The following is a 56,121-nucleotide window of genomic DNA, read 5'->3' as shown; positions in this document are numbered from 1 at the left end:
GGTGGCCCCGCGTTGACGTTCATTCACCAGCTCGGCGGCGACCTCACCGTATGGGACACCCTCGCGGGCCACTTCCGGCATCGCTATAGCGTGCTGCGCTACGACGTGCGCGGCCACGGCGCGAGCGCGGTCTCGCGCGAGGCTTTCGGCTTTCGCGAACTCGCTGACGACCTCGCGACGCTGCTCGACGCACAAGGCATCGAGAAGACGCATCTCGTCGGCATGTCGATGGGCGGCATGATCGCGCAACAGTTCGCGCTCGACCATACGACACCCGACACAGCATCCGACGCGCAAGCGGGCGCGAACTCGCGTGCGCGTTCGCTCACGCTCTGCGATACCGCGAGCCGCACTGAACCCGAGGCGCGCCCGGCATGGGACGAGCGTGCCGCGCTGGTTCGCCGCGAAGGTCTGGCCGCGCTCGCCGACACGACGATGGCGCGCTGGCTGACCGCCGGCTTCCGTCTCACGCATCGCGATACTGCCGCACAAATATGTGACGTTTTATTACGCACACCTGCCGAAGGTTATGCGCGCGCGTGCGAGGCGCTGCGCGATTTCGATGTTCACGAACGGCTCGCGCAGTTGCGCGTGCCAACGCTTGCGGTGGCGGGACGCCACGACACTGGCACACCGCCCGCATTCACTGAAGCACTGGCGCAAGCCATACCCGGTGCGCGCTTCGAAATGCTCGATGCAGCACATCTGGCCCCTGTAGAGGAATGTCACAGTTTCGCAGCCCTGCTCGAAACGTTTCTTGGGCAGCATGTCTAAATGATGCGCCCGGTTTGTTGCACCCTGGGAAAGGAGAAAAAGGCGGAAATAGGGAAGGCAATCGGATAGAGAGGTGATGTGGGACCCACCCCTTGAATTCCCGAACGAACGCTCCATGTATCGATACAAGCAGTGAGGGAGCACAGGAAAAAGGAGTGTCGCCATGCAAATGATCTACAACAGTCCCAACTATTGCGTCGTCGAGTTTCCCCCGCAAGATGGCCATATCGCCATGCGCTCGGGAGGCTATGAGATCGTCGACAAAAATGCGCGGCGTGAAATTTTCATCGACGGCGCAATGGCCGCGCGGTTTCGCGAAGACGTGCAGAAGCTGATGGACGAGGAGCAGTCGCTCGACGAGGTAGATGAATTCCTCGGACAGTTCGACAGCCTCATGCAGCAACCGGTCGTGCTTCACTGACGCGGCCCGCTTCGCGTCGCTGTTCCAGTGCTCACGTCCGCGGTTGAACCCGCAGTTAAACACACGGCGCCCACGCTCGAGCAACATCCTGGCAATACATAGCGCCCTCACCGCAATACCGGCAACACCCCGCTCAGGGAACCCCGCCCGGCCGCAAGCCGCGCGGGGTTTTCATTTTCCGGGGGCGGCCAGGTGGCGCGCCAGCGGGGCTCCCCCGCTACCGTTACAATGACAGGTTTCCCAGTCCAACCGGCGCTTTTGCCCGCCCGCCATCCATGAACCAGCCTGCCGAACACGCCTCGCGCCCCGCCGGGACCGCCCCGGGCGCTACCCCGTACACACGCGGCGCCGCGCTGCCCGCGCTGCTCGCTTCGCGCATCCTGATCCTCGACGGCGCGATGGGCACGATGATCCAGCGCTACAAGCTCGACGAAGCCGCCTACCGCGGCGAACGCTTCAAGGACTATCCGCGCGACATCAAGGGCAACAACGAGCTGCTCTCGATCACGCAGCCGCAGGTCATCAGCGAGATTCACGAGCAGTATCTCGCGGCAGGCGCCGACATCATCGAGACCAACACCTTCGGCGCGACCACCGTGGCGCAGGACGACTACGGCATGGGCGAGCTTGCCGTCGAGATGAATCTCGAATCGGCGAAGCTCGCGCGCGCGGCGTGCGAGAAGTACTCGACGCCCGACAAGCCGCGCTTCGTTGCGGGCGCCATCGGACCGACGCCGAAAACCGCGAGCATCTCGCCCGACGTGAACGATCCGGGCGCGCGCAACGTCACGTTCGAAGAGCTGCGCCGCGCGTATTACGAGCAGGCCAAGGCGCTGATGGACGGCGGCTGCGACCTGTTCCTCGTCGAGACGATCTTTGACACGCTCAACGCCAAGGCCGCGCTGTTCGCGCTCGACCAGCTGTTCGAAGACACCGGCGAGAATCTGCCCATCATGATCTCGGGCACCGTCACCGACGCGTCGGGCCGCATTCTCTCGGGCCAGACTGTCGAGGCGTTCTGGAATTCGCTGCGTCACGCGAAGCCGCTCACGTTCGGTTTGAACTGCGCACTCGGCGCCGCGCTCATGCGCCCGTACGTCGCCGAGCTCGCGAAGCTGTGCGACACCTACGTCTCGTGCTATCCGAATGCGGGCCTGCCCAACCCGATGAGCGACACCGGCTTCGACGAGACGCCGGCGGATACCTCGGCGCTCCTGAAGGAATTCGCCTCGGCCGGCCTTGTGAACGTCGCGGGCGGCTGCTGCGGCACGACGCCCGAGCACATCGCCGCGATCGCGAAGGCACTCGCCGAAATCAAGCCGCGCCGCTGGCCCGGTCAATATCGCGACGCCGCATAACGATGCGCCCACGCGCCGATTCACCACGACACTCTGACGACCCGGTCCCACGCCATGACTGACCATACCCTGCGACTCTCCGGCCTCGAACCCTTCAACGTGAACGAAGGCTCGCTGTTCATCAACGTGGGCGAGCGCACCAACGTGACCGGCTCGAAGGCCTTCGCGCGCATGATCCTCAACGGCCAGTTCGACGAGGCGCTCGCCGTCGCGCGCCAGCAGGTCGAGAACGGCGCGCAGATCATCGACGTCAACATGGACGAAGCCATGCTCGACTCGAAGGCCGCGATGGTGCGCTTCATGAACCTGATCGCCTCCGAGCCCGACATCGCGCGCGTGCCGATCATGATCGACTCGTCGAAGTGGGACGTGATCGAAGCAGGCCTGCAGTGCGTGCAGGGCAAGGCGATCGTCAACTCGATCTCGCTGAAGGAAGGCAAGGAGCCGTTCCTCCATCACGCGAAGCTGATCCGCCGCTACGGCGCGGCGGCCGTCGTGATGGCCTTCGACGAGCAGGGCCAGGCCGACACCTTCCAGCGCAAGACCGAGATCTGCAAGCGCTCCTATGAAATCCTCGTGAACGAAGCGGGTTTCGCGCCCGAGGACATCATCTTCGACCCGAACATCTTCGCGGTGGCCACGGGCATCGAGGAGCACAACAACTACGCGGTCGACTTTATCGAAGCCACGCGCTGGATCAAGCAGAACCTCCCGCACGCGAAGGTGAGCGGCGGCGTATCGAACGTGTCGTTCTCGTTCCGCGGCAACGACCCGGTGCGCGAAGCCATCCACACGGTGTTCCTCTACTACGCCATTCAGGCGGGCATGGACATGGGCATCGTGAACGCGGGCCAGCTGGGCGTGTATGCCGACCTCGACGCCGAGTTGCGCGATCGCGTGGAAGACGTGGTGCTCAACCGCCGCGCCGACGCCACCGACCGCCTGCTCGAAATCGCCGACAAGTTCAAGACCGGCGCCGCGAAGAAGGAAGAGAACCTCGAGTGGCGCAACCAGGAAGTCGAGAAGCGTCTCGCGCATGCGCTCGTGCACGGCATCACGAACTTCATTGTCGAGGACACCGAAGAAGCTCGCCAAAAGATCATGGGCGGCGGCGGACGGCCGATCAACGTGATCGAAGGCCCGCTCATGGACGGCATGAACATCGTCGGCGACCTGTTCGGCCAGGGCAAGATGTTCCTGCCGCAGGTGGTGAAGTCGGCGCGCGTGATGAAGCAGGCCGTGGCGCACCTGATTCCGTTCATCGAGGAAGAAAAGCGCAAGCTCGCGGAAGCGGGCGGCGACGTGCGCGCGAAGGGCAAGATCGTGATCGCCACCGTGAAGGGCGACGTGCACGACATCGGCAAGAACATCGTTTCGGTCGTGCTCCAGTGCAATAACTTCGAAGTGGTCAACATGGGCGTGATGGTCCCGTGCAACGAGATCCTCGCGAAGGCGAAGGTCGAGGGCGCGGACATCATCGGCCTTTCCGGCCTCATCACGCCGTCGCTCGAAGAGATGGCCTACGTGGCCTCCGAAATGCAGCGCGACGACTATTTCCGCGTGAAGAAGATTCCGCTCCTGATCGGCGGCGCGACCACCTCGCGCGTGCACACTGCCGTGAAGATCGCGCCGAACTACGAAGGCCCGGTGGTGTACGTGCCGGACGCGTCGCGCTCGGTCTCGGTGGCATCGAGCCTGCTCTCGGATGAAGGCGCAACGAAGTACATCGACGAGCTCAAGACCGACTACGACCGCATCCGCGACCAGCACGCCAACAAGAAGGCGCTGCCCATGGTCACGCTCGAAGAGGCGCGCGCGAACAAGACGAAGATCGACTGGGCGAACTTCCAGCCCGTGAAGCCGAAGTTCCTCGGCCGCCGCGTGTTCAAGAACTTCGACCTCAACGAACTCGCCAACTACATCGACTGGGGCCCGTTCTTCCAGACCTGGGATCTCGCGGGCCCGTATCCGCAGATTCTCAACGACGAGATCGTGGGCGAGTCGGCGCGCAAGGTGTTCTCCGACGCCAAGTCGATGCTCTCGCGCCTGATCCAGGGACGCTGGCTCACGGCCAACGGCGTGATCGCGCTGCTGCCGGCGAACACCGTGAACGACGACGACATCGAGATCTACACCGACGAGTCGCGCACCCAGGTCGCGCTCACGTGGCGCAATCTGCGTCAGCAGTCGGTGCGTCCGGTGGTCGACGGCGTGATGCGCCCGAACCGCTCGCTCGCCGACTTCATCGCGCCGAAGGATTCGGGCGTGGCCGACTATATCGGCATGTTCGCGGTTACGGCGGGCATCGGCGTGAGCGAGAAGGAAGCGCAATTCCAGAAGGATCTCGACGACTACAGCTCGATCATGCTCAAGGCGCTCGCGGACCGCTTCGCGGAAGCGTTCGCCGAGGCGATGCACGCGCGCGTGCGCCGCGACCTGTGGGGCTATGCTGCCAACGAGACGCTCGACAACGACGCGCTGATCGCGGAGAAGTACGCGGGCATTCGCCCGGCGCCGGGCTACCCGGCGTGCCCGGACCACCTCGTGAAGCGCGACATGTTCGAGTTCCTGCAGGCGGAGGAAGTTGGCATGACGGTGACGGAATCGCTCGCGATGCTGCCGGCGGCGAGCGTTTCGGGCTTCTATCTCGCGCATCCGGACAGCACGTACTTCTCGGTGGGCAAGATCGGCCAGGATCAGCTCGCCGATTTTGCGCGCCGCATGGCGCTCTCCCCCGAGGACGCGCGGCGCGCGCTCGCGCCGCTGCTCTAAAACACCGGCGCCGCTACGCTGACATATGGAAATCGAAAGGCCGAGTATTTCGCGCACGCAAATTCTCGGTTTTTTTTCGGTTTTGTAAGATGTCCGCGCAGCACCCCAAGCCCAACGCGGCACGCATCCTCTGGCGCCGCTCCGGCTCGTTCATCAGCAAGTCCTTAAAAGTCGTCCGGAGAAATCATATGAAGAAGCTGATGTTGATGTTGACCGCCTTCGGCGTCGCGGCACTCTCGCAGCCGTCGTTCGCCCAGCAGCCGGCCGCCGTGCACCAGGAGGCAAGCGACGCCTCGTCGTATTCGGCCCCCACCCAGAAGCACGTGAAGAAGCCGAAGAAGCAGAAGGCTCAAAAGGGTGCCGCCTCGGCAGCAGCGCCGGCAGCCGCCAGCCAGTAAGCCACGCGTACTCGAGTCGCGAGTACCAAAGCAAAGAGCCCGCACAGTTCGCTGTACGGGCTCTTTGCTTTCGGGATGCCGGTTCGGGTGCGCGGGTCAAAGACCCCAAAGGACGTCGTTGTCTTCCTGTTTCGCCGCACGCAGCATGTCGAGGAACGGAAACGCGCGTTGCGCGAGGCCCGGGGGCAATTCGTGAGGCTCGTGACCGTCCTCGCCTTCGTGGAAATGCCCCTCGTGCTCGGCACGTTCCTTCTTGTCGGTGGCGATGGCGGCTTCGAGCTTGCTGATGGCGGTGTCGAGCTCGTCGTGCGTGATCACGCCGCGCGGGCCGAGCCGCTTGCCGATGATACCGAGGAGGTACTGAGCGAGGTTTTCCAGCATCGTCACGTCGGGCGCTGCGTGGCATTTGAACGTAACCAGCATATCTGCTCTCTCCTTTGTGTTTTTCGGGGCCCGCTTCGGGCTTCTCGTTCCACATCTCTTTTCACATATTAGCACCTGCTAAAATCCGTCTGGACGGAATTACCCGCAGGGCGCGACCACGCGCAAGATCTGCCCAAAGCGGTGCGAGGCGCGATGCCGGAGCCTCGCCGCTGGCCCGCCGGCGCGTCTGCCAGCCCGCCCCCCACTACCCGCACAGGACCTGCAACAAGCATGCTGCCCGCACAGAAACTAACCCTGGAGACCTTGCTCGCCGACGCCGTCGCCAAGGTGGCCCAGGCGACCGAAGGCGCCGCCGAAGCCGCATTCATCGTTCCCGCCATCGCGCTCGAGCGCCCGAAGGTCGCCGCGCACGGCGACATCGCCTGCAACGTGGCGATGCAGCTCGCCAAGCCGCTGCGCACCAACCCGCGCGCGCTCGCCCAGCAGATCGTCGACGCCGTCAAGACGCTGCCCGCCGCAGCCGGCCTGATCGCCGATGCCGAAGTGGCTGGCCCCGGCTTCATCAACCTGCGCCTCACCGCCGATGCCAAGCGCGCCGTGCTGAACGCCGTGTTCGCCGAAGGCGCCGCGTTCGGCCAGTCGAAGCGCGAAGCCGGCCGGCACGTGCTGGTCGAGTTCGTCTCGGCCAACCCCACGGGCCCGCTGCACGTCGGCCACGGCCGCCAGGCCGCGCTCGGCGACGCCATCTCGAACGTGCTCGCCTCGCAGGGCTACGACGTGCATCGCGAGTTCTACTACAACGACGCAGGCGTGCAGATCGGCAACCTCGCCATCTCCACCCAGGCGCGCGCGCGGGGCCTCAAGCCTGGCGACGCGGGCTGGCCCGAAGCGGCGTACAACGGCGAATACATCGCTGACATCGCGCGCGACTACCTGGCGGGCGAAACCGTCGCCGCCAAGGACGGCGAGCCCGTGAAGGGCGCGCGCGACCCCGAGGACCTCGACGCGATCCGCCGCTTCGCCGTTGCGTATCTGCGCCACGAGCAGGATCTGGATCTGCAGGCGTTCGGCGTAAAGTTCGACCGCTATTACCTCGAGTCGTCGCTGTACACGGAAGGCCGCGTCGAGAAGACCGTCGAGGCGCTCGTCGCCTCGGGCCAGACTTACGAGCAGGACGGCGCGCTGTGGCTCAAGACCACCGACTACGGCGACGACAAGGACCGCGTGATGCGCAAGTCCGACGGCACCTACACGTACTTCCTGCCCGACGTCGCCTACCACGTGACCAAGTGGGAGCGCGGCTTCACCAAGGTCATCAACATCCAGGGCTCGGACCACCACGGCACCATCGCGCGCGTGCGCGCGGGCCTGCAGGCGCTCGGCGTGGGTATCCCGAAGGGCTACCCCGACTACGTGCTGCACAAGATGGTCACCGTGATGCGCGATGGCCAGGAAGTGAAGATCTCCAAGCGCGCGGGCAGCTACGTGACCGTGCGCGACCTGATCGAATGGTCGGGCGGCGCGAATCCGGGCAGCGAAGTCGCGCCCGACCTGCTGGACGAAGCCACCATCCGCCGCGGCCGCGACGCCGTGCGCTTCTTCCTCATCTCGCGCAAGGCCGACACCGAGTTCGTGTTCGACATCGACCTCGCGCTGAAGGAAAACGACGAAAACCCCGTGTACTACGTGCAGTACGCGCATGCACGCATCTCGTCGATTCTCGGCGACTGGCAAGGCAAGCACGGCGGCAAGCTGGCCGCGCTGCCCAAGGTCGACCTCGCGCCGCTCGACAGCGAGCGCGCGCTCGCGCTCATCGCGAAGCTCGGCGAGTTCCCCGACATGCTCACGCATGCCGCCACGGAGCTCGCGCCGCACGCCGTGGCGTTCTATCTGCGCGAACTCGCGGCTGAGTTTCACTCGTTCTACAATGCCGAACGCGTTCTCGTCGACGATGCCGCCGTGCGCGACGCGCGCGTGGCGCTGCTTGCAGCCACGCGCCAGGTGCTCGCAAACGGCCTCGCCGTGATCGGCGTGTCGGCGCCCGAGCGCATGTAACACGACTCGCTTCGCATGCGGCACGCCGGCAGCCAACCCGCCGCCGGCGCGCCGCGCGAGGCCGCACACGACATGTTTGGGGCGCATCCGCACGCGGATACGCGCCGTTCCAGATTCTCTTGTTTGCAGGTGATTCAGACGATGGCAAAACCGCGCCGCAGTACGAAGCAGCAGTCGAAACAGTCCGGGGGTACTTTTCTCGGTGTCGTGCTGGGCCTGATTGTCGGCCTTGCGATCGCGGTGGTCGTGGCGCTCTATATCACGCGCTCGCCCACGCCATTCGTCGCGAAGGTCGCGCCGCCCAGCGACGCGAGCCAGGCCGAGCAATACGATCCGAACCGCGTGCTGCAAGGCAAGACGCCGGGCCAGCCGGTGCCGCCGCAGGCCGCGCAAAGCACGCCGCCGAACACCGCGCCGGGCCAGACCACGAACCAGTCGCAATCCTCGGGCATGCTCGAAGAGCCGCAGATCGTCGAAGTGCCGCCGTCGGCTTCCGCTGACAACGGCGCGGATCACAGCAACAGCGCCAATAACGGCGTCGCAGTCGCGCCGAAGCCCTCGACCGGCAGCAATGCCTCGGCCGCCGCGCCGAAACCGCAAGCGCCGAGCGCGCCCGCGCAGCAGCTCGCCAACAATCAGCCGCAGAAGGCGCCTAACGCCATCCCCGCGCCGACTGCAAACGGCGCAAAACCCACGCAGCCCGGCGCCCCCGCAGCCGGCGAAGCCAACACCGGCTACTTCCTGCAGGTGGGCGCGTACAAGACCGCGGCGGACGCCGAGCAACAGCGCGCGCGTCTCGCGTTCCAGGGATTCGAGTCGAAGGTGACGCAGCGCGACGCGGGCGGTGTCACGTACTACCGCGTGCGCATCGGGCCGTTCTCGAAATTCGAAGACATGAACTCGAACCGTCAGCGCCTGTCTGATGCCGGGATCGACACCGCTGTGATCCGCTTCACGAAGCAGTAACCCATCAGATGCATCACCCGCGCGAACGCGCATGACGCGCTCGCGCACCGCCTCGCCGGACGCCGCCGGCCCCGTTCACTGGAATAACACGCTATGAAACGACTTCTCGGAACGCTTTTGGTCTCGCTCTCGATGCTGGCCGGCACGGCCTACGCCTCGCCCGAAGCGCCGGTCGCCGGCAAGGACTACACGGTCCTCAAGGCCGTGCAGCCGCTCGACGTGCCCGCGGGCAAGATCCAGGTCATCGAGTTCATGTGGTACGGCTGCCCGCACTGCAACGAGTTCGACCCGCTGCTCGAAGACTGGATCAAGAAGCAAGGCCCGGACGTCGTGTTCAAGCGCGTGCCGGTGGCATTTCGCGACGACTTCATCCCGCATTCGAAGATGCTCTACGCGCTCGACGCGCTCGGCCTCACGCAGAAACTCACGCCGGTCATCTTCCATGAGATCCACGTGAACAAGAACTACCTGCTCACGCCCGACGACCAGGCGAAGTTCCTCGCCACGCAAGGCGTCGATCCGAAGAAGTACATGGAAGCGTACAACTCGTTCTCGACGCAAAGCTCACTCCAGCGCGACAAGGCTGTGATCGAGGCGTACAAGATCGACGGCGTGCCGACCATCGCGATCCAGGGCAAGTACGAGACGGGGCCGGCCGCGACCAACAGCCTGCCGGGCACGCTCCAGGTGATGGACTTCATCATCTCGCAAATCCGCGCCAAGAAGATGTGAGCCCGCGCGCCGGCATGACGTCCCCCTTGAAGGTCTTCATCACCGGCGCGTCGAGCGGCATCGGCGCTGCGCTCGCCGCCGAATACGCGCGGCGCGGCGCCATCCTCGGGCTCGTCGCGCGCCGCGCCGATGCGCTCGAGGCCTTCCGTGATTCTCATCCGCAGCACCCCGTCTCCCTCTATTGCGCCGATGTGCGCGACGCCGATGCGCTCGCGGCCGCCGCGCGCGCCTTCATCGCCGAGCACGGCCTGCCCGACGTGGTGATCGCCAACGCGGGCGTGAGCCGTGGCGTGCTCACCGGTCACGGCGACCTCGCCACGTTCCGCGAGGTGATGGACACCAACTACTTCGGCATGGTCGCCACCTTCGAGCCGTTCGCCGAGGCGATGGCGCAGGCGCGGCGCGGCACGCTCATGGGCATCGCGAGCGTAGCGGGCGTGCGCGGGCTGCCGGGCTCGGGTGCCTACAGCGCCTCGAAGGCGGCGGCGTTTGCGTATCTGGAGTCGCTGCGCGTGGAGATGCGGCCGTTCAAGGTGCGCGTGGTGACGATCGCGCCGGGCTACATCCGCACGCCCATGACGGCGAAGAACCCGTACCGCATGCCGTTCCTCATGGACGCCGACCGCTTCGCCGCCAAGGCCGCCGACGCCATCGCGCGCGGCACCGCCTTCGCAGTGTTCCCCTGGCCGATGCGCGTGGTCGCGGCACTGCTCCGCGTGCTGCCGCGCTGGCTCTACGACCGCGCGTTCGAACGCGCCCCGCGCAAGCCGCGCGCCGCCCAGCATTGACCGCCCGCGGCCAGTCCGCACAATCGCTCCGCGCAACCGCGCTACAACCGCCCCACGCCGCCCCGCCCGATCGCGCCCCATATGGGTATGCCGATTATGTTGTTGTCTGCGCAATGTCCCTTCGTTAAGCTTGGCCGGCTATAAAGCCAAACGGAGACCCCATGCGCTTCCTCTCGCCCGCTCCCGTGCTCGCCGCCGCGCTTGGCGCGGCGCTCGCCTGCGCGGCCCTGCCCGCGCTCGCGAAACCGCTCACGGTGTGCACGGAATCGAGCCCGGATGGCTTCGACGTCGTGCAGTTCAACTCGCTCGTGACCACCAACGCATCCGCCGACGTGATCTTCAATTCGCTCGTCGCCTACGACGAAGCGCAGAAGAAAGTGGTGCCCGCGCTCGCGCAGTCGTGGGACGTAAGCGCGGACGGCCTGACCTACACGTTCCATCTGCGTCCGAACGTGCAGTTCCAGACCACCGAATGGTTCAAGCCCACGCGCGCGCTCAGCGCCGACGACGTTGTCTTCACCTTCGAGCGCATGCTCGACCCCGACAATCCGTGGCACAAGGTGGCGGGCGCGAGCGGTTTCCCGCATGCGCAGTCGATGGGCCTGCCGAAACTCATCAAGTCGATCACCAAAGTCGACGCGAACACGGTGAAGTTCGAGCTCAACGAGCCCAACGCCACCTTCTTGCCGATCCTCACGATGGGCTTCGCGTCGATCTACTCGTCCGAATACGCCGAGCAGCTGCTCAAGGCCGGCAAGCAGATCGACCTGAACGCGAAGCCCGTGGGCACCGGCCCGTTCGTGCTCAAGAGCTACACGAAGGACGCGGTGATCCGCTACGACGCGAACCCCACGTACTGGGGGACCAAGCCCAAGGTGGAGCGCCTCATCTACGCGATCACGCCCGACGCCGCCGTGCGCGCGCAAAAGGTGAAGGCCGGCGAATGCCAGATTGCGCTCTCGCCCAAGCCCCAGGACGTGGCCGACGCCAAAACCGACAAAGCGCTCAAGGTCGTGCAGACGCCCGCGTTCATGACAGCCTTCGTCGCGCTCAACACGCAGAAGAAGCCGCTCGATAACCCGAAGGTGCGCCAGGCGCTGAACCTCGCGTTCGACCGCACGACGTATCTCAAGGCGATCTTCGACAACACGGCCATGCCCGCGACCAACCCGTGGCCGCCCATCACCTGGGGCTACGACAAGTCGATCTCGCCGTATCCGCACGACATCGCGAAGGCAAAGCAGTTGCTCGCCGAGGCCGGCGTGCCCAACGGCTTCGCGACCACGATCTGGGTGCGTCCGAACGGCAGTGTCCTGAACCCGAACCCGCGCGCGGGCGCCGAACTGCTGCAGGCCGATTTCGCGAAGATCGGCGTGAAAGCGGAGATCAAGGTGATCGAGTGGGGCGAGCTCATCAAGGAGGCGAAGCAAGGCCAGCACGACACGCTGTTCATGGGCTGGGCCGGCGACAACGGCGACCCCGACAACTACCTCTCGCCGCTCTTTAGCTGCAACGCGGTGAAGTCGGGCATCAACTTCGCGCGTTTCTGCGATCCGCAGCTCGACAAGCTGATCGCCGACGGCAAGACCACCGCCGACCAGGCGCAGCGCGCGAAGGACTATGAAGCCGCACAGAAGATCATCCACGATCAGGCGCTATGGATTCCGCTTGGCTATCCCACGGCCGCGGCCATCACGCGCACCAACGTGAGCGGCTATCAGGTAAGCCCGTTCGGACGGCAGAACTTTGGGGGCGTTTCGGTGCAGTGATAGGTGCGCGTTGCACCGTCGCGCAAAAAAGCCGGAGCATGTCTCCGGCTTTTTTGCGTCTCGAGGCATGCCTGGCGGGGTGGTGCCGCACTCGTTACCCACGCCTGAAATACGCAACATCTTGCGTCCAATCAGGGCGCGTCACTTTTTTTCACGAAGCGGTACCGCACCCCGAAAAGCCCTGTTTTACGGGGCTTTTCGCGCGCACGCTCTCGCTCGAAAGCGCGCTTCGGGCCCGCATGGCCTCGCGACACCGAGACGATTGTTGCAGTTTTGTAATCCACGGCGCCGCAGCCCGGATTAGATTGGAGGTGTCCATTCAACGAGCCAAAGGAGACTCGAATGAACGCGAAACTCATTGCCGCATTGGGTGCGGGCGCAACGATTCTCGCCATCTCGCAGACCGCGACGGCCGGCGTCTCCGTGGGACTCGCCGTTGGCGTGCCGGTTTATACGGCGCCCGCGCCGGTTTATACGGCGCCCGCGCCGGTCTATGCGGCGCCGGCTTACGCGGCACCGGCTTATGTGGGCTGGCGCGACGACGACCGCCGCTGGGACGAGCGTCGCTGGAACGAGCGCCGCTGGGAAGACCATCGCTGGAACGACCATCATTGGGGCCACGACCGCCGCTGGGACGATCGTGACCGCGACTACGGCTACCGCCGCTGGTAAGCGAACGGGTCGAGCGCGTGAAGCCTGCGCGCTCAGGCCATGATGTGCGAGCCGCCGTCGACGTAGACCGTATTGCCGGTCAGGCGGCGGGCGTAGCGCGTCGCGAGCCAGGCCGTCGCGTAGCCGACGTCCATGATGTCGACGAGTTCGCCTAGCGGCGCGCGCTCGACGGCTTCCGCGAGCATGCGGTCGAAATCAGGCAGGCCGGAGGCGGCACGCGTCTTGAGCGGCCCCGGCGAGATCGCATGCACGCGAATGCCGAGCGGCCCGAGCTCATAGGCGAGATAGCGGCACGAGGCTTCCAGCGCCGCCTTCACCGGTCCCATCAAGCTGTAATTCGGCACGACGCGATTCGCGCCATCGTAGCTCATTGCGAACAGCGTGCCGCCGCGCGGCATCAGCGGCGCGGCGCGCTTCGCCATGCGGATGAACGAGTGGCACGAGACGTCCATCGCATACGCGAAACCTTGCGCCGACGATTCGAGCAGGCCGCCCTGGAGGTCGGCCTTCGGCGCGTTGGCGATCGAATGCAACACGATATCGAGCGTGCCCCACTGCTCACGCACCGCGTCGAAGACAGCGTCGAACTGCGCCTCGTCCTCGACGTCGAGCGGCAGCAGCATTGCCGCGCCTAGCTGGTTCGCCAGCGGCTCGACGTAAGGCTTGGCCTTGTCGTTGAGGTACGTGAGCGCGAGCTCGGCGCCCAGCTCCGCAAATGCGCGCGCGCAGCCGTAGGCAATCGATTCGGCGTTCGCCACGCCCGTCACGAGAGCGCGCATGCCTGCAAGCGGCTGGTCTGGAAGAGTTTGCATGGATGGCCTCGACGATCTGTCGCGACGCGGCGCGGATTCGATGCCCGCCCGATTCACGGTTCGCGGTTCGGCGCGCTCGCACGCGTGGCGGTCCACATGCGCGAGCGCGTTCTCTCAGGTTCTTTTGTTCACGTGCCCGGCGTATTTGCCGCGCGCGCTTTTTACCAGCTCATTTTTCAGGCTTACTTGCCCGCGCCAGACGATGCGCGGCGGCGGGCCGCACGCGCGGGCTTCGCTAGCGGCGCGCGCGAAGACGCGGGTTCGGCGGTGGGCTTCGTCGGCTTCGAAGCTTTCTTCACCGTTGCCGCCTTCGTTGTCGCCGCGCTCTTCGAGGCCTTTGCCGGTTTCGCATCGCCAGCGTTGTCCACCTTGCCCACATTGCCCGTGCCGCCCGCGTCATTGCCGCTTCCCGGCGGCGGCGGCAACGGCTCCTTCTCGCTGCCCGGCTCCACGCCCAGCACGCGCTGAACCTCGGCGAAACGTTCCGCCCGCTCGCCATCGAGCGGCGCCGAGGCCGTCGCCACCTGGTACACCACCGAAAGCAGCAAGCGGCGCGTGCGCATGTCCGGCACCAGCTCGGGAAGCGCCTCGATGGCGGCATTCGCGTCGAGCTGCACGATCGCCCCCTGGCGGCGCGCCGACTCCTTCAACTCGGCGATGCTCGGCTGGCGATCGCCCATGTATTCGCGCGCGAGTTCGCGCATGCGCTGGAACGGGCGGTACTGGACCACGCGCATCTCATCGGCGAGATAGGCCATGATGCGCATGAAAGCATCGACGGGCGTGCCCTTGTTCACGTGCTCGCGCGCGGCGCGCAGGCGCTGCTGCGCGAGTTCCTTGCGCAACGCCGTGAGCGGCGGCGCGACCGGGTCGAGCGGCGTATTGGGCACAACGCCCACCCACGCCTGCACCCAAGGCGCCGTGTACATGCGGTAGAAGGTGTCTTCGATCCATGTGTCGCGCGCGTCGCGCCACGCGTCCCACGCGCCTTCGATGCTCGCCGATACCTGCTGCTCGATCAGCGTGAACGGATTGTCGGGCGCGGCCGGCACGCGGTTCGCACGCACCGCCTGCGCCATGGCGGGCAGCATGCCGAGCGCCGGGTTCGCGTCGCTGAACAGGCTGCGCTCCACGCGCGCCGGATGCGTCTCGCGCAGCAGGTGCGCCGAAAGCGCGGTGCTCGACGCGCGCACGAATGGCGACACATAGAGGTCGTAAAAGCGCTGACTATTCTCCGCGATGCGGCGCACGACTTCGAACGGCTGTTCGTCGTCGCGGCCATCGTCGAGCGCGAGAATATCGTCGATGGTGCGGCGCTCGAAACGGATCTCGTAGCGCCCTTCGAGCGCTTCGAGCCGCCCGGCCTGTGGCGCCGAGTCGGTGATCTTCGCTTCGTAGAGGCCCGGCGGCAGCACGTCGATCAGATCGAGCGCCGAAAATAGTTCGGTATGCTCTTTATTCGCCACGCTCGCCGAAACGAAGATGCCCAGGTGCCCCACTTTGTCGTGCAGGCAGTAGACGATCACCTGCTCGTTCGCGACGATCTCGTCCACGCTCGCGTAGAGATCTGGAATCCAGTTGAGCGCTTGCTGCGGCGGCGTGATGTTGTCGCCCCACGAAGCGAGCACGATGATCGGCGTGCGGATGTTGCGCAGATCCACCGGCGCGCGCGCGTGCTTCGCGTAGACCTCGTTGCGCGTGAGGTGATTGCCGACGAACAGGTTCTGCACGATCCAGTCGATCTCGGCGCGGTTGAGCTGATAATGCCCGCCCCACCAACGCTCGAATTCGAGGAAACGCTCGCGCTCGGTATCGACTTTCGCGTAGAGGTTGTAGAGCTTGCCCCAGAACGTATTGGCCGGATTGAGGTTCTCGAAGTTCTGCACCAGATGCGCGCCGTCGAAGTGGCCGTCGCCAAGATCGGCGGCAAGCGACGACATCCAAGAGCCGCCCAGCATGCCGCCCGAGTAGCGCATGGGGTTCTTGCCGCGCACGCCGGCCCAGTAAGACAGCGGCGAGCCCGCGAGCATCAGCGGCCCGACCAGCGTTGGCGCGGACGCCGCGACCAGCGCCGCGGCCCAGCCGCCCTGGCAGTTGCCGATCACGAAGGGCTGGCCGTCCGCGTCGGGGTGCAGCTCGCGCACCTTGCGCAGGAACACGATTTCCGCCTCGCCCACCGACTGGATCGTCTGCGTTTCGGTCGGCACCGGGAAGAAGGTCACGAAGTAGCACGGATGGCCCTTGCGCAGCGCGATGCCCACTTCGCTGTCCATCTTGAAGCCTGCGATGCCCGGGCCATGCCCCGCGCGCGGGTCGATCACGACGAACGGGCGCATGCGCGCATCGGTCTCTACGCCCGCTTCAGGCTTGATGCGCAGCAGCGCGTAGTTGCACGGATCCTCGAGCTCGCGGCCATCGACCATCACTTCATAGTCGAACGCGAGCACCGGCGGCATGCCGGCCTTCTCGTGCAGCCAGGTCTGGTTGCCGCGCTCGCGCAGCACGTCGAGGAACAGGACGCTGCGCTGCCAGGCATCGAACAGGTAGTCGAACAGCGGCTGGAGCGCGGCGGGCGCCGCGGCGGGCAGCGCGGGCGGGGTGGGCATGCCGGGCATGGACGCCGCGCCGGCAGACTCGGCGAACGCGTCGAAGAGGGGCTGGAAAGGCTGGAAGGACTGCACGGCCTCGAAACCCGGCAACGGCCAGAGCGGCCACAGGGAACGGCGTGGGGAAGTAGGCGAGGAATCGGACGAGAGCGCAGGCGAGAAAGCGGATACTGCCACGTGACAAATCTCCTATAACGGGGCGTGCATGGCGTGCGCACGACAGTCATGCTGCACTGCAGTATTTCAATCTAGGCAGAGTTTTGCGCCAAGTCAAGCCGTGCGGGATCGCGCGCGCGCTTCATGATCGCGCGGCGGCGTGAAGAGCGCGTGACAGACCGTGCCGGCGCGCCCGCCCAAGCCGTTGCATGGATGATGCGCCGTGCATTGGGGGCAGTAAGCCGCACGCCGCGGCTGCACACTTTGCGGCCGGCGCGAGATGCGCTGGACTACACTGTTAGCGGTTTGCGCGCCGCAACATGAACGCGTGAAGGCGCGCTGCCGCGCCACCGTGGTTTCGCTTGCTCAAGACCTGCTCACGGCCATTTCGTGCTGACTTTCGTGCCGATTTTTGCGCCCGCGAGAGGCCCTGGCTTCGGATGAGAGACAGACATGACTGCAACGCCCGACAAGTATTCCGCCCTGCTGGCCCGCTGCGCGGGCCTCGCGCCCGTGCCCACAGCGGTTGCGCACCCCTGCGATGTCTCGTCGCTCACGGGCGCGATCGACGCCGCCAACCTCGGCCTCATCGAGCCGCTCCTGGTCGGCCCCGAGGCGAAGATCCGCTCGGTGGCGCAAGAAGCGCGGCTCTCGCTCGAAAACGTCAAGATCGTGGATGTGCCGCACAGCCACGCCGCCGCCGAACGCGCGGTGCTCGCGGTGCGCGAGGGCGAAGCCGAGCTGCTCATGAAGGGCAGCCTGCACTCCGACGAACTGCTGCACGAAGTGGCGCGGGGCGCGAGCGGCCTGCGCACCGAGCGCCGCCTCTCGCACGTGTTCGCGATGGACGTGCCCGCGTATCACAAGCCGCTCTTCATCACCGACGCCGCCGTCAACATCTTCCCCAAGCTCGCCGACAAAGCCGACATCGTGCGCAACGCCATCGATCTCGTGCAGGCGCTCGGCATCGCCACGCCGAAGGTCGCGATCCTCGCAGCGGTGGAGACGGTCTCCGACAAGATGCCCTCGACCATCGAGGCGGCCGCGCTGTGCAAGATGGCCGACCGCGGCCAGATCGCGGGCGGCCTGCTCGACGGTCCGCTCGCCTTCGACAACGCGATCAACGCCGAGGCCGCGCGCATCAAGGGCATCACCTCGCAGGTCGCGGGCGACCCCGACATCCTGCTGGTGCCCGACCTCGAAGCGGGCAACATGCTCGCCAAGCAGCTCACCTTTCTTGCCGGCGCGGAATCGGCGGGCATCGTGCTCGGCGCGCGCGTGCCCATCATCCTCACGAGCCGCGCCGACACCGTGCGCGCGCGCATCGGCAGTTGCGCGATCGCGGTGCTGCTCGCCCACGCGCGACGCACGCGCATGACCACGGAGGCCCTGTGAGCACGACGCCGGCTTTTCCCTCCTCCGCGAACCATGCGCACGGCGAAGGCCAGATCGTGCTGGTCGTGAACGCGGGCTCGTCGAGCATCAAGTGCTCGGTGTATCGCGTCGTCGACGATCCTCGCGCGGAAGGCGGCGCGCGCGCGATTTTCGGCGCGGGCGGCCAGATCGAAGGCATCGGCGTGGCGCCGCGCGTGGTCGCGCGCATGGCCGACGGCCGACTCATCGTCGACGAGAAGTTTCCGGTCGCCCAAGTCGCCGACCACGACGCCGCGTTCCGCCTGCTGCGCCTCGTGCTCGCGGTGGGCCTGCGCGACACGCCGCCCGCCGCGATCGGCCACCGCGTGGTGCACGGCGGCACGCACTTCAAGGACGCGGTGCTCATCGACGACAAGGTGATCGAAGAACTCGACTCGCTCACGCCGCTCGCGCCGCTGCATCAGCCGCACAATCTCGCGGCGATCCGCGCAGTGCGCACGGCCGCGCCAGACCTGCCGCAGGTGGCCTGCTTCGATACGGCCTTTCACGCGGGAAACGGCATCATGGCGCAGCTCTTCGCGCTGCCGTACCACTACTACGAGGAAGGCATCCGCCGCTACGGCTTTCATGGCCTCTCGTACGAGTACATCGCGCACTACCTGCACGCCACCGAGCCCGACGTCGCGCGCGGCCGCGTGGTGGTCGCGCATCTGGGCAACGGCGCGAGCCTGTGCTCGATGAAAGACGGCAAGAGCGTCGAGACCACCATGGGCCTCACCGCGCTGGACGGCCTGCCGATGGGCACGCGCAGCGGCGCCATCGATGCGGGCGCGGTGCTCTGGATGATGGCGCGCGGCATGGGCTACGACGAGATCGAGAAGCTGCTGTACCAGGAGTCCGGCCTCAAGGGCCTCTCGGGCGTGAGCAGTGACATGCGCGAACTGCTCGCGAGCGACAATGAGCGGGCCCGGCTCGCCATCGACTTCTACACGTACCGCATCGCCCAGGAAGTGGGCAAGCTCGCCGTCGGGTTGGGCGGGCTCGATGCGCTGGTGATGACGGGCGGAATCGGCGAGCATGCCGCACCGATTCGCGCGCAGGTGTGCGAACGGCTCGCGCCGTTGTTCGGCATCGCGCTCGACGCGGCGGCCAACGACGCCGGCAAGGAGCGCGTGAGCTCGCGCGAAAGCCGCGTGCCGGTCTTCGCGATCCGCACCGACGAGGAAGGGATGATCGCGCTGCACACGGCGCGTCTGCTGCGCGAGGCGCTGGCGCACTGATGCCGCGCCGGCGGGCGAGCAGGCTGCGGACCGGTTGAGACTCAGGCGAGCTTCAACCGGTCGCTCACGCCGAAGTCGCTGCCGGCATGCAGACGCCTCGGCGCTTCGCAATGCACGAGCGTATCGACCAAATACTTCGCGCGCGGCCACGGCCCGAACCCCGCCGCCGTGTTGACATGCCCCGCGTCGCCGAGATTCACGAACGCGCTGCCCAATTGCTGCGCGAGGCGCTGCGCGCCTTCGAGCGGCATCCACGGGTCGGTCTCGCTGCCGATCAGGATCGCTGGCATGGGAAGCCGGCGCGCCTCGAAAGCGCCGGCAAAGCGAAACTTCTCCGGGCTCGCAGGCGCGACGAGCAGCGTACCGACCACGTCGGCGGCAACCGTCCCCTTTTGAAGCGCGTGCGCCGCCACGAGGCAGCCATAACTGTGCGCCGCGAGCACGAACGGACCCCGCTCGCGCGCGAGCAGCCGCCCGAGCGCATGGCTCCAGCGCGCCAGATCGGGCGCGTCCCAGTCGTCCTGCTCCACGCGCAACGAGCGCGCGAACTGGCGCTCGAGCCAGCTTTGCCAATGCCCGCCCTCGCTGCCGTGCAGGCCCGGCACGGTGACGAGTCTGGGCGGCCAGCGCGAGGCACACGAAGAAGCGGCGTGCGAAAGCATGATTTTTTCCTCGCTTCGACGGATCGTGAACGGATTGTGAGCCGCCGCCCCTGCGCGCCAAACCAATTTTTTCCGCTTTGCTTTTTCTCGCTCCGGCCACGGCGCGGAACCGCGTGGAGAAAGCCGGCGGCTTACGGCATGAAAAAGTAGAATGTGGCGACCGATCCCACTCGTCTCACGATTTCCACCATCCGCAGGGAACGAACCGCGATGAAAATTCTGTTCTGGCTCCCGCAAGCCGACGCCACCGCCTGGCTCGACGGTCTCTCGCGCGCCCTGCCCGGCGCCGAGCTGCGCGCATGGCAGCCCGGCGATACGGCCCCCGCCGATTACGCCGTGGTCTGGCATCCGCCGCGCGAGCTGTTCGCCGCGCGCTCGGGCCTGCGCGCGGTCTTCAATCTGGGCGCGGGCGTCGACGCGATTCTCGCGCTCGAACGCGATCATCCGGGCACGCTGCCGAAAGACGCGCTGCTCGTGCGCCTCGAAGACTCGGGCATGGCGCCGCAAATGGCCGAATACGTGCAGCACGCGGTGCTGCGCTACCTGCGCCGCTTCGACGAATACGCGCTGCAGCAGGCGCGCCGAGAATGGCACGTGCTCGCGCCGCATCCGCTCGAGACCTTCACGGTGGGCGTGCTGGGCCTCGGCGTGCTGGGCGCGCACGTCGCGCGCGCAGTGGCCTCGCTCGGCGTGCCGGTGCGCGGCTTCTCGCGCAGCGCGAAAGCCCTCGACGGCATCGAGACCTTCTCGGGCGAGCTGCGCGGCCCGCAGTTCGACGCGTTCCTCGCCGACGTGAAAGTGCTCGTGAACCTGCTGCCCGCCACGCCCGACACCGAAAACGTGCTCGACGCGAACACCTTCGGCAAGCTCCCGCGCGGCGCGTATCTCGTGAACGTCGCACGCGGCGCGCATCTGGTGGAACAGGATCTCGTCGATGCCCTCGCGAACGGCGCGCTCTCGGCCGCCACGCTCGACGTGTTCCGCCACGAGCCGCTCGCGGACGATCACCCGTTCTGGCGCGAGCCGCGCATCACGATTACGCCTCATAGCTCGGCGCTCACGCTGCGCGAGGAAGCGATCTCGCAGGTCGCGGACAAGATCGCAGCGCTCGCGCGCGGAGAAACGGTGAGCGGGATCGTGAATACGGCGCGCGGATATTGAGGCGCGAGAACACAGTATTGGAGACAGACATGGCAACCCTCCCCACCGCAGTCAAAATCGTCGAAGTCGGACCGCGCGACGGTCTGCAAAACGAAAAAGAATTCGTGCCCACCGCCGTGAAGATCGAGCTGATCGACCGGCTCTCGAAGGCGGGCTTTCCGAACATCGAAGCGGCCTCGTTCGTTTCGCCGAAATGGGTCCCGCAGATGGCCGACGGCGCCGAGGTCATGGCCGGCATCGCGCGCCGCGAGGGCGCGATCTATTCGGTGCTCACGCCGAATCTGCGCGGCTTCGAAGGCGCACTCGCCGCGCGCGCGGACGAGATCGTGATCTTCGGCGCCGCGAGTGAGGCGTTCTCGCAGAAGAACATCAACTGCTCGATCGCAGAAAGCATCGAGCGCTTCGCGCCCGTGGCCGAAGCGGCGAAGGCCGCCGGCGTGCGCATTCGCGGCAGCGTCTCGTGCTCGTTCGGCTGCCCGTACCAGGGCGAGGTGCCGGTGGCGTCAGTCGTCGACGTGGTGCAGCGCTTCGCGGCGCTCGGCTGCGACGAGATCGATATCGCCGACACCATCGGCGTGGGCACCGCGAAGCGCGTGCACGAAGTGTTCGAGGCGGTCACCAAAGTGTTTCCGCGCGAGCGCCTCTCGGGCCACTTCCACGACACCTATGGCCAGGCGCTCGCCAATATCTACGCCGCGCTCGAAGCAGGCATCGAAATCTTTCACGCCTCGGTGGCGGGGCTCGGCGGCTGTCCGTACGCAAAGGGCGCGACCGGCAACGTGGCGACCGAAGACGTGCTGTACCTGATGAACGGCCTCGGTATTCATACGGGCATCGACCTCGACCAGGTGGTGGAAGCCGGCGACTTCATTTCGAAGGCCATCGGCCGCGCCAACGTCTCGCGCGCCGGCAAGGCGCTGCTCGCGAAGAAACAGAGCGCCGCGGCATGTGCCTGAGTTGCAGCCATTGCAGCACGAAGGAAATCACGACATGACGGAAACGCTCATCAACTCGGAAAAGGACGGCTTCGAAGCCCTGCCCGATTCCGCACGCCGCGTCGCGCTGCTCCTGCGCGAGCGCGGCCACGCGAAGCCGGTCGTGCTGCTGCCCGAGACCGGCAAGACCTCGGCGGAAGCGGCGGCCGGGCTCGGCTGCGAAGTCGCGCAAATCGCCAAGTCGATCCTGTTTCGCCGCCGCAAGGACGATGCGCCCGTGCTCGTGATCGCGAGCGGCGCCAATCGCGTCGATGAAAAGAAGGTCGAGGCGCACGTGGGCGCAGTGAGCCGCGCCGACGCGAAGTTCGTGCGCGAGATGACCGGCTATGCGATTGGCGGCGTGTGCCCGATCGGCCACGCCACTGCGCCCGTCACGCTGATCGACGCCGACCTGTTCGCGCTCGAGAGCCTGTGGGCCGCGGCGGGCCATCCGCATGCGGTTTTCAATCTTTCGCCGCAGGAACTGGCGGCGCTCACCGGCGCGCCCGTGGTGGACGTCGCGCTGCGCGACGCATGAACTCGAACCGGAGCCCAACGCGCGCGACCGCCCAGGCGCCCTCGCCCTGCATCAACGTATGCCGCATGCACGAGCCGAGCGGCCTGTGCGAAGGGTGCCTGCGCACGATCGACGAGATCGTTGCATGGTCCACGCTCGACCACGCCGCGAAGCGCGCCGTATGGGACGCGATCGAGACGCGCCACGCGCAGTGGCTGTGTCGGCCCGGAGTTGGCGCTTCAGCGCTTACTCCGGCCCCACGCACCGCGCGCGACGCGGCAAAAGCAGGAGACGCCCGATGACCATAGGCACCGGCGCGCCCGCCCGTGTCGTGACGATCGGCGAGACGTTTCGCTCGACGCTCGCGCTTTCGCCCAACACGGTGAAGTCGTTCGCCACGCTCGTGAACGACCTGAACCCGCTGCACCACGACGACGCCTACGCCGCGCAGAGCCGCTTCGGCGGTTTGATTGCCTCGGGCACGCAACCCACCGCGCATTTCATGGCGCTGCTCGCCACGCATTTTTCGCAGTACGCGCAGCCGCTCGGCCTCGAATTCGACATGAAGCTCAAGCGCGCGGCGCACGCCCATGACGTGCTCACCTTCGAATGGCGCGTCGTGGAGGCCCACTGGAAAGCCAGCCTGAACGGCGATCTCGTGAAGCTCGAAGGCACGGCCGTGAACCAGAACGGTGAGACGCTCGTGGTGGGCCGCTCGACGATCCTCGTGATGCCGAAGCCTCAGGCACCGGCGAGCGAAGCGGCCACGCGATGAGCCACGCTGCACATCCCCCCGCCGCCACGCTGCCGCCATCGATCCGCGTGTTCGAGCGCGGCTGGCTCTCGTCGAACAACGTGCTGCTCGTCGATGAAACCCGCGCGGCGCTCGTCGACACGGGCTACGCCACGCATGCCGCGCAAACCGTCGCGCTCGTGCAGCACGCGCTCGCGGGGCGCGCGCTCGATACGATCGTCAACACCCATCTGCACTCGGATCATTGCGGCGGCAACGCGCGCTTGCAGGCGCAATGGACCTGCGAGACGCTCATCCCGGCCGCCAGCGCGAGCGCCGTGCGCGCCTGGGACGAAACGCGGCTGTCCTTTCTCGCCACCGGCCAGACCTGCGAGCGCTTCGCTTTCACGGGCACGCTCGCGCCGGGTGCGCGCGTGACGCTTGGCGGCTTCGAGTGGGAGGTGATCGGCGCACCCGGCCACGACCCCGATTCGCTGATGCTGTATGCCGCCGGGCCGCGCGTGCTGATCAGCGCCGACGCGCTCTGGGAGCACGGCTTCGGCGTGATTTTTCCGGAACTCGAAGGCGCAAGCGGTTTTGCGGAGCAGCGCGCGGTGCTGGACGCCATCGCGCAACTCGACGTGGCCGTGGTGATTCCGGGCCATGGCGCGCCATTTTCGAATGTGAGGGCCGCGCTCGACCGCGCCTATGCGCGCCTCGCCTGGCTGAGCGCCGATCCCGCGCGCAACGCCAAAAACGCGCTCAAGGTGCTGATCGTGTTCAAGCTGCTCGAAGTGCGCACGATGACGTTCGCGGCGCTGGACACGATGCTCGCCGAGGCGGCAATCATGCGCGCGGCGGCGCGGCAGCTCGCACCCGAAGGCGCCTGGCCCGCGCTGGTGCGCGAACTGGCCGGGGAGCTCGCGAAAAGCGGTGCGCTCGTGATGGGCGAGAACGGGGTCGAAGCGCCCGCCGGCATGGCTTGACCCACTCGCCCCGCACTGATCCACGCATCGTCCGCGCGCCAGCAAAAAAAACGCTCGCCCTTTTTTCGGGGGCGAGCGTGAGTATCGTGCTCTGACGTGATCAAACTGTCGAGCCGATCATACTCGCGCGCGAATTTGCGTCGCATCGGTGATTTCCCTACAGACTGCTATCGGCACCCGATTCAAAACGTTTGCGCAACGAATAGCATGCGCAATTAATTCGAAATCCGAATCGATAAAAAATCGTGGCGAATCGTGGCAAATAATCGGCGCCACACGTTCACGAACATTTCACCAGCCGAGTTGCAGGCGCAACCATTCGAACAGGTGCGAGCACAAGTACAACCCGAGCCCGATCGTCCCGCCGATCACCGTGCCGTTCACGCGGATTTCCTGCAAGTCCTTGCCGATCTTCAGCTCGATCAGGCGCGCGGTGTCGCGCGTATCCCAGTTCCGCACCGTGTCGCGAATGTGATGCGTAAGGTAGCGCGCGAAATCGGGCGCCATCGCACGCGCGGCGTCTTCGAGATGGCGGTTGATCGACTCGCGCAGATCCGCGTCGGCGGCCAGCGACTCGCCGAGCCAGCGGCCGGTCGCCACCACCTTCGCGTGCAGCGTCGAATCGGGGCGATCCAGATCGTCGCGCAGCCACGCCCGCAGGCTGCCCCATAGCGCACCGGTGTACTCGTTGAGCGCGCTGCCTTCGCGCAGGCTGGCTTTCAGCTCCTCGCCCTTGCGCAGGAACGCGGGATCGCTTTTGAGCTGCACCACGAGCTTGTGCACCACCTCGTCGAACTTCTGGCGCAAGTGGTGCTCGCGGTCCGCGCTCACCTGCAGCAGCAAACGGTTCACCGCACTTTCCAGCACGCGCGCACCGCTGTCGCCGATCCATTCCGAGGGCAGGAGCTTTTCGGTCAGCGGAAACTCGCCCTTGAGTCCGTCGACGATGCGCGCCGCCACGAACGTGCGCGTGCTCTCCTCGGCCAGCAAGGCGCCCAGCTGATCGAGCATCTTGTCGAGCAGTTCCTGATGGCGACCGTCTTTCGTGAGCGTGTCGAGCAGCGCGCCCGCCGACTTCGAAAGATCGACCTTGTCGAGCGCCGCGTGCAGGCCGTCGCGGATGAAGGCCTGGATGCGCGCGTCGTCGGTGAGGCCGAGCAGGCCCGACATCAGCCGCACCGCGTAGTCGCCCAGATGCTGCGCGTTGCTCGGCGCGGTGAGCCACGACGAGAGGCGCTCGACCGGGTCGTGGCGGCGGATCAGCTCGACTAGCGCATCCACGTTGAGAAACCGGTCGTGCACGAATACGGCGAGCTCGTCGGCGATGCGATCCTTGTTGCGCGGAATCACGCCCGTGCGCGCGGCGATGAACGGGATCGGCACGCGCCGGAACAGCGCGACCACGGCGAACCAGTCGGCGAGCGCGCCCACCATGGACGCTTCGCTGACCGCCTTGATGCCGTCGACCACCACGCCCGGCGGCGCGAGCGCCGTGGCGACGAACACCAGCGCAGCCGCCACCAGCAGCAGCAGGGCGCGGCGCTTGGCGCGCTTGAGTTCGGCTTCGTCGTGGCTGGCGTCGGAGAGGGTCATGCGCTGGTGCATCGTCGTGGTCGGGAAACCGCGACATTATGCGGCCAGCGTGCCCGCAACGCCGCGCACGCCACATTCGTGACTCGCCGCGCACGTCAGGTCACGCCAATGACGCCTCAAGCGGACGACGCCTTGCGCCGCGGCGGCACGATCCGCCAACCGAGATTGACGCCCGCCGCCGCAAGCAGGATGAGCGCCGCGCCCGCGACCTGGATCCAGGCGAGGCGCTGCCCGAACGTGAGCCAGTCGACGAAGATCGCCACCACGGGGTAGATGAACGAAAGCGCGCCGGTCATTGCCGTGGGCAGCTTCTGGATTGCGCCATAGAGCAGCACGTACATCACGCCCGTGTGCACGATGCCGAGCGTGGCGATCTGCACCCAGTGCACGGGCGTGGCGGGCAGCGTGTCGTAGCGGATGAACGGCGCGAGCACGAGCGCGCCGAAGCCAAGCTGCACGAGCGCGATCAGATGCGGCGGCGTGCCTTTGAGACGGCGCGTGATGATCGACGAAATGGCGTAGAGGAACGCGGCGCCGGCCGCGCACGCCACGCCCTGCAAATACTCGCCCGGCACGGCCAGCACGGCCGGCTGCACTTCGACCACGCCCACGAGCCCGACGAAGGCGAGCGCGAGCCATGCGACGGTAGATGCGCTCACGCGCTCGCCCAGCACGAGCGCCCCGAGGCCGACGAGCATGAAGGGCTGCGTGTTGTAGACGGCGGTGGCCATCGAAATGGAGGCGCGCGAATAGGCGGCGAACAGCAGCACCCAGTTGGCGACGATGGCCGCGCCTCCCGCTATGGCGAGCGCGAGCGTGCGCCAGGGCAGCCTGCGCCGCAACAGGCCGAGCGCCGCGCAAGCGAGCGCCAGCGTCGCGCCGCCGAGCACGCAGCGCATGAACGCCACGTTGATCGGCGCCTGCTGCGAATCGACGACGAGCCAGCCGATGGTGCCGGACATCAGCATCGCGGCGACCATCTCGGCCGCGCCGCGGCGAACTTCTGGGGAAGACATGACCGGGTGCTCCGCGTGAGTATCTGCCTGAAAGTTTACTCAGCACGAAGCGCGGAATACATGGCTAAACTAAGGTCGATAGATTGAATTGCCATCGAATCGAAGGCTGGCAAACAAATATGCGAGCGAACATGCAGGTGAATCCATGAACAAACGCCCCACCGCGCCTGCGCCCATCGCGCTCGACGAGATCGACCGCGCGTTGCTCGCCGCGCTCGCCGAAGATGGCCGCGCGAGCGTGAGCGACCTGGCCCGCCAGATCGGGCTTTCCGCGCCGAGCACATCGGAGCGCCTGCGCAGACTCGAAGCTCAGGGCGTGATCGGCGGCTACACCGTGCGCATCGACCCGCGCGCGCTCGGTTATACGCTGCAGGCGATCGTGCGCGTGAAGCCCCTGCCGGGGCAGTTGCATCTGGTCGAAGAAGTGATCCGCCGCATTCCCGAGTTCATCGAATGCGACAAGGTCACCGGCGACGACTGCTTCATCGCCCGGCTTTATCTGCATTCGATCGACCAGCTCGACGAAATCCTCAACAAGGTCACCGAGCGCGCGGAAACCAGCACCGCCATCGTCAAGTCCACACCCGTGGCGCGCCGCCTGCCGCCGCTCGGCTGAACGCGTCGGCGCGGCGCGCGACGCACTCACTCCTGACGCTCGGTCGCCTCGAAGAACGAGAGGATTTCCCCCACGAGCGCCTCATGCGCTTCCTCGGGAATGTAGTGGCCGCACGGCAGCGCGCGGCCGCTCACGTCGCGCGCCACCTTGCGCCACTCCGCGAGCGGCTCGAAGCAGCGCTCGACCACGCCATGCTCGCCCCACAGCACCCGCAGCGGACACGCGACCTTGTGGCCGCGCTCGATATCGGCGCGATCGTGGTCGAGGTCGATGGTCGCGGAAGCGCGGTAGTCCTCGCACATCGCGTGCACCGCGCCGGGCTGGCGCAGCGCCGCGCGATAAGCGCCGAGCGCCTTGGGCGCGAAGGGGGCCAGGCCCGCATGGCGGCTGCCCATCACGCGCTCGATATAGGCGTCGGGATTCGCGCCGATCAGCGCCTCGGGCAGCGGCTCGGGCTGAATCAGGAAGAACCAGTGGAAATAGAGCGTGGCGAACTCGCGATTGGTCTGCTCGTACATCGCGAGTGTGGGCGCGATGTCGAGCAGCATCAGCCGCTCGACGGCGTCGGCGTGGTCGAGCGCCATGCGATGCGCGACGCGCGCGCCGCGATCGTGCGCGCACACGAGAAAACGCTCGAAGCCGAAGTGGCGCATGACCTCGACCTGGTCGGCGGCCATCGCGCGTTTCGAATAGGCCGCGTGGCTCGCGTCGCTCGTGGGCCTGGACGACGCGCCGTAGCCGCGCAGGTCGGTGGCGATCACCGTGAAGTGCTGCGCGAGATCCGCCGCACAGCGATGCCAGATCATGTGCGTCTGCGGATGGCCGTGCAGGAGCAGCAGCGGCGGCCCCTCGCCGCCACGGAGTCCGTGAATCTCAACGCCATCCGCGGTGCGAACGGTGAAAGGCGTGTATCCGTCGAACGGCATGTCGCGTCTCCATCGTCTATTTGTTGGTCTCAGGGTATTGTAGGAGGGGGGCGCAATGCGCCATCGCAAATTCGGGCACGAAAAGCTAGAAACCGAACACTCCCTCGACTTGCCAGGAGACCTCGCCATGGCATTGCCCGCCGTCTTGCAGAACCTCTCGTTGCCTGTCGTCGGCGCGCCGATGTTCATCGTGAGCTACCCCGAGCTCGTGCTCGCGCAGTGCAAGGCCGGCATCGTCGGCTCGTTTCCGGCGCTCAACGCGCGCCCCGCCGAACGGCTGGACGAATGGCTCACGCAGATCCAGGCGCAGCTCGCCGCGCACAAGGCCGCGAACCCGGACGCCGTGATCGGCCCGATCGCCGTGAACCAGATCGTGCATCAGTCGAATACGCGGCTCGAGCACGACGTGCGCGTGTGCGTGGACCACCAGGTGCCGATCTTCATCACGAGCCTGCGCGCGCCGCCCAGGGAGCTGCTCGACGCCGTGCACAGCTACGGCGGTGTCGTGCTGCACGACGTCATCAATCTGCGCCATGCCGGCAAGGCGCTCGAAGCGGGCGTGGACGGCCTCATTCTGGTTGCGGCGGGCGCGGGCGGGCACGCTGGCACGACCTCGCCGTTCGCGCTGGTGGGCGAAGTGCGGCGCCTGTTCGACGGCCCCATCGTGCTCTCGGGCGCGATCGCCAATGGCGGCTCGATCCTCGCCGCCCAGGCCATGGGCGCCGATCTCGCCTACATGGGCACGCGCTTCATCGCCACGCGCGAAGCGCATGCCGTGGAAGGGTACAAGCACGCGATCCTCGAAGCCAAGGCCGCCGACATCGTCTACACGAACCTGTTCACGGGCGTGCACGGCAACTACATCCGCGAGAGCATCGTCAACGCGGGGCTCGACCCGGACGCGCTGCCCGAGTCGGACAAATCGAAGATGAACTTCGGCGGCGACAAGGCCAAGGCCTGGAAAGACATCTGGGGCGCGGGCCAGGGCGTGGGGCTGATGGACGATGTGCCCTCGGTCGCCGAACTCGTCGCGCGCCTGAAGAGCGAGTACGACGAGACCCGCGCACGGCTCGGGATCGGGATCGCGCGCTGACGCGGCCGGCTGATTCCGCAAACTCTGCGGCGGCGTCGGGCGCGCGCCGCCTGTTTACGCCTTCCCGTTCGCAGCCGCGCGAGCCGCTGCCTCGCGAATCTCCTCGACGCCTGGCCATAGCGGGCGCTCGCCAAAGCGCTCCGCGAGGAAATCCACGAACGAGCGCACTTTCGCCGACAAGTGCCGGCGGCTCGCGTAGACCGCATAGATGGGCAGCTCGCGCGGCGGCAGCGCATCGACGAGCAGCGGCACGAGGCGGCCTTGCGCGATGTCGTCGCCGATCACCTCGGTGCCGAGCATCGAGAGCCCGCCGCCCTGCAGCAGCACCACGCGCAGCGCCTCCAGGTGATTGACGATCAGATTGCCGCCGGGCTTGGACCGCACCTGCCGCGCGCCGCCCTCCGCGAACGGTGCGAGCTCCGCCGCCGAGGCGCCCGCGTAATGCACGAACTTGTGCTGCGCGAGATCGGCGACGCTCTTCGGCACGCCGTGGCGGCGCAGATACTCGGGCGCGGCGCACAGCACGATATGCGCGGTCGCGAGCGGCCGCGCGATCAGCGACGACGCCTTAAGCCCCGAAGGCGCCGCGCGAATCGCCACGTCGAAGCCTTCGTCGATCAGCTCGACAACGCGGTCCGAGAGCGTGATGTCGACGGTGACCTGCGGGAAGCCGGCCGCATAATCGGCCACCGCGCCCATCACGTGGCGCAGGCCGAACGCCGTGAGCGACGACACGCGCAGGCGCCCCTGCGGCACCACGCTCGCGGCGCCCACGGCCTGGCCTGCTTCGTCGAGCTCGGTGAGCGCCTGGGCCACGCGCTCGTAGTATTCGCGGCCCGCCTCGGTGGGGGCGACGCGGCGCGTCGTGCGGTTCAACAGGCGCGCGCCGAGCTGCTGCTCGAGATGCATCACGTGCTTGCTCGCCATGGCGGCGGACATGTCCATGCGCTCGGCCGCCGCCACGAAGCTCCCCGCCTCCACCACGTGCCGGAACACTTTCATGCTGACAAGGGTATCCATCACGCCGCCCTTTTCGCCAAATTCAAATTCATCAAAAACCCGTCCCCAGGATTGTGCATGCCGCTCAAAAAAACAAAACCCCGCGCTGCGGACAGCGCGGGGTTTCTGCCTTATGGGCGTCAGCTCGGGGGCGCTTAGAACTTGGCGCGCAGGCCCACGCCGTAGGTCTGACCCGACGACATGTTGTCGAAGTGGTCGTACATATAGGCCGCGTAGACGTCGGTGCGCTTCGAAAGCGGGTAGTCGTAGCCGATCGCCGCGGTCGAGCGGGTCTGGTTCAGGCCGCCGCTGTCGCGCGAGTACGCGTACGAGGCCATCACCGTGCCCGTGCCGAGCGGCACCGTCACACCGCCCTGCGCCGTATTCACGTGCCAGCTGTTGAGGTCGCTGTTGTTGTTCGTGTACATGTACTGGCCGAAGAACTTCACGAACTTCAGGTCGTACGACAGGCCCACCTGGCCGATGCTCTGGCTGCGCAGGCCCTGGATGACCGTATCGCCGCTCACGATGCTGCCGATGTCGCCCGGCGTGTTGTTGAAGTTCACGTATTGCCAGACCGCCGTGGCGGCGAACGGGCCATTGAAGTACAGGCCCTGGACGCTCCACTTCTTCTTGCCGTTTTGGCCAGCCGTGTTGCCGAGCGAGTATACAGCCGTGCCCGACAGGCCGTTGAAGTTCGGCGTCGAGTACTGGATCGAGTTGTTCCAGCCCGAATCGCCCACCGCGCCCTGGTCGGTCGTGTAGCTCGGGAACGTCGAGAGCCCGAGGTACGTGTGGAAGATCATCGGCGAGAACGTGTACGAATCGACGAACGGGTTGAACAGAATCGTCGAGATGAACAGCGGCGTCGTCACGCGGCCCGCCACAACCGTACCGAACGGCGACTCGATGCCGACATACGCGTTGCGTGCGAAGAAGGTGTCGCCCTGGAACCGGCCGAACTGGCCGTTCTGCGCGCGGAAGAAGCTTTCCATCTTGAAGACCGCCTTATAGCCGCCGCCCAGGTCTTCAGCGCCCTTCAAGCCCCAGTAGGACGTCGACATGCCGCCGCCGCCGACGTTCCAGGCCGTCTTGCCATCCGGGAAGCGCGTGGCCCCGACCCATTCGTCGACCTGGCCATAGAGCGAGACGCTCGACTGCGCGAATGCCGACGACGATGCGGCGGCAAGCATGGCGGCAATGACACCCGCCTTGAGAGGCGTGCGCAGCGCGCGGCTGACGGCTTTTTTCATGGGTTCTCCTGTCTCTTTGTCAAAAAAGTGATTGGTTGGCGGCTTTGGCGCTCGTGCAAACCGTTTGTTATGTCGCCGTTCGCTGGCGTCGCCGTTCTGGGCGGGACCATCTTTGCGGACCAGATTGATGGACAAAAATATCGATTGTTATCGTCGGTATATCGATCCGCATAGTTTGCTGTCGGCAAACCCCGGTTCGACCGGTTCCAGCAGCCGTTTTGCCAGGGCGCGGCAACGCCGGCGCCAGGCCGGACACCCGCGTGGACTGGACTTCGGCCCGTTTTTTGCTGCTCTGCGGCTCCGCCGTCCGGGCACCATCCTCATGAAGCCAGGATTTGATGATGAAAGGGTATGGTATGACGAGAAATTTCCGAAAAAGTGTGGTATCCACGCGTCAGTTTTGAGACTCGCAGGAGCGAGCGATATCGACCGGACACGCCGTCCGGACGGTCGATTGGGCTGATGCGGGATCCGATTTGATCGACGCTGCCTGCAGCGCGCGCGAAAAGCGCCAATGGGAAGCGGCAGAAGATGCCTGGAGAACTGCGTGAAAAGCGGGGGTAGCGGCCCTAGTTGCGATAAGGCGCCGGCATCGGGGGACGCGGGACCTCGCCGCCGCCGCGCTGGAATGGGCGGAACGTGCTGCGCTCTTCGTTGTAGCGCGCGACGTCTTCGCGAATGGAGCCGGCGCGTACCGGCGAATCGGCCGGCGGACGAGGGACCTGACGCGATTCCGCGCTCACGGGCTGAATCGGGCTGTGATAGCCGCCGAAGCCATTGCCATAGGGGTTGCTGTTGAAACCGCCGGCACGGCGCTCCTGCGAGTGAGCGCCCTGACGCTCGCGCCAGCCGCCCTGGTCGGCCACGCGCATCGGCCCGCCGCCGTAGTGTCCACTGTAATGTCCGCCTGGCGCGCGGCCGTAACCCGCGCTGCCGCCACGCGGGCTACCCCATTGCATTGGCATGGCCGGGCGCGAAGCTCCGCGCATCATGGGCGCGGACTGAAAGCCGCCGCCATGAAAGTCGCCGCCACCATGACCGGCCAGGGCAGGCTGGACATGGGCGAACACAACGAGGGCCGCTAATCCGGCCCCCAAGCCCCACTGTCCAATCTTTGACAACCCTGCGCGCATTGTGTGTCGATCACCTGCCCGACGTTCAGCATGGCTTAACGCCATTCGGGCCATGGCGAGCCGTTCCGGGAAGCGTATGTGTCACGCAACAATTGCTGCCGCAACGGTTTTTGACTCTTCCTTGACGGTAATTTATGGGCGTCCTGAAAGGGTGTCGAGCCAAAAAATGTTATGCCCTCGGAAGGGTTGTAACACCATGTTACTGCACGATTTTTTGGTCTTTGGGGACATGACGTGCGGGAGTATTTCATGCTTGCGAGCAGCCTCGCCCAAGCTGCCGGAAGCCCGTCCAGCGGGGCTTTGCTGGCAACGGGCGCGCCTTCGCTGCGCTGCGTTTCGCACCGGGTGTTTTGCATGACGAATGAATGGCGCCAATGCCCGCTCGCCCCCACTTGTCTCGCGTCGGCCACACCATGGCGGCTGTTTCTGAAAGCCGCCCTCTCATGCAAAACGATCATTAATCGATTCTTCAAATGAATTTGCTTTTTCAATCGCGGTGGGCCGACAATAGAGGCCCTGATTCCTCCCGTGGCGCCCGGACCGAATGAAAGTGCGCCGTGGTGCGCACTTGAGACTGATCGATGGTTCGTCCGAAATTCCTGCCCGATAACTTCACGCTGTGCCTGATCGGCACGGTGATTCTCGCCAGCCTGCTGCCCGTGCACGGCCTGGCCACCAAGCCTTTCAACTGGCTCACCAACGTCGCGGTCGGTCTGCTGTTCTTCCTGCACGGCGCCAAGCTCTCGCGCGAAGCCATCGTGGCGGGCGCCACGCACTGGCGTCTGCACATCGTCGTGCTCACAAGCACGTTCATCTTCTTCCCGCTGCTTGGGCTCGCGCTCAAGCCCGTGCTCTCGCCGCTCGTCACACCCACGCTTTACATGGGCGTGCTGTTCCTGTGCACGCTGCCCTCGACCGTGCAGTCGTCCATCGCGTTCACCTCGATCGCGCGCGGCAACGTGCCCGCCGCCGTGTGCAGCGCATCGGCGTCGAGCCTGATCGGCATCTTCGTCACGCCCGCGCTCGTGAGTCTCGTCGTCACGAACCAGGCCGCGGGCAGCACATCGGCCTGGCATACGGTCTGGAACATCGTGCTGCAGTTGCTCGTGCCGTTCGTCGCGGGGCAATTGCTGCGGCCCGTGATCGGCCGCTGGATCGAGCGCAACCGCAGCGTGCTCAAGTTCGTCGATCAGGGCTCGATCCTGCTGGTGGTCTATGGCGCGTTCTCCGAGGCGATCAACCAGGGGCTCTGGCACCATACGTCGATTGCGGCGCTCGGCGGCCTGGTGGTAATCAGCGCGGTGCTGCTCGCGCTCGCGCTCGGCGCCACCATGTTCACGAGCAAAAAGCTCGGCTTTTCCCGCGCCGACCAGATCACGATCATCTTCTGCGGCTCGAAGAAGAGCCTCGCGTCCGGCGTGCCGATGGCCAAGGTGATCTTCGCCTCGAACGCCGTGGGCGCGGTGGTGCTGCCGCTCATGCTGTTCCATCAGCTCCAGCTGATGGTGTGCGCAGCGCTCGCGCAGCGCTGGGGCGCCCGCGACATGAGCGTCGAGCACGCCGAAGCCGGCGACGAGTCGCGCGCGGCGCGCGGCGAGCGGGCAGTGGCGGGAGGAAGGCAGTAATCGACAAGCCGCAGGCGAAGCGGCGCCCGGAAACCACCGGCGCATCAATCAAAGAGGCCGGCGCGGAGTGATCCGCGCCGGCCTCTTTGCCTTTGCATGGGAAACATGGCAATGCGCGTCTAGACCTGCCCGGTCAACACGAGCCACAACATGACGATCACCCCGGCGCCCACGGTGCCAGATGGCCCGTAGCCCCATGTACGGCTGTACGGCCACGCAGGGACGGAGGCAACCAGAAGCAGGACCAAAAATAGCAATAGGGATATGCCGCGCAAGGGACCCTCCGGGTAAAGCAATGACCTGCGGCAGTGCGCAACTGACGTTCCCGCGGTCTGTTTAGCTGTTTTTACTAAACATTTAAATTTACGTTTATTCACCTAATTACGGGTATTTACCGGCGGTTTATACGGCATTTCAAGGTTGCACGGCCATATTTTTACTATACAATCGCCGCACATCTGGCCATATCGCGGCACGCGTGCCGCGCGGCATCAGCAAGCGCGCACAGGAACCATGGGGACAACCATTCGTGACGTCGCGCAGGCGGCCAACGTGTCGATCGGCACGGTCTCCCGCGCGCTGAAGAACCAACCGGGCTTGTCGGAGCCCACGCGAGCGCGCATCGTCGAAGTCGCGCGCTCGCTCGGCTACGACTGCGGGCAACTGCGCCCGCGCATCCGCCGCCTCACGTTCCTGCTGCACCGCCAGCACAACAACTTCGCCGCGAGCCCGTTTTTCTCGCACGTCCTGCACGGTGTGGAAGACGCCTGCCGCGAGCACGGCATCGTGCCCGCGCTGCTCACCGCCGGTCCCGCCGACGACACCATCCAGCAACTGCGCCTGCACGCGCCCGACGCCATCGCCGTGGCCGGTTTCGTCGAGCCCGAGACGCTCGCCGCGCTGGTCGCGCTGCATCGCCCGCTCGTGCTGATCGACCTGTGGGCGCAGGGCCTGCGCTCGGTGAACATCGACAACGCGGCGGGCGCGGCGCTCGCCATGCATCATCTGTTCAGCAAGGGGCGCCGGCGCGTGGCGTTCATCGGCGGCTCGCTCGCGCACTACAGCATCGCCCAGCGCGCGCTCGGCTATCGGCGCGCGTTCTTCGAAGCGGGGCTGCTGTTCGATCCGTCGCTGGAAACCTGCATCGATGGCGGGCTCGATCCCGACACCGGCGCGGCGCTCGCGATGCAGCGTCTGCTCGACGCCGCGCATAGCGTGCGCGGGCCGCTGCCCGACGCCGTGTTCGCCTACAACGATGCCGCCGCGCTCGCCGCCATGCGCGTGTGCCAGGCCGCCGGCCTGCGCGTGCCGCAAGACATCGCGATCATCGGCTTCGACGACATTGCCGGCGCGTCGCACGCCGCGCCCGCGCTCTCGACCATCGCCGTCGACAAGGAAGCGCTCGGGCGGCGCGGCGTCGAGTTGCTGCTCGAAGAAGCGCCCGCAGCCAACGAAATCGTGCTGCCCGTGCGGCTCATCGAGCGCGCGAGCACCGCCGCCAGCGAACGCACCGAGGCGGCGGCAAGCACCTTGTCGCGGACCGGGCCGCCCGCCGAAGCCGTCCTGCAGAATCCACTCCAAGCCTGGTCAGCCGTCACGCCAGGCCAAGCCCAGACGAGAAAGCCATGACGAAGCCTTCCAACGCGGTCTCTTCCCAACCGGCCAGGCTTGCCCCGGCAGCCGCTGCGGGCGCGCCCGCGGTCGCGAGCTTTCGCGACCGCGCGTTCCTGCTCGGCCACCTCGAGGACACGCTGCGCTTCTACGCGCCCAACGTGTTCGACAGCACCGGCGGCTTCTTCCATTACTTCCGCGACGACGGCTCGATCTACAACGCCCACTCGCGCCACCTCGTGAGCAGTTGCCGCTTCGTCTTCAACTACGCGATGGCGTACCGCGAGTTCGGCGACCCGCTCCACCTGGAATACGCGCGCCACGGCCTGCAGTTCCTGCGCGAAGGCCATTGGGATCCGCATCACGAGGGCTACGACTGGGAGATCGACTGGCGCGACGGCAAGAAGCGCACGCTCGACGCCACGCGCCACTGCTATGGCCTCGCCTTCGTGCTGCTCGCCTATGCGCACGCGGCGATGGCAGGCATCGAAGAAGCCCGGCCGATGATCGGCGCCACCTTCGAGCTCATGGAGCACCGCTTCTGGGACGGCGCGGCGGGCCTCTACGCCGACGAGGCCAGCGCCGACTGGATCGTGTCGAGCTATCGCGGCCAGAACGCGAACATGCACACCACCGAGGCACTGCTCGCCGCCTACGAGGCGACCGGCCACCTCGTCTATCTCGACCGCGCCGAGCGCGTCGCATCGAACATCACGCTGCGCCAGGCGAAGCTCTCGCAAGGTCTCGTGTGGGAGCACTTTCACGCCGACTGGTCGGTGGACTGGCACTACAACGAAGAGGACAGCTCGAACATCTTCCGTCCGTGGGGCTTCCAGCCAGGGCATCAAACCGAATGGGCAAAGCTGCTCATGATTCTCGAGCGCCATCGTCCGCTGCCGTGGCTGCTGCCGCGCGCGATCGAATTGTTCGACGCGGCCATGGCGCACGCCTGGGACGACGATCACGGCGGGCTCTACTACGGCTTCGGCCCGGACGGCACGGTGTGCGACCACGACAAGTACTTCTGGGTCCAGGCCGAGACCTTCGCCGCCGCCGCGCTGCTCGCGAAGCGCACCGGCAACGAGCGCTTCTGGGACTGGCACGACGAGATCTGGCGCTACAGCTGGGCGCATTTCGTCGATCATCGTTTCGGCGCGTGGTACCGCATACTCACCTGCGACAACCGCAAGTACAGTGACGAGAAAAGCCCTGCGGGCAAGACCGATTACCACACGATGGGCGCATGCTACGAAGTCCTGAACGCCTTGCCGGGCCGTGGCATGGCGCCCGTCATCGGCACCGCGGCAGGCAGCGAAGCGGCGTTCGCGCAAGCCAGTTGCACCACCGGCACCGACGGCAACGCCTGAGCATCAGCGAAGACTCAGCGAAGGAATTGAGAAGGAACAAGCGATGAGCACCTGCAACACTGGCCCCGACTTCTCGTCCGGCTTCCCCGCCTTCATCTCGGCGGGCGACATCCTCACCGATCTCGTGCGCGCTCCCGCGCCCGAAGGCGCGCCGCACGCGTCGAGCGCGCCGGGCATGGATTCGCACTGGCGCGCGCATCCCGGCGGCGCCGGCTGGAACGTGGCGCGCGCGGTGGCGCGCCTCGGCCTGCCAACCGCATGCGCGGGCGCGCTCGGCACCGACAACTTCTCCGACGAGCTCTGGAACGCGAGCGTCGCCGCCGGCCTCGACATGCGCTTCATGCAGCGCGTCGAGCGCGCGCCGCTGCTCGCGATCGTGCACCAGACGCATCCGCCCGCGTACTACTTCATCGGCGAGAACAGCGCCGACCTCGCCTTCGATCCGGCGAAGCTGCCCGAAGGCTGGCGCGCGCACGCGAAGTGGGCGCACTTCGGCTGCATCAGCCTCGTGCGCCAGCCGCTCGGCGAAACGCTCGCGACGCTCGCGGCGCAGTTGCGCGAGGCCGGCGTGAAGATCAGCTTCGACCCGAACTACCGCAATCTGATGGCGCACGGCTATGAGCCGATCCTGCGCCGCATGGCCGCGCTCGCCGACCTCATCAAGGTGTCCGACGAAGATTTGCGCATGCTGTTCGCCGATAAGAGCGAAGCCGAGGCCATCGCGGCGATGCGTGCGCTGAACCCCGCCGCGACGCTGCTCGTCACGCGCGGCTCGCAGCCCGCGACGCTCTATGCCGGCGATGCGGTGATCGAAGCGGCCCCGCCGCGCGTCGAGGTGGCCGATACGGTGGGCGCGGGCGACGCGTCCATCGGCGGGCTGCTTTTCAGCCTGATGAGCGCGCCGCGGCGCGAGTGGCGCCAGCATCTGGCGTTCGCGCTCGCCGCCGGCGCCGCCGCGTGCCGCCGGCCCGGCGCGCATTCGCCCACGCTCGACGAGGTCGTCGCGCTACTCGCGGATTAACGCACTGGCCCAACCCGCGCCGCGCGCGATGCGCGGCGCAACACTGACATGAAAGCGCCTTGTCAGCGTCACGAGCGTGCCCCGCAGGCGAAGAATCAACGTGCTAGCATGGAAGCTCCTTTCACGAGGAGCCCGCCATGGAAGACGTCAGCTACACCAAGGGGATCTATACGGCAGTCGCCTCCGTGCGGCCCATGAACGCCGGCCAGTACCAAGGCCTGGTCTCCCTGGCGCGCGACGACGGCGAGGAGCTCGAGAACGCCATCTACGAAGTAGAGAGCGCCTCTGGCACGCCTGAGGAAGCGCTCGAAGAAGCGAAGGCGCTCGCGCATCGCATTCTCGGCGAACTCGAACTGTAAGGCGCAAGAGAGGCAATCTCGAACCGCGCGGGGCGGCGATCCTGTCCCCAGCGGTCCTCTTCGGCCGGCAGCCATGACGCCAAAGCGCGCTTGCTCCGGCCGGCAGGAGACGAACATGGCCGAACAACTCTTTCTCTACGGCGTCTACGCTATCCACGTGCATCCGCTCGAACTGCAGGGCGCGCGCTGGGACGCCGAATACCAGATCACGCACCGCGACAAGCCCGTGCAGCCATGGGTCACGATTGGCGGCAACGCGGGCTTCGAGGCCTCCGCCGAAGCCGTCGATGCCGCGCGCCGCCAGGCCATCGCCGACATCGAGCACGGCGCTGGCATTCCCAAGCCGCACGCATTTCCGTGACCGGCGCACTCGCGCCGCACGCATCCGAATTTTGGCTTGAACCTGGCTTGAACCCGGCTTGATCCCGCACAGGAGCGCTGCGCGCTCGGCCGCTTGTCCTGCATCTCCGGGATTGCTACGCTTGCCTCCTCATTTCGCTCCCCCTGAAGAAGGGACCACCATGACATCCGAAATGCCGGGGCGCGACGCCTGCGAAAATGCCGGCGCCGACATGCAGGCCGTACAGGACGCTTCCGCCGCCCACGCGCCGCCCGCGAACGCGGCGAATGTGCAGCCCGAGGAAACCTCGACCGACACGCTGTGCAAAGGCGCATCCCCTGCGTCGGCGTCGGCATCGGCCACGCCCAAACCCAAATCCAAACCCGAAGAGGCCCCTCGCCGCACCGCGCGAACACTGGAATTCGGCGCGCGGAAAATTCTCGTCTACGGCATGCCCGTGCAGACCTGGCGCGACTTTTATCACTTCGCGCTGCAGATGCGCTGGCTCACGTTCTTCGCCTCGCTCGCCGGCCTCTTCGTGCTGCTCAACGGCCTCTTCGCGTGCCTCTATCAGCTGGGCGAGGCGCCCATCGCCAACCAGTTTCCGCAAGGCTTTCTCGGTGCCTTCTTCTTCAGCGTAGAGACGCTCGCGACGGTCGGCTACGGCGACATGCATCCGCAAACCGTCTATGCCCACCTCGTCGCGACGCTCGAGATCTTCGTCGGCATGTCGGGGGTCGCGTTGGCCACGGGGCTCGTGTTCGCGCGCTTCTCGCGCCCGCGCGCCAAGATCCTGTTTGCGAACCAGGTGGTCGTGCATCCGATCGAAGGCCGCTTGACGCTGATGGCGCGCGCCGCCAACGCGCGCCAGAACGTGATTGCCGAAGCGCAGGCGAAGCTGCGCCTGATCCGCGTCGAAACCTCGTCGGACGGCTACACCGCTCGGCGCATCTACGACCTCAAGCTCGTGCGCTCGGAGCATCCGCTCTTCACGCTCGGCTGGAACCTCATGCACGTGATCGACGAATCGAGCCCGCTGTTCGGCGCCACGCCCGACATGCTCGCGAACCAGAGCGCGGCGCTGCACGTCGTGATCGAAGGTTCGGACGAGTCGACCGCGCAGACCATGCAGGCGCGCCATATCTGGTCGGATGCGCAAATCCGCTGGCAATACCGCTACGTCGATCTGATGAGCGACGTGAACGGCGTGAGCACCATCGACTACACACACTTTCACGAGGTCGTGGAATTCGACGACGCCAGGCCATACGGGCCGAGCGTGATCTGAAGCCGGCCCCTCCCGGGCGTCCGAAACGCTGTAGGGGAAATCCTTCTCAAAATTACCCCGTGACGGGCAGCTTATCGCGCGAAAACCTGCCGCGCCTGGTGAGTTAGCAAAATATTTCCGTCATTGGCGCGAAAAAATAGAGTCTTCCTCGCCGCCCTCCACGAAGGGGGTGCGACAGCAATAGCCTTGCATGGGATCGCAGTAAGCGCTGAAGCGCCAACTGCGATCGACAAAACGGAGACTCCTCATGACTGCGCGCCCCGCGTTCGGCGACACGCCTGCCACGCCCCCTCTCGCTGACTACAAGCTCACCGACAACCTCACCGCCACGCGCGGCCGCATCTTCCTCACCGGCACCCAGGCGCTCATCCGCCTGCCGCTCATGCAGCGCGCGCTCGACCGCGCGCATGGGCTGAACACGGCAGGCTTCATCAGCGGCTATCGCGGCTCGCCGCTCGGCATGGTCGATCAGCAGGCGTGGAAGGCGAAGAAGCTGCTCGAAGCCGCCGACGTGCGCTTCCTGCCCGCCATCAACGAGGAATTGGGAGGCACCGCCGTGCTCGGCACCCAGCGCGTGGAAGCCGACCCCGAGCGCACCGTCGAAGGCGTGTTCGCGATGTGGTACGGCAAGGGCCCGGGCGTCGACCGCGCCGGCGACGCGCTCAAGCATGGCAACGCCTATGGCTCGTCGCCACACGGCGGCGTGCTCGTGGTGGCGGGCGACGATCATGGCTGCGTGTCGTCGTCGATGCCGCATCAGAGCGACTTCGCGATGATGGCGTGGCACATGCCAATCGTGAATCCGTCGAACATCGCCGACATGCTCGAGTTCGGCCTGTACGGCTGGGCGCTCTCGCGCTACTCGGGCGCATGGGTGGGCTACAAGGCGATTTCCGAAACGGTGGAATCGGGCTCGACCGTCGATCTCGATGCTGTAAAAACCGACTGGCAGGCGCCTGAGTTGGCAACATCGGGCTTCACGCCGCCACCCGGCGGCCTGCACAATCGCTGGCCCGATCTGCCGAGCCTCTCGATCGAGCAGCGCCTCGCGGCCAAGCTCGACGCCGTGCGCCACTTCGCGCGCGCGAACAGCATCGACAAGTGGATCGCGCCGAGCCCCCACGCGGACGTGGGCATCGTGACCTGCGGCAAGGCGCATCTCGACCTCATGGAAGCGCTGCGCCGCCTCGACCTCACGGTCGACGACCTCGACCGCGCGGGTGTGCGCATCTACAAAGTGGGGCTCTCGTTCCCGCTGGAGATGTCGCGCATCGACGCCTTCGTTTCGGGGCTCGCCAATGTGCTCGTGATCGAAGAGAAGGGCCCCGTGATCGAGCAGCAGATCAAGGACCATCTCTACAACCGCAAGGACGGTGCGCGCCCGGCTATCGTCGGCAAGCACGCCGAGGACGGCACGCTGCTGCTCTCCGATCTGGGCGAATTGCGCCCTTCGCGCATCCTGCCCGTGTTCGCCGCGTGGCTCGCGCAGCACAAGCCCATGCTCGACCGCCGCGAGCGCGTGGTCGATCTCGTCGCGCCGCAGATTCTCTCGAACGTCGCCGATGCCGTGAAGCGCACGCCCTACTTCTGCTCGGGCTGCCCGCACAACACCTCGACCAAGGTGCCCGAAGGCTCGATCGCGCAGGCCGGCATCGGCTGTCACTTCATGGCTTCGTGGATGGAACGCGACACCACGGGCCTGATCCAGATGGGCGGCGAAGGCGTGGACTGGGCCTCGCATTCGATGTTCACGAACACGCGTCATGTGTTCCAGAATCTCGGCGACGGCACCTACTTTCATTCAGGCATCCTTGCGATTCGCCAGGCCGTGGCCGCGAAGGCCAACATCACCTACAAGATCCTCTACAACGATGCCGTGGCGATGACGGGCGGCCAGCCCGTCGACGGCAGCATCTCCGTGCCGCAGATCGCGCGCCAGGTGGAGGCCGAGGGCGTCTCGCGCTTCGTGGTAGTGAGCGACGAGCCCGAGAAATACGATGGCCATCACGGCCTGTTCCCGAAGGGCACGACGTTCCATCACCGCAGCGAGCTCGACACCGTGCAGCGCGAACTGCGCGAAACGCCGGGCGTGACCGTGCTGATCTACGACCAGACTTGCGCCGCCGAAAAGCGCCGCCGCCGCAAGAAGGGCGAATTCCCCGATCCGGACAAGCGCCTCTTCATCAACGAGGAAGTCTGCGAAGGCTGCGGCGATTGCGGCGTGCAGTCGAACTGCCTCTCGGTCGAGCCCGTGGAAACGGAACTGGGGCGCAAGCGCCGCATCGATCAGTCGTCGTGCAACAAGGACTATTCGTGCGTGAACGGCTTCTGCCCGAGCTTCGTCACTGTGAAAGGCGGCAAGCTCAAGAAGGCCGCGGGCGCCGCGTTCGATCCGCAGGCGCTCGCGGCGCGCGTGAATGCGCTGCCGGTTCCGGCCACGCATCTGGACAACGCGCCTTACGACATTCTCGTGACCGGCGTGGGCGGCACGGGCGTGGTGACGGTGGGCGCGCTCATCAGCATGGCCGCGCATCTGGAGGGCAAGAGCGCTTCGGTGCTCGATTTCATGGGCTTCGCGCAAAAGGGCGGCTCGGTGCTGTCGTTCGTGCGTTTCGCCGCGACCGATGCGCTGCTCAACCAGGTGCGCATCGACACGCAGCAGGCCGACCTGCTGCTCGCCTGCGACATGGTGGTGGGCGCAAGCGCCGACGCGCTGCAAACCGTGCGCCACGACCGCACGCGCATCGTCGTGAACACGCACGAGATTCCGAACGCGGCGTTCGTGCAGAACCCCGAGGCGAACCTGCACACCGACGCCCTGCTCGCGAAGATGCGCCATGCGGCCACTAACGGCGCAACGCCGGCTCAAGATCCGCTCTCGACGTGCGATGCCCAGGCGCTCGCGCAACGCTTCCTCGGCGACACGATCGGCGCGAACATCCTGATGCTCGGCTTCGCGTGGCAGCTCGGCCTCGTGCCGGTGTCGCTCGCGGCGCTCACGCGCGCGATCGAGCTGAACAACGTGGCCGTGCAGGCGAACCTGTTCGCGTTCTCGATCGGGCGACTCGCCGCCGCCGACGCCGCCGCGCTCGAAGCGCTGGACATGCAGCGCACGGCGGCTGCGAAGGCCGCGGTGCGCAAGCTCACGCAAACGCTCGACGAACTGATCGCCGACCGCGAGCAGCGTCTGCTCGCCTATGGCGGCGCGAGCTACGTGAAGCGTTATCGCGCGCTGGTCGATGCCGCGCGCCGCGCGGATTCTTCCGCCGATCAGGCGCTCGCGCGCGCCGTCGCGGCCACGTTCTACAAGCTGCTCGCCGTGAAGGACGAATACGAAGTGGCGCGCCTGCACGCCGATCCGGCCTTCCGCACCGCGCTCGAAGCGCAGTTCGAAGGCCGTGCGGGCAGCGACTTCACGGTGAAGTTCAATCTCGCGCCGCCGCTCGTCGCGCGCGAGAAGAACGGCCAGCATCCGCGCAAGATCCAGTTCGGCCAGTGGCTATGGACCGGGCTCGCGCTGCTCGCGAAGGGACGCGGCTTGCGCGGCACGTGGCTCGACCCGTTCGGCAAGACGCTCGAGCGGCGCATGGAACGCGCCCTCGCCGACGACTACGAGGCGACGCTGCGCGGCGCGCTCGCGAATGTCACCGCCGGCGATACCGCCAACCGGGCCGCCGATCTCGCAAAATTCGCGAGCCTGCATCAGCGCGTGCGCGGCTATGGCCACGTGAAGCTCGCGAATCTCGCCTCGGTCAAGCGCAGCGAACGCGAACTCGCCACGCGCCTGAACATCGACGTGAAGACGAGCGCGGCTGTCGACGAGGCGCTTGCGTCGTTCAAGGGTGTGGGTGCGTTGCGCGGCATTCCCGTGGTGGTTGCGAAGTAGGCGGCGCGGTCGTCAAGATGCAAACGGCGCGAGTGCCTCACACTCGCGCCGTTTTTTCGTCGATAGTCGATCTCTTCGGTCCGTCCGGCCCGCGCTCAGGCCGGCTCTTCAGCAAACCAATCCACGTCGCCGCACAGCACGCACAGGCGGTCGCCCACCTGCACCGCCATCGAGAGCGTCACGCACGGCAGCGCCTCGTTTATCGAGAGATACGGCGAGCTCGTGTGCACACGTCCCGGCGCCACCAGCGCGGCGCGGAAGTACGGCCGGCGCAGCCAGTTCGCGCCCTGTGCGTCGTCGAGCGGCAGGAAGCGCGCATCGTGCTCGGCGCGGTCCACGCGCAGCACCACGTTGCGCCCCGCCTGACGCCCGTTTGCGTCGAGCAGGAAGCAGCGCGCCGCGTGATCGAGCGCGAGGAAATTCCAGCACACCTCCTCCAGCGCTTCGCCTGCGCCAAGGCGCTCGGCCGCGCGCTCGAACGCGCGCACGTAGGGTGCAAGACGGCTTGCCGTGCCGCGCTCGCGTGCTTCGGTCTGCTCACGATAGCGCTCGGTGGCCTCGGCGATCACGGCTTGCGCGTGCACCGCGTCGGTCAGACCCGGCGCGGGCCGCGCGAAGAAAAAGCCTTGCACGAAGTCGGCGTTGCACGACAGCGCGAGCTGCGCCTCCTGCTCCGTTTCCACGCCCTCGATCAGCACCAGCTTGCCCGCTTCGTGCAGCAACGCAACCAGCGCGGGCAGCGTCGCGGCCATGTCGGCGCGATGCGCGGCGTGCAGCAGCATGATGCGGTCGAGCTTCACGATATCGGGATTCAGCTGCCACACGCGGCCGATGTCGACATGCCCCGCGCCGAAGTCGTCTAGCGCCACGAGAAAGCCGCGCTCGCGAAACTCGGCCACCGCGTGCGCGAGCACGTCGAGATCGATGGCCCCGGTCTTGTCCGCACTCTGCAAGCCCTGCGCGTCCGGCACGTCGAGCACTTCGAGCACGATGCGCCGCGGCGGCAAATCGAGCCGCCGCAGGTTCGCGAGCAGCGCCGCCGCATGATAAGGGTCGGTCAGCGTGCCCGGATGCACGTTCAGAAACAACCACTCGCGCTCGGCGCCCAGCAACGCGAAGTTCTCCAGATGCAGCGCCTGCGCGAGCCGGTCCACCTGGAGCGCCTCGCCCACGCGCGCGGCAGCCCCGAACACGTCGAGCGGCGAGACCGGCCGGTCGAGCGCGTCGTGCGCGCGCAAGAATCCTTCGTAGCCGATCGCGCGCATATGCGAGAGGCTGAAAACGGGCTGAAACACGCTCGTGAGCGTGAGTTCGCCGTGATGTGCGCTATAGCGCTCGAGCCCCGATGCGACGCTCAGGTCGAAGCCATGAGGCGCCGTGGCCGTTTTGTCGTGTTGCTCTGTGCTCATGCTTTCCTCTTCGCGCAAGTTGATCGCCGCGGCTCGCGTGCCGGCGGTCCCTGCGTTGCGCCTCCTGCGATCAGGTCAAGCAAGGTTCGTGCGCACGCAGGCCGCGCGCTGCCCGCGCGCATGCGCGGCCAGCGGGCATGCAACGTCTCCCGGCGCACCAACTTCGTGCATCACACGCGGCCGCACCTGCATGACGCGGAGCGTGCCACTCATCCGCGCAGCCCTTGCCCGCTTCGCGGCGCGGGAGGCCGCCCTCGGGCTAAACTGCCCGCCAGCCGATGCCTGGCTGGCCAGGCACCTCCGCATTCGCTCGCAACGCTTCCGCATTAAAGGGACACACTCAAAGGACGCATTACCGGGACCGGGACGCCCTACCGGCACGCATCGCGTCCTCGCCTTACGTCATCGATGGAAACCATTTTCACCGTTCTCATTCTGCTCCTTGCCGTGGCACTTTCGGGCGTCATCGTGCGTCTGTTGCCCGTCAAGCTGCCACTGCCGCTTTTGCAGATCGCCATCGGCGCATTGCTCACGTTTCCGCGCATCAATCCGCACGTCACGTTCGATCCCGATATCTTCATGGCGCTGTTCATCCCGCCGCTGCTGTTCGCGGACGGCTGGCGCATCCCCAAGCGCGAATTCTTCATGCAGCGCCGCGCGATCCTGATGCTCGCGCTCGGCCTCGTGCTGTTCACCGTGGTGGCGGTGGGCTATTTCGTGCACTGGCTCGTGCCGCAGATCTCGCTGCCAGTGGCCTTCGCGCTCGCCGCCGTGCTCTCGCCCACCGACGCCGTCGCGCTCTCGGCCATCGCCGGCAAGGACAGGATTCCCGCGCAACTCATGCACATCCTCGAAGGCGAAGCGCTGATGAACGATGCGTCCGGCCTCGTCGCGCTCAAGTTCGCCGTGGCCGCCGCGCTCACCGGCTACTTCTCGCTGCGCGACGCCACGCTCAGTTTCTTCGTGATCGCGGCGGGCGGGCTCGCGGTGGGCGCGGCGATCGGCTGGCTGTTCAGCTTCGCGTCCGCCCGCTTTCTGAACATGACCAGCGAGGGCGATCCCGCGCCCGGCGTCGTGATGACGCTGCTGATTCCGTTCGCGGCCTATCTCTTCGCGGAGCATCTTGAAGTCTCGGGCGTGCTCGCCGCCGTGGCCGCCGGGATGATGATGAACTACACGAGCGTCGCGCACATGGGGCCGGTGTCCTCGCGCGTACGCGCGAACAGCACCTGGCAGATGATCGAGTTCGTCTTCAACGGCATGGTGTTCACGCTGCTCGGGCTGCAGTTCCCCGGCATTCTCGGCAAGGCGCTGCTCGAGGCGCATCACACGAGCAACATGCAGATGATGCGTCTCATCGGCTATATCGCCGCCGTGCTCGCAGCGCTCTACGCGATGCGCTTCGGCTGGGTGTGGCTGCTGCGCTGGGTAGCGAGCCGCAGCGCAGCGCGACAGGGCATGGCCAACGCGGTGCCGGGCCTGCGCACCGTGGCGATCACAACCGTGGCCGGCGTGCGCGGCGCGGTCACGCTCGCGGGCGTGCTCTCGCTGCCCGTGGCGCTCGCGAGCGGCGCACCGCTGCCCGGGCGCGACACCGCCATTTTCATCGCCTCGGGCGTGATTCTCGCCTCGCTAATGGTGGCGATCGTGGGGCTGCCGCTGCTGCTGCGCGGCGTGAAGCGCGGCGCACATCCGGCGCACGCCGCCGAGGAGCGCGCCGCGCGCGCCCAGGCGGCACAGGCCGCGATTCGCGCCGTGGATGCGCTGCACGAGAAAGCCACCGAGGACATGGACGAATCGCAAGCCGCCTACGCCGCGGATGTCACGGCGCGCGTCATGGACACCTACCGGCGCCGCCTCGCGACGCTCGACGCCGACCGCGACCGCGCCAAACACGCGCGCGAGTCGGAAGCGCTCGAACTGCAGATGCGCCTCGCGGCCATGCGCGCCGAACGCGCGACGCTGCTCGACCTGCGCAACCGCCAGACGATCAACGACGAGACGCTCTCGAAGCTGATGCGCGAAGTGGATCTTTCTGAAACCGCGATGACCACGCGCGGACGCAATCGGGGATAAGGGATAGTGGGCATGCCACGCGGCTGCTTACCCAGCGAGCCTCTGGCTGTCCCACACCCCGCGGTGAATGGCGCGTTCCAGCATGCCTACCGTGAGCGCTTCCTTCTCATACTTTTTCCGCTGTACTTTTGAAAACGGCAAAAGAAGGATTGAGAACAGGTTAAATCCCTCTTCCACTGCGATATAGAAAAACAATTCTTCTGGATTTGGATTCTGGTGGGTTCCATATCTATAAGTAGTGACAGGTGTATCTATAGCTGCGCTCATATTTCACCCAATAAATACACAATCAGATGAAATTTGCACTGCTGGTGATCCGCAGTCGCAATAGATCCTTGAGCCAACTCCGGTTCCAAGCAAATATGCTCAAAGAGCAAAAAACGCGACGCCCTGTCATAAAGGGTGTCGCGTTTTTATTCGTATTTGCAGCGTGGCGACGCCAAACGCGCGCCGTTCGCAAAGAGATGGCTCGCCTTAAACCGCCGCTTCCTGCGCCGGCTTCCTGCGCAACAGCGCGTACAGAATGATCGCGCCGAAGGTCGCGGTGCCAATGCCGCCGAGCCCGAAATTGCCGAGCTTGAGCGAGAAGTCACCGGCGCCGAGCACGAGCGTGACGGCGGCCACGATCAAGTTGCGGTTATCTGAGAAGTCGACGCGGTTGACGACCCAGATGCGCGCGCCCGTCACGGCGATCAAACCGAACACGACGATGGACGTGCCGCCGAGCACCGGCCCCGGAATCGTCTGGATCACCGCGCCGAACTTCGGCGAGAAGCCAAGCACGAGCGCGATGAGCGCGGCAATCGCGAACACCAGCGTCGAATAGATCTTGGTGACTGCCATCACGCCGATGTTCTCCGCGTAGGTCGTCATGCCCGTGCCGCCCGAGAAGCCCGAGACGATGGTGCCGAGGCCATCGCCGATGAACGCGCGGCCCACGTAGCGGTCGAGGTTCTGGCCGGTCATTGCGGAGACGGCCTTGATGTGGCCGAGATTTTCGGCCACGAGAATCACGGCGATGGGCACGAGCATCGTCATCGCATGCGGATCGAACACCGGCGCGGTGAACTTCGGCATGCCGAACCAGGCCGCGTTGCCGACGATCGCGAAGTCGATCGGCTTGCCCATGCCCATGCCGTTGGTCACGACTGCATAGATCGCGTAAGCGATCGCGAGGCCCACGAGAATCAGGAGACGCTGGAGCATGCCCCGCGTGAAGACGGCCACGCCGCCCACGCAGAGGATGGTGACGAGCGCCATCCACGAATCGAACTGCGAGGCGCTCACGCTCTTCACAGCGATGGGCGCGAGATTCAGGCCGATCACGGCCACGATAGCGCCGGTCACCACGGGCGGCATGAGCGTTTCGATCCACGCCGTGCCGACCACCGAAACGAGCACGCCGATCAGCGCATAGGCCACGCCGCACGCGACGATGCCGCCGAGCGCGACCGGAATGTTGGTGTTCGGCCCGTGACCGCCGTAACCGGTGACGGCAATCACGAGACCGATGAACGCGAAGCTCGAACCGAGGTAGCTGGGCACGCGCCCGCCCACCACGACGAAGAACAGCAGCGTGGCAATGCCCGACATGAAGATGCACAGGTTCGGATCGAAGCCCATGAGCAGCGGCGCGAGCACCGTCGAGCCGAACATGGCGACGACGTGCTGCACGCCCATCGCGAACATCTGCGGCCAGGGCAGGCGCTCGTCGGGCGCGACGACGCTTTTCGCGGAGCTCGTTTGCGCGCGCCAGCGGGGAAAATATGAGTCGGACATGGGGCTCCTCTTATGCTGTTGTTGACCGTTGTTGGTCGTCCTGCGCCGGTGGCTGCGATGGCTGCCGGCGCGATCGGGTTTTGTCTGGGTCTTGTCTTTTTGGGAGAGAAATCTCGCGCGAGTGTACGGAGCCGCAAACGGCGTGGCAAGGCAGACTTGCGAGCCCGCGCCGGCGAATGGGGCTATAGCGCGCAAAGCCCCGCCTGACGGGAGTTTCGGACTACTCCTATATCGACGGAGATACCCGCGGCTTAGACTACATCTGCTGCGTGACCCCATGACAGTTCATGCAGAGGTTGTAAATGTAAACTCTCCGACTTCCCGCTCATGCCCACGTGGCCTGAGCGGCTTTTTTTTTGCCCGGGCGTTTTTAATGCTCTTATCCGGTGCGGCTCACCACGAAGCCGCGCCGGCAGGTTATGGCTGGTTGCGGCTTCATGCGAACGCGCCTTGCGCGAGCTCCCGCACGTAGTCGCGCACGCCCTCGGGCCAATCCACGCTCCAGGCCTCGAAGCGCGCACGCTCGCCGGCATACAGCGCGCGCAACGCTTCCTCGTAGCCCGGCAGATTGCCCGCCAGCGCGGTCATGAAACGGTGCACCGCCTCTTGCGACGTCCGTACGCGGTCCTTCGCCTCGCTCACATGACGCGCGCTTTCCACGAGCCGCCGCAGCACCACCGACGCGCCGCCCGGCTGGGCCGCCAGCCAATCCCAATGGCGCGGCAGCAACGTGACCTCGCGCGCTACCACGCCGAGCTTGGGCCGGCCCCGGCCGCGCGGGGCGTCTTCGCCGGGGTCGTCTGGCTGCGTTTGTTGGTCGCCTTCAGTGCGGGCTTGCCATGCCGCATCGGCGGCGAGGCGCGCGGCTATGTCCGCGGGGCGGCCGCGCAAATCGAACTCCACCGGCTTCGCGTCGCGGTCGTCGAAAACCAGCACCTGCGCGGTCTCCCCTCCCTCCAGCACAGCCTTCACCGCCAGCGCCACTTCGCGCGGCGCGCCGCGCGCGATTAGCCGCGTGCCGGCAAAGGCCGTCACGCGAGGGCCGCTTGACGCGGCTTCATTTGTCATTGCCATGACTTGCTCCTGTATCAAATCGCGGAGCTAATATTATCCGGGTAAATTTTAAAGCGCAATATCACCCGGGTAATAATTTGCTGCACGTCAATTGCAGCGCGCGAACGCGTCATCCGCTGTGCAAGCCCACGATCGCGCCCGCCTCGATCCACGTGCGCCAATGGCTTGCGAAGTCGAACGCCTCGTCGACGGCGAATGCCCGTTCGAGCGCTTCGTCGAGCGTCGCGCCGCGCTGAAGCGCCACGAACGCCTCGTGCGCTGCCTGCGTGTGCGCAAGCGCAGTGGGACGCCAACGCGGACGCACGACAAGCACCCAACCCGGTGTATAGACGCGGTCGGGCCACGCATGCTGGCGCGCTCCTTCACGCGCTTTGTCGCCGAGGTTTTGATCGCCTTGCTGATGCGCGCGCCAAATAGCAAGCGCCGCGTAATTCGAGGCCAGCGCGACACATGCCGGATGCACGGCGAGCCGCGACGACATGAGCCGCTCCGCGCCGATCGCCTGCCACTGCGCCGGCGCGAGCGGCTCGGCATCGGCGGCGAAGGCGGCCATGTGCAGCGCCCATTCGAGCCGCGCGACGTCGCCGAAATATGCGTAGCGCGCATCGGTTTCGTAGCGCTCGATGAAGACCGGCAAAGCCGCGCCGAAGCGATTCAGATCCGCGTCGCGTGATGGATGCGCCCGCGCATAAGCGAGCGCGAGTGCATCGAAGTAAGCCTCTCCGACGAGCGCCGCGAGCACCGGATACGCGCTCGCCAGCGCAGCGCGCCGTGCGGCGCGCACGTTGCCGCGATAAAGGCCAAGACGTTCGTGCGCGGCACCAATCGAAGCGCCTGGGCGCAGGTGTGCCGCGGCCAGCGCGGCATCGGCGGAGGGATCGTCGAGCGCGGCGGCAAAGGCCGCCTGCATCGACGCCAGCGATTCATCGGCGCTCATGCGCGCACCTGCGCGCTCGCGAGCGGATCGCGCGCAATGCACGTCATGCGCTCGCGCGCGAGCCTCGCTTCGTCGAGCAGCACATCGAGCGGCGGCACGCCGGTGTCCCATTCGATCAGCGTGGGCACCGCGCCGAATCGGCGCAACGCGGCCTCATAAAGCGTCCAGACTTCTGGCGCGACGCGCGAGCCGTGATCGTCGATCACCGCGGCCTCCGTCACGCGATGCCCCGCGAGATGCAACTCGCCCACCGCCTCGCGCGGCAATGCGGCCATCGCGGCGAGGGCGTCCTCGCCGTGATTGCATTGGTTCACGTAGAGATTGTTCACGTCGAGCAGCACGCCGCAGCCGGTGCGGCGCGCCAGTTCGGCCAGAAAAGTCGTCTCGCCAAGGGTGTCGTCGCGAAAGCGCACGTACGTGGAGACGTTTTCGATCAGCACGCGCCGGCGCAGGGTGTCCTGCATTCGCGCGACGCGCGCGCACAGATGATCGAGCGACGCCTGCGTGAGCGGCATCGGCAAAAGATCGTGGAGCGCGGCGTGGGGCATCGCGCCCCAGCATAGATGCTCCGAAACGAGCGCCGGTTCGATGCGCTCGACGAGACGCTTGAGACGTGCGAGATGCGTGTCGTCGAGTCGCGCCGCCGAGCCAAGCCCGAGGCCCACCCCGTGCACACTCACGGGCGCATCGCGGCGCACCGTTTCGAGCACGTGCAGGTCGTAGCCGCCATCGCCGAAATAGTTCTCGCTATGGACCTCGACCCAGCAGACCGGCGGCGGCGCCTCCATGAACGCGCCGTAGTGCGCGTGGCGCAAACCGATGCCGACGCCTTGCGCCTCACTCGTGCGCGAAGGTGAATGCATCATCGTGCTCATGCCGCGCCTTGCTTACGTTTCCGGCGTGCCGCCGAGCTTTTCGCAAGTGCCCTTGGGCATCGTCTTGAAGTCGCCCTTGTCGTGATCGACCTTGGCCTGGCCCGCGCAATCATGCACGCCGGTCTTGCTCGCGCAATCGTTCTGGCCAGCCTTGGCGACGCCATAGCAGTTCACCGTATCGGCGGCGTTCGCGACGCCTGCCGCTGCAAGACCCGCCAGCGCAGCGGCCATCACGGCCTGACGGCTCAATGCGTTTTTCATCGGAAATCTCCCTGAAGGTAACGAGAGGCGCGTGAGCCGCGCCGCACGGCCTCTCGCGCAATATTTTGCCTCACCATTGGCTCCGCAAAGCTTGCCCCCGCGTCGGCACGCCCAAAGCCCAGCACGGCCTGAGCCAGCGGCGATTATCTTCATTTTTGCAATGATATTTGCCGTATCTCGATATTTATCTTCGAACCTCGTAGCAATAAAGTTACATCAACGAATCGAACAAACTCATTGTTACGGTTCTAAAGATAAACCTTGGAGGTTATTGATCATGAAGACCCTGATTGCTGCAGCCCTTGCCGCTACCGTTCTTGCCGCCCCGGCTCTGTCGTTCGCTCAACAAAGCCAGCCGCTGACCCGCGCCCAGGTTCGCGCAGAACTCGTGCAACTCGAACAGGCCGGCTATCGCCCGGGCGTCTCGAGCCCGTACTACCCGGCCGACATTCAAGCCGCACAAGCGAAGGTCGCGCAGCAGAGCGCTACGGCCGAAGCCACGGCCTACGGCGCATCGACCAACGGCTCGACGCAAGCCGGCAGCCGCGTGACGCCGGCCAAGTCGGTCTACTTCGGCCAGTAAGCGCTGTCGAAGGCAGCGCCCCGCCCAGCGGCGCGCTGCGAGAAGCACACCGGACGGGCCCGCTCTCGATCGAATTGGAGAGCGGGCCCATCAGTTTTTGCGCAATCGAATTAGATGACGTCGCCTCGCGGCATCTCGAGCGCCGCGCGCGACGCTCGCACAGAAAACCTCCGCCGCCGGTAAACCGGCGGCTTGCCCGGACACACGTTGTCCGGGCCTTTTTCCTCACCTCTGTCTCGTTGACTCCGCCCGCCGGTTACTCCGTGGAAACGGCATCGGCACGCACGCCGCTTTGCGCGGGATCCGCGCGCTTGAGCCGCGCAAGACGTCCGCTCGCCGCCTGAACCAGCATGGCGACCGCCACCGCTTCGGCGAATGCCAGCGTCGCCGACTGATGTTGCAGTCCCAGCGACAACACCAGACAGAACGCCGCAAACCCGAAGCGCCCGAGCACCATCCCGCGCAGCAGCGCAATCACGAACGCCGCGCCGTGCGCGCGATGCGACGACACGGCCATCACGCTGCTGAGCAACGGAAACACCGCGAACAGACCGCTCCACACGGGGCCGAGGCGCGTGGACAAGGCCGTGACGGACAGCGTAAGCGCAGCGCCGGCCGCCATGCGCCCGGCGAGATCGGCGCGCGCGAGCGGCGCGCCGGCAGCCACCACGGTGCTGCGCGGCAGGAACGCCTGGCCAAACAGCGTAGCGGCCAGCGCCACGCCCAGCGCCCACGGCCACGACACCGGCAAGCGCGACAGCACGCACGCGGCGGCGAACCACGCAGCGAAGGCCACCGCGAGCGCCAACCACCAGGGCCGCGCGCGGCACGTCCATGCATAAGCGAAATTGAACGCCTCGGACGCGAGGATCGCGTAAAGCGAGAGCGTGACGGCGCGCGCGCCAAACGCATTGCCGTGCTCCATCACGAGCAGCCAGAGAATCGGACCCGCGATCACGGGCAACCCGGCTAGCCAGCCCGCAACCTTCGGCCCCCAGTGCTTGCCGGCCATCGAGACGAACAACAGGAAGAGCGGGACGAGCGTGAGCTTGAGCGCGAGCATCGGGGCAGAAGACCGCCATGAGGACGGCGATGAGGGGAGAACGGCCGATGGTAGCAGCGCACGCGCGAATGCGCTGACCGGCGCCCTGACTGCCTGGATTCACGCGCCGGCCATCACGCAGCGACCGGCGCGCGAACACGCGCGCCCGAAAGCGCGCCGGGATCAGAAGCGGTGGCGGATACCCGTGGCGACCACGAGCTGGTTACGTCCGCTGGCAGGATCGAACGAATTGATTGCCGCGGGCGCGCCCGCTGTCGCGCGTTGATAGATCGTTTCGGCGTAGGCGTCGGTGCGCTTCGAGAACTGATAGACCGCCTGCAGCGCGCCCTCGTGCCAGTGCGCGTCCGCGCCCTTCGTGTAGACGTACATGCCCGCGAGCGCCACCGCCGGCGTGACCTGCCAGACCGCGTTGACCTCGTAGTTGCTGAACGCGACGGACGGCAGCCCAAAGCCGCTTTGCGCATCGACGACACCGGTCTGAATCGAGCGCGACCACGCCGCGCCGAGCGTCACATCGCCGATCACATAGTTCGCCCCGACGCCGATGGTGTCCTGCTTGCCGACGAAAGTATCGATGACCGCACCCGCCGTGTCCCCCGAGCCCGGCAGCGCGAACGGCTCGTAAGCGCCGTTGTCTGTCGCGCCGCGGCCATTGTTGTGCAGCCACGCAACGCCCGCGCTGAACGCGCCGCCCGAATAGTTCGCGCCGATGCTGTAGGCGCGGTTATCGGCGAAACGGCCCGCGCCGTTCGAGAACGCGTACATACCGCCGAACGTGAAGCCGCCATAGTTCGCGCTCGCGTACTTGATGGCGTTCGCGGCGAGGTACGAATTGTTGGCGTTGTCGTTGTCGAACGGATGCGCGAACGCGGTGCCGCCGACGCCGCCCGTCAGCGTGAAGGGCGCGAAATAATCGTGGACCGAGTCGTACTGGCGACCGAGCGTGAGCGTGCCGAACGTCTCCGATTGGAGGCCGACGTAGTACGGGTGATCGTTGCGCGCCTCGCCGCTGGCCGGCGCGAAACCGTGCTCGAGACGGAACAGCGCCCTCATGCCGCCGCCGAGATCCTCGCTGCCTTGCAGGCCCCAGAAGCTGCCGTCGACGAGACCCGAGGTGAGCTGATATTGCGAGTGTCCGCCGACGTTGTTCGCATAGGCAACGCCCGCGTCGATCTCGCCATAGAGCGTGACGGTGGATTGAGCCTGCGCGGATGCGCTCAGGCTGAGAAAACTAGCGGCGCAGGCGGCGGCAAGCGCGGCCTTGTGCGAAGGGCGAGTCATGAGAGTGCTGGACGGTGAATGGTTGTGGCTTGTTGCGGCGCAGGGACGGTACGGTGCGGCAGCGCTGTTCAGGCGCGCGCACGACCTGCGGACCTTACACTCTGGAAATGTTAATAAGAATCGTATTCATTACGCAATACCTGTCTGAGCGCGAAGCGGAATTTTTGAGGAAGCGATGGGGATGCGCAACGAAAGAGTTGATCAAGGGGGGAGCTTGTGGTGCGAGTGTGACGCTGCAAGCTGGACGCGGCGTTCTTGGCGGACGCGAGTTGACTCCGGGCGCAGCGTGGATGCTGCGCCGCGAGTG

At 66.3% G+C, this 56,121-nt stretch carries 52 protein-coding genes (1 of these 52 running past the window's edge); 32 read left to right on the top strand and 20 right to left on the bottom strand.

Going from position 1 to position 56,121, the window contains the following annotated elements; genetic code table 11:
* The 5 genes from P5W99_RS01270 to P5W99_RS01250 all read left to right on the top strand — a co-directional run.
* On the top strand, positions 1-774 hold the 3' portion of the coding sequence (locus P5W99_RS01270) for an alpha/beta fold hydrolase (RefSeq protein ID WP_421073445.1). The gene continues 54 nt to the left of window position 1, outside the view; the window shows 774 of its 828 coding nt (coding positions 55-828); its start codon lies off the left edge, out of view; the stop codon is at positions 772-774.
* Positions 775-937: 163 nt separating this feature from the next.
* A complete protein-coding gene (locus P5W99_RS01265; RefSeq protein ID WP_213297865.1) occupies positions 938-1,195 on the top strand; it encodes a BTH_I0359 family protein in 258 nt (85 codons plus the stop codon).
* Positions 1,196-1,470: 275 nt separating this feature from the next.
* Entirely contained in the window at positions 1,471-2,553 is a 1,083-nt protein-coding gene (locus P5W99_RS01260; RefSeq protein ID WP_421022838.1) for a homocysteine S-methyltransferase family protein, read from the top strand.
* 54 nt (positions 2,554-2,607) lie between these two features.
* Positions 2,608-5,325: a methionine synthase gene (gene metH, locus P5W99_RS01255; protein WP_434661567.1), complete on the top strand. Its 2,718-nt coding sequence runs from the start codon at positions 2,608-2,610 to the stop codon at positions 5,323-5,325.
* A 188-nt stretch (positions 5,326-5,513) separates the two neighbouring features.
* Positions 5,514-5,723, top strand: a complete 210-nt coding sequence (locus P5W99_RS01250) for an acid-shock protein (protein WP_421022837.1) — start codon at positions 5,514-5,516, stop codon at positions 5,721-5,723.
* A 96-nt stretch (positions 5,724-5,819) separates the two neighbouring features.
* On the opposite strand, the gene P5W99_RS01245 is transcribed toward P5W99_RS01250, so the two are convergent.
* Positions 5,820-6,146 carry a DUF1840 domain-containing protein gene (locus tag P5W99_RS01245; protein ID WP_213297874.1) on the bottom strand — a complete coding sequence of 109 codons (327 nt, stop codon included), beginning with the start codon at positions 6,144-6,146 and terminating at the stop codon, positions 5,820-5,822.
* A 231-nt stretch (positions 6,147-6,377) separates the two neighbouring features.
* On the opposite strand from P5W99_RS01245, the gene argS reads away from it, so the two are divergent.
* The 6 genes from argS (at position 6,378) to P5W99_RS01215 (ending at position 13,089) form a co-directional block, all read left to right on the top strand.
* Entirely contained in the window at positions 6,378-8,162 is a 1,785-nt protein-coding gene (gene argS / locus P5W99_RS01240; protein WP_421022836.1) for an arginine--tRNA ligase, read from the top strand.
* 123 nt (positions 8,163-8,285) lie between these two features.
* Positions 8,286-9,128, top strand: coding sequence for an SPOR domain-containing protein (locus tag P5W99_RS01235; protein ID WP_421025143.1), 843 nt, complete (start codon positions 8,286-8,288; stop codon positions 9,126-9,128).
* Between the two features lie 93 nt (positions 9,129-9,221).
* Positions 9,222-9,860, top strand: a complete 639-nt coding sequence (locus tag P5W99_RS01230; protein ID WP_421022835.1) for a thiol:disulfide interchange protein DsbA/DsbL — start codon at positions 9,222-9,224, stop codon at positions 9,858-9,860.
* A gap of 14 nt (positions 9,861-9,874) precedes the next feature.
* Positions 9,875-10,648, top strand: a complete 774-nt coding sequence (locus P5W99_RS01225) for an SDR family oxidoreductase (protein ID WP_421044585.1) — start codon at positions 9,875-9,877, stop codon at positions 10,646-10,648.
* 161 nt (positions 10,649-10,809) lie between these two features.
* Positions 10,810-12,417, top strand: coding sequence for an ABC transporter substrate-binding protein (locus P5W99_RS01220; protein WP_434661564.1), 1,608 nt, complete (start codon positions 10,810-10,812; stop codon positions 12,415-12,417).
* 342 nt (positions 12,418-12,759) lie between these two features.
* Positions 12,760-13,089 carry a hypothetical protein gene (locus tag P5W99_RS01215; RefSeq protein WP_421022832.1) on the top strand — a complete coding sequence of 110 codons (330 nt, stop codon included), beginning with the start codon at positions 12,760-12,762 and terminating at the stop codon, positions 13,087-13,089.
* A gap of 32 nt (positions 13,090-13,121) precedes the next feature.
* Here P5W99_RS01215 and fabI read toward each other — a convergent pair whose 3' ends face one another.
* Together fabI and P5W99_RS01205 are read right to left on the bottom strand one after the other, a co-directional pair.
* A complete protein-coding gene (gene fabI, locus P5W99_RS01210; protein ID WP_421044588.1) occupies positions 13,122-13,901 on the bottom strand; it encodes an enoyl-ACP reductase FabI in 780 nt (259 codons plus the stop codon).
* A 182-nt stretch (positions 13,902-14,083) separates the two neighbouring features.
* Positions 14,084-16,684, bottom strand: coding sequence for a DUF3141 domain-containing protein (locus P5W99_RS01205; RefSeq protein ID WP_421022830.1), 2,601 nt, complete (start codon positions 16,682-16,684; stop codon positions 14,084-14,086).
* Between the two features lie 432 nt (positions 16,685-17,116).
* Here P5W99_RS01205 and P5W99_RS01200 point away from each other — a divergent pair, with 432 nt between their 5' ends.
* A complete protein-coding gene (locus P5W99_RS01200; protein WP_421022829.1) occupies positions 17,117-18,058 on the top strand; it encodes a bifunctional enoyl-CoA hydratase/phosphate acetyltransferase in 942 nt (313 codons plus the stop codon).
* Positions 18,055-19,317, top strand: coding sequence for an acetate/propionate family kinase (locus P5W99_RS01195; protein ID WP_421022828.1), 1,263 nt, complete (start codon positions 18,055-18,057; stop codon positions 19,315-19,317). The genes P5W99_RS01200 and P5W99_RS01195 overlap by 4 nt, the downstream gene beginning before the upstream one ends.
* A gap of 41 nt (positions 19,318-19,358) precedes the next feature.
* Here P5W99_RS01195 and P5W99_RS01190 read toward each other — a convergent pair whose 3' ends face one another.
* Entirely contained in the window at positions 19,359-19,979 is a 621-nt protein-coding gene (locus tag P5W99_RS01190; RefSeq protein WP_434661561.1) for an RBBP9/YdeN family alpha/beta hydrolase, read from the bottom strand.
* Positions 19,980-20,189: 210 nt separating this feature from the next.
* On the opposite strand from P5W99_RS01190, the gene P5W99_RS01185 reads away from it, so the two are divergent.
* Genes P5W99_RS01185 through P5W99_RS01160 form a run of 6 tightly spaced genes read left to right on the top strand, consistent with a single transcriptional unit; the run spans position 20,190 to position 24,350 of the window.
* Complete coding sequence (locus tag P5W99_RS01185; RefSeq protein ID WP_421022826.1) at positions 20,190-21,140, top strand: 2-hydroxyacid dehydrogenase; 951 nt, start codon at positions 20,190-20,192, stop codon at positions 21,138-21,140.
* Between the two features lie 29 nt (positions 21,141-21,169).
* Positions 21,170-22,096, top strand: coding sequence for a hydroxymethylglutaryl-CoA lyase (locus tag P5W99_RS01180; protein ID WP_421022825.1), 927 nt, complete (start codon positions 21,170-21,172; stop codon positions 22,094-22,096).
* 34 nt (positions 22,097-22,130) lie between these two features.
* A complete protein-coding gene (locus P5W99_RS01175) occupies positions 22,131-22,652 on the top strand; it encodes a YbaK/EbsC family protein (protein ID WP_421022824.1) in 522 nt (173 codons plus the stop codon).
* On the top strand, positions 22,649-22,933 hold the full coding sequence (locus tag P5W99_RS01170) for a DUF1289 domain-containing protein (protein WP_421022823.1): 285 nt from the start codon (positions 22,649-22,651) through the stop codon (positions 22,931-22,933). The genes P5W99_RS01175 and P5W99_RS01170 overlap by 4 nt, the downstream gene beginning before the upstream one ends.
* On the top strand, positions 22,930-23,406 hold the full coding sequence (locus P5W99_RS01165; RefSeq protein ID WP_421022822.1) for a MaoC family dehydratase: 477 nt from the start codon (positions 22,930-22,932) through the stop codon (positions 23,404-23,406). Before P5W99_RS01170 ends, P5W99_RS01165 begins: the two co-directional genes overlap by 4 nt.
* A complete protein-coding gene (locus P5W99_RS01160) occupies positions 23,403-24,350 on the top strand; it encodes an MBL fold metallo-hydrolase (RefSeq protein ID WP_421022821.1) in 948 nt (315 codons plus the stop codon). Before P5W99_RS01165 ends, P5W99_RS01160 begins: the two co-directional genes overlap by 4 nt.
* Before the next feature lie 291 nt (positions 24,351-24,641).
* Here P5W99_RS01160 and P5W99_RS01155 read toward each other — a convergent pair whose 3' ends face one another.
* Together P5W99_RS01155 and P5W99_RS01150 are read right to left on the bottom strand one after the other, a co-directional pair.
* Entirely contained in the window at positions 24,642-25,943 is a 1,302-nt protein-coding gene (locus tag P5W99_RS01155; RefSeq protein WP_421022820.1) for a DUF445 domain-containing protein, read from the bottom strand.
* Positions 25,944-26,059: 116 nt separating this feature from the next.
* Positions 26,060-26,959 carry a DMT family transporter gene (locus P5W99_RS01150; RefSeq protein ID WP_421022819.1) on the bottom strand — a complete coding sequence of 300 codons (900 nt, stop codon included), beginning with the start codon at positions 26,957-26,959 and terminating at the stop codon, positions 26,060-26,062.
* Positions 26,960-27,104: 145 nt separating this feature from the next.
* On the opposite strand from P5W99_RS01150, the gene P5W99_RS01145 reads away from it, so the two are divergent.
* Complete coding sequence (locus P5W99_RS01145) at positions 27,105-27,575, top strand: Lrp/AsnC family transcriptional regulator (RefSeq protein ID WP_434661558.1); 471 nt, start codon at positions 27,105-27,107, stop codon at positions 27,573-27,575.
* Between the two features lie 26 nt (positions 27,576-27,601).
* Here P5W99_RS01145 and P5W99_RS01140 read toward each other — a convergent pair whose 3' ends face one another.
* Positions 27,602-28,501: an alpha/beta fold hydrolase gene (locus tag P5W99_RS01140; RefSeq protein ID WP_421073438.1), complete on the bottom strand. Its 900-nt coding sequence runs from the start codon at positions 28,499-28,501 to the stop codon at positions 27,602-27,604.
* A gap of 127 nt (positions 28,502-28,628) precedes the next feature.
* Between P5W99_RS01140 and P5W99_RS01135 the strand changes: the two genes are divergently transcribed.
* Positions 28,629-29,594 (top strand): NAD(P)H-dependent flavin oxidoreductase, encoded by a 966-nt coding sequence (locus P5W99_RS01135; protein WP_421022816.1) that lies wholly within the window; start codon positions 28,629-28,631, stop codon positions 29,592-29,594.
* Between the two features lie 54 nt (positions 29,595-29,648).
* Here the strand turns inward: P5W99_RS01135 and P5W99_RS01130 are convergent, their stop codons facing one another.
* Together P5W99_RS01130 and P5W99_RS01125 are read right to left on the bottom strand one after the other, a co-directional pair.
* Positions 29,649-30,614, bottom strand: a complete 966-nt coding sequence (locus P5W99_RS01130; protein ID WP_421022815.1) for a LysR family transcriptional regulator — start codon at positions 30,612-30,614, stop codon at positions 29,649-29,651.
* A 134-nt stretch (positions 30,615-30,748) separates the two neighbouring features.
* Positions 30,749-31,846: a porin gene (locus tag P5W99_RS01125; RefSeq protein ID WP_421022814.1), complete on the bottom strand. Its 1,098-nt coding sequence runs from the start codon at positions 31,844-31,846 to the stop codon at positions 30,749-30,751.
* A gap of 127 nt (positions 31,847-31,973) precedes the next feature.
* Here P5W99_RS01125 and P5W99_RS01120 point away from each other — a divergent pair, with 127 nt between their 5' ends.
* Positions 31,974-32,309, top strand: a complete 336-nt coding sequence (locus tag P5W99_RS01120) for a hypothetical protein (RefSeq protein WP_421022813.1) — start codon at positions 31,974-31,976, stop codon at positions 32,307-32,309.
* Positions 32,310-32,415: 106 nt separating this feature from the next.
* Here P5W99_RS01120 and P5W99_RS01115 read toward each other — a convergent pair whose 3' ends face one another.
* Positions 32,416-32,811, bottom strand: a complete 396-nt coding sequence (locus P5W99_RS01115) for a hypothetical protein (RefSeq protein WP_421022812.1) — start codon at positions 32,809-32,811, stop codon at positions 32,416-32,418.
* 749 nt (positions 32,812-33,560) lie between these two features.
* Between P5W99_RS01115 and P5W99_RS01110 the strand changes: the two genes are divergently transcribed.
* A complete protein-coding gene (locus P5W99_RS01110) occupies positions 33,561-34,604 on the top strand; it encodes a bile acid:sodium symporter family protein (protein ID WP_421022811.1) in 1,044 nt (347 codons plus the stop codon).
* 119 nt (positions 34,605-34,723) lie between these two features.
* Here the strand turns inward: P5W99_RS01110 and P5W99_RS01105 are convergent, their stop codons facing one another.
* Positions 34,724-34,981, bottom strand: coding sequence for a DUF3309 domain-containing protein (locus P5W99_RS01105; RefSeq protein ID WP_421022810.1), 258 nt, complete (start codon positions 34,979-34,981; stop codon positions 34,724-34,726).
* Positions 34,982-35,117: 136 nt separating this feature from the next.
* Between P5W99_RS01105 and P5W99_RS01100 the strand changes: the two genes are divergently transcribed.
* From P5W99_RS01100 to P5W99_RS01070, 7 genes are all read left to right on the top strand, one after another.
* On the top strand, positions 35,118-36,233 hold the full coding sequence (locus P5W99_RS01100; protein ID WP_421022809.1) for a LacI family DNA-binding transcriptional regulator: 1,116 nt from the start codon (positions 35,118-35,120) through the stop codon (positions 36,231-36,233).
* Positions 36,230-37,582, top strand: coding sequence for an AGE family epimerase/isomerase (locus tag P5W99_RS01095; RefSeq protein ID WP_421022808.1), 1,353 nt, complete (start codon positions 36,230-36,232; stop codon positions 37,580-37,582). The genes P5W99_RS01100 and P5W99_RS01095 overlap by 4 nt, the downstream gene beginning before the upstream one ends.
* A gap of 43 nt (positions 37,583-37,625) precedes the next feature.
* Entirely contained in the window at positions 37,626-38,603 is a 978-nt protein-coding gene (locus tag P5W99_RS01090; protein ID WP_421044607.1) for a carbohydrate kinase family protein, read from the top strand.
* Positions 38,604-38,740: 137 nt separating this feature from the next.
* Positions 38,741-38,962: a hypothetical protein gene (locus P5W99_RS01085; RefSeq protein WP_421022806.1), complete on the top strand. Its 222-nt coding sequence runs from the start codon at positions 38,741-38,743 to the stop codon at positions 38,960-38,962.
* A gap of 115 nt (positions 38,963-39,077) precedes the next feature.
* Positions 39,078-39,323, top strand: a complete 246-nt coding sequence (locus tag P5W99_RS01080) for a hypothetical protein (protein WP_213297956.1) — start codon at positions 39,078-39,080, stop codon at positions 39,321-39,323.
* 160 nt (positions 39,324-39,483) lie between these two features.
* The gene (locus P5W99_RS01075) at positions 39,484-40,590 is read left to right on the top strand and encodes an ion channel (RefSeq protein WP_421022804.1); all 1,107 of its coding nucleotides are present in this window, start codon (positions 39,484-39,486) and stop codon (positions 40,588-40,590) included.
* Between the two features lie 247 nt (positions 40,591-40,837).
* Positions 40,838-44,476: an indolepyruvate ferredoxin oxidoreductase family protein gene (locus P5W99_RS01070; RefSeq protein ID WP_434661553.1), complete on the top strand. Its 3,639-nt coding sequence runs from the start codon at positions 40,838-40,840 to the stop codon at positions 44,474-44,476.
* A gap of 95 nt (positions 44,477-44,571) precedes the next feature.
* Here the strand turns inward: P5W99_RS01070 and P5W99_RS01065 are convergent, their stop codons facing one another.
* Positions 44,572-45,885, bottom strand: a complete 1,314-nt coding sequence (locus P5W99_RS01065) for an EAL domain-containing protein (protein WP_421073433.1) — start codon at positions 45,883-45,885, stop codon at positions 44,572-44,574.
* Positions 45,886-46,293: 408 nt separating this feature from the next.
* Between P5W99_RS01065 and P5W99_RS01060 the strand changes: the two genes are divergently transcribed.
* Complete coding sequence (locus P5W99_RS01060; protein ID WP_421022801.1) at positions 46,294-47,961, top strand: Na+/H+ antiporter; 1,668 nt, start codon at positions 46,294-46,296, stop codon at positions 47,959-47,961.
* A gap of 27 nt (positions 47,962-47,988) precedes the next feature.
* Here P5W99_RS01060 and P5W99_RS01055 read toward each other — a convergent pair whose 3' ends face one another.
* From P5W99_RS01055 to P5W99_RS01030, 6 genes are all read right to left on the bottom strand, one after another.
* Positions 47,989-48,228, bottom strand: coding sequence for a hypothetical protein (locus tag P5W99_RS01055; RefSeq protein WP_421022800.1), 240 nt, complete (start codon positions 48,226-48,228; stop codon positions 47,989-47,991).
* 207 nt (positions 48,229-48,435) lie between these two features.
* Complete coding sequence (locus tag P5W99_RS01050) at positions 48,436-49,740, bottom strand: solute carrier family 23 protein (RefSeq protein WP_421022799.1); 1,305 nt, start codon at positions 49,738-49,740, stop codon at positions 48,436-48,438.
* A gap of 435 nt (positions 49,741-50,175) precedes the next feature.
* Entirely contained in the window at positions 50,176-50,814 is a 639-nt protein-coding gene (locus P5W99_RS01045) for a DUF2239 family protein (protein WP_421022798.1), read from the bottom strand.
* A 109-nt stretch (positions 50,815-50,923) separates the two neighbouring features.
* Positions 50,924-51,751 (bottom strand): HvfC/BufC family peptide modification chaperone, encoded by an 828-nt coding sequence (locus tag P5W99_RS01040; RefSeq protein ID WP_421022797.1) that lies wholly within the window; start codon positions 51,749-51,751, stop codon positions 50,924-50,926.
* Entirely contained in the window at positions 51,748-52,626 is an 879-nt protein-coding gene (bufB, locus tag P5W99_RS01035; protein ID WP_421022796.1) for an MNIO family bufferin maturase, read from the bottom strand. The genes P5W99_RS01040 and bufB overlap by 4 nt, the downstream gene beginning before the upstream one ends.
* 12 nt (positions 52,627-52,638) lie before the next feature.
* Positions 52,639-52,887, bottom strand: a complete 249-nt coding sequence (locus P5W99_RS01030) for a BufA1 family periplasmic bufferin-type metallophore (RefSeq protein ID WP_421022795.1) — start codon at positions 52,885-52,887, stop codon at positions 52,639-52,641.
* A gap of 277 nt (positions 52,888-53,164) precedes the next feature.
* On the opposite strand from P5W99_RS01030, the gene P5W99_RS01025 reads away from it, so the two are divergent.
* Positions 53,165-53,470, top strand: a complete 306-nt coding sequence (locus P5W99_RS01025) for a DUF4148 domain-containing protein (protein ID WP_421022794.1) — start codon at positions 53,165-53,167, stop codon at positions 53,468-53,470.
* A 256-nt stretch (positions 53,471-53,726) separates the two neighbouring features.
* On the opposite strand, the gene P5W99_RS01020 is transcribed toward P5W99_RS01025, so the two are convergent.
* Together P5W99_RS01020 and P5W99_RS01015 are read right to left on the bottom strand one after the other, a co-directional pair.
* Complete coding sequence (locus P5W99_RS01020; protein WP_421022793.1) at positions 53,727-54,533, bottom strand: hypothetical protein; 807 nt, start codon at positions 54,531-54,533, stop codon at positions 53,727-53,729.
* 162 nt (positions 54,534-54,695) lie between these two features.
* Positions 54,696-55,814 carry a porin gene (locus P5W99_RS01015; RefSeq protein ID WP_434661550.1) on the bottom strand — a complete coding sequence of 373 codons (1,119 nt, stop codon included), beginning with the start codon at positions 55,812-55,814 and terminating at the stop codon, positions 54,696-54,698.
* Positions 55,815-56,121 lie beyond the last annotated feature (307 nt).

This window comes from Paraburkholderia sp. A3BS-1L, assembly GCF_051125215.1.
Classification (GTDB): domain Bacteria; phylum Pseudomonadota; class Gammaproteobacteria; order Burkholderiales; family Burkholderiaceae; genus Paraburkholderia.
This window is presented reverse-complemented; position numbering and strand designations above follow the sequence as displayed.

Bases quoted from the DNA above. Each gene is read 5' to 3' on its own strand.
- P5W99_RS01265 (WP_213297865.1), top strand. From the start codon at position 938: ATGCAAATGATCTACAACAGTCCCAACTATTGCGTCGTCGAGTTTCCC.
- P5W99_RS01260 (WP_421022838.1), top strand. From the start codon at position 1,471: ATGAACCAGCCTGCCGAACACGCCTCGCGCCCCGCCGGGACCGCCCCG.
- metH (WP_434661567.1), top strand. From the start codon at position 2,608: ATGACTGACCATACCCTGCGACTCTCCGGCCTCGAACCCTTCAACGTG.
- P5W99_RS01250 (WP_421022837.1), top strand. From the start codon at position 5,514: ATGAAGAAGCTGATGTTGATGTTGACCGCCTTCGGCGTCGCGGCACTC.
- P5W99_RS01245 (WP_213297874.1), bottom strand. From the start codon at position 6,146: ATGCTGGTTACGTTCAAATGCCACGCAGCGCCCGACGTGACGATGCTG.
- argS (WP_421022836.1), top strand. From the start codon at position 6,378: ATGCTGCCCGCACAGAAACTAACCCTGGAGACCTTGCTCGCCGACGCC.
- P5W99_RS01230 (WP_421022835.1), top strand. From the start codon at position 9,222: ATGAAACGACTTCTCGGAACGCTTTTGGTCTCGCTCTCGATGCTGGCC.
- P5W99_RS01225 (WP_421044585.1), top strand. From the start codon at position 9,875: ATGACGTCCCCCTTGAAGGTCTTCATCACCGGCGCGTCGAGCGGCATC.
- P5W99_RS01220 (WP_434661564.1), top strand. From the start codon at position 10,810: ATGCGCTTCCTCTCGCCCGCTCCCGTGCTCGCCGCCGCGCTTGGCGCG.
- P5W99_RS01215 (WP_421022832.1), top strand. From the start codon at position 12,760: ATGAACGCGAAACTCATTGCCGCATTGGGTGCGGGCGCAACGATTCTC.
- fabI (WP_421044588.1), bottom strand. From the start codon at position 13,901: ATGCAAACTCTTCCAGACCAGCCGCTTGCAGGCATGCGCGCTCTCGTG.
- P5W99_RS01200 (WP_421022829.1), top strand. From the start codon at position 17,117: ATGACTGCAACGCCCGACAAGTATTCCGCCCTGCTGGCCCGCTGCGCG.
- P5W99_RS01190 (WP_434661561.1), bottom strand. From the start codon at position 19,979: ATGCTTTCGCACGCCGCTTCTTCGTGTGCCTCGCGCTGGCCGCCCAGA.
- P5W99_RS01185 (WP_421022826.1), top strand. From the start codon at position 20,190: ATGAAAATTCTGTTCTGGCTCCCGCAAGCCGACGCCACCGCCTGGCTC.
- P5W99_RS01180 (WP_421022825.1), top strand. From the start codon at position 21,170: ATGGCAACCCTCCCCACCGCAGTCAAAATCGTCGAAGTCGGACCGCGC.
- P5W99_RS01175 (WP_421022824.1), top strand. From the start codon at position 22,131: ATGACGGAAACGCTCATCAACTCGGAAAAGGACGGCTTCGAAGCCCTG.
- P5W99_RS01170 (WP_421022823.1), top strand. From the start codon at position 22,649: ATGAACTCGAACCGGAGCCCAACGCGCGCGACCGCCCAGGCGCCCTCG.
- P5W99_RS01165 (WP_421022822.1), top strand. From the start codon at position 22,930: ATGACCATAGGCACCGGCGCGCCCGCCCGTGTCGTGACGATCGGCGAG.
- P5W99_RS01160 (WP_421022821.1), top strand. From the start codon at position 23,403: ATGAGCCACGCTGCACATCCCCCCGCCGCCACGCTGCCGCCATCGATC.
- P5W99_RS01155 (WP_421022820.1), bottom strand. From the start codon at position 25,943: ATGACCCTCTCCGACGCCAGCCACGACGAAGCCGAACTCAAGCGCGCC.
- P5W99_RS01150 (WP_421022819.1), bottom strand. From the start codon at position 26,959: ATGTCTTCCCCAGAAGTTCGCCGCGGCGCGGCCGAGATGGTCGCCGCG.
- P5W99_RS01145 (WP_434661558.1), top strand. From the start codon at position 27,105: ATGAACAAACGCCCCACCGCGCCTGCGCCCATCGCGCTCGACGAGATC.
- P5W99_RS01140 (WP_421073438.1), bottom strand. From the start codon at position 28,501: ATGCCGTTCGACGGATACACGCCTTTCACCGTTCGCACCGCGGATGGC.
- P5W99_RS01135 (WP_421022816.1), top strand. From the start codon at position 28,629: ATGGCATTGCCCGCCGTCTTGCAGAACCTCTCGTTGCCTGTCGTCGGC.
- P5W99_RS01130 (WP_421022815.1), bottom strand. From the start codon at position 30,614: ATGGATACCCTTGTCAGCATGAAAGTGTTCCGGCACGTGGTGGAGGCG.
- P5W99_RS01125 (WP_421022814.1), bottom strand. From the start codon at position 31,846: ATGAAAAAAGCCGTCAGCCGCGCGCTGCGCACGCCTCTCAAGGCGGGT.
- P5W99_RS01120 (WP_421022813.1), top strand. From the start codon at position 31,974: ATGGACAAAAATATCGATTGTTATCGTCGGTATATCGATCCGCATAGT.
- P5W99_RS01115 (WP_421022812.1), bottom strand. From the start codon at position 32,811: ATGCCAATGCAATGGGGTAGCCCGCGTGGCGGCAGCGCGGGTTACGGC.
- P5W99_RS01110 (WP_421022811.1), top strand. From the start codon at position 33,561: ATGGTTCGTCCGAAATTCCTGCCCGATAACTTCACGCTGTGCCTGATC.
- P5W99_RS01100 (WP_421022809.1), top strand. From the start codon at position 35,118: ATGGGGACAACCATTCGTGACGTCGCGCAGGCGGCCAACGTGTCGATC.
- P5W99_RS01095 (WP_421022808.1), top strand. From the start codon at position 36,230: ATGACGAAGCCTTCCAACGCGGTCTCTTCCCAACCGGCCAGGCTTGCC.
- P5W99_RS01090 (WP_421044607.1), top strand. From the start codon at position 37,626: ATGAGCACCTGCAACACTGGCCCCGACTTCTCGTCCGGCTTCCCCGCC.
- P5W99_RS01085 (WP_421022806.1), top strand. From the start codon at position 38,741: ATGGAAGACGTCAGCTACACCAAGGGGATCTATACGGCAGTCGCCTCC.
- P5W99_RS01080 (WP_213297956.1), top strand. From the start codon at position 39,078: ATGGCCGAACAACTCTTTCTCTACGGCGTCTACGCTATCCACGTGCAT.
- P5W99_RS01075 (WP_421022804.1), top strand. From the start codon at position 39,484: ATGACATCCGAAATGCCGGGGCGCGACGCCTGCGAAAATGCCGGCGCC.
- P5W99_RS01070 (WP_434661553.1), top strand. From the start codon at position 40,838: ATGACTGCGCGCCCCGCGTTCGGCGACACGCCTGCCACGCCCCCTCTC.
- P5W99_RS01065 (WP_421073433.1), bottom strand. From the start codon at position 45,885: ATGAGCACAGAGCAACACGACAAAACGGCCACGGCGCCTCATGGCTTC.
- P5W99_RS01060 (WP_421022801.1), top strand. From the start codon at position 46,294: ATGGAAACCATTTTCACCGTTCTCATTCTGCTCCTTGCCGTGGCACTT.
- P5W99_RS01055 (WP_421022800.1), bottom strand. From the start codon at position 48,228: ATGAGCGCAGCTATAGATACACCTGTCACTACTTATAGATATGGAACC.
- P5W99_RS01050 (WP_421022799.1), bottom strand. From the start codon at position 49,740: ATGTCCGACTCATATTTTCCCCGCTGGCGCGCGCAAACGAGCTCCGCG.
- P5W99_RS01045 (WP_421022798.1), bottom strand. From the start codon at position 50,814: ATGGCAATGACAAATGAAGCCGCGTCAAGCGGCCCTCGCGTGACGGCC.
- P5W99_RS01040 (WP_421022797.1), bottom strand. From the start codon at position 51,751: ATGAGCGCCGATGAATCGCTGGCGTCGATGCAGGCGGCCTTTGCCGCC.
- bufB (WP_421022796.1), bottom strand. From the start codon at position 52,626: ATGAGCACGATGATGCATTCACCTTCGCGCACGAGTGAGGCGCAAGGC.
- P5W99_RS01030 (WP_421022795.1), bottom strand. From the start codon at position 52,887: ATGAAAAACGCATTGAGCCGTCAGGCCGTGATGGCCGCTGCGCTGGCG.
- P5W99_RS01025 (WP_421022794.1), top strand. From the start codon at position 53,165: ATGAAGACCCTGATTGCTGCAGCCCTTGCCGCTACCGTTCTTGCCGCC.
- P5W99_RS01020 (WP_421022793.1), bottom strand. From the start codon at position 54,533: ATGCTCGCGCTCAAGCTCACGCTCGTCCCGCTCTTCCTGTTGTTCGTC.
- P5W99_RS01015 (WP_434661550.1), bottom strand. From the start codon at position 55,814: ATGACTCGCCCTTCGCACAAGGCCGCGCTTGCCGCCGCCTGCGCCGCT.